This window comes from Motilimonas thetidivivens, from assembly GCF_046452435.1.
GTDB lineage: Bacteria > Pseudomonadota > Gammaproteobacteria > Enterobacterales > CBDFNC01 > Motilimonas.
Window position 1 is genome coordinate 1 of sequence record NZ_JBKFDK010000032.1, and the last position, 42077, is coordinate 42077.

The following is a 42077-nucleotide window of genomic DNA, read 5'->3' on the forward strand; positions in this document are numbered from 1 at the left end:
TTATAATCATGATTTACCTGATTTTCTTTTCAAAAAGCTTGAGAATAATAAATATGGGTATGATTATTTGGTTGATGTTAGTAGTAAATTAATGAGTTTTGTAAAAAGTTAGCAATCACCTCAGCCTGCTGTTTGTGTTGTGTAAAAGCTCGCCCAGTTCAATTAACAGCTAATGCTATGATTCAGTAAGCGAGTGGCTGACGTTAGGAAACCTTCTCTGGTTTGGTTTTAAATCCGATGCGTTTTAGCTGCTTTTCTAGTGCGTTCTGGTTGAAGGGCTTGGCTAAAAAACCTGACACATCGGCGCGAATTGCTTGGGTTAAATGCTCTTTATCGGCCGCACTGGTTATCATTAATACGGGTAAGTCGGTGGTAAAGGGGTTGCTCCGTATCTGTTTGAGCAAGGCTAGGCCATCGAGCTTAGGCATGTTTAAATCTGTGATCACTAAATCAAACGGATGAGCTTTAACCAGTTTTAAAGCGTGCATGCCATCAGCGGCTTCTTCCACTTCCGCAAAACCAAAGTCACGTAACATATGAAGCAGTATGTGCCTTAAACACATAGTGTCGTCTACTACTAATGCTCTCATGTTCACCTCGCAAGCCCATGATGAATGTGGATTATATTTACACTGCGAGCGACACTCATTCCCTGAGCAAGCTCAGGTCCTACAAGTACACCGATCTACAAACTCAACACACAAGGTGCACGTATTCGCGATTTAAAAATCCTACCTAAGCAACCAATATAGGTAGGAGCAGCAGTCATGCTGCGATAAAGACATAACGAAGGATTTTTGCCCATTAAATCGCTATATCCTTTATTGATATTAGTATGATTTATTCGCGTGTATTTAATTTTTTAGGCGCTCATGATCACGGGGTAGTGATGGACCGGGTGATACTCAATCTTGACCTTGTGACCATAGATATTGGCGATGTTTGCTGGGTTGATAACCTTGCTTGGCGCGCCGTCTATCGCGAGTTTGCCTGTTTGCATCAGCAACAAGCGATCGGCGTATTGCGCGGCGAGATTAAGGTCGTGTAACACCATCAGCACGGTCATGCCTTTTTGACACATTTGCCGACATAGCGCTAAAACCTTATGTTGCTGGGCTAAATCCAGCGCAGAGGTTGGCTCATCGAGCAGTAATAAACCATGCTGGTTGGCGCAGCTGAGTTGAGTCAGCACCCGCGCTAAGTGCACTCGCTGTTTTTCTCCGCCCGATAAGCTGGGGTAAGCGCGGTTCGCCAAATGAAAGACGTCGGTGGCCAGCATGTTTTCTTTGGCCAAGTGATTGATTTCGGAATGTTTGAGGGGCAATGATAAGCCACCCAAGGCCACGACTTCTTGCACGCTAAAGGCAAAACTCAACTGGCTTGATTGGGGCAAGATAGCCATGTGTTGCGCGAGCAAGTGGGCTGGCCAAATATCGCGTGGCTGACCAAATAAGCGAATGTTGTGGCCGCCTTGATTAAGCTCGCCACTGATAAGCTTAAGCAGGCTACTTTTGCCCGCGCCATTGGGGCCAAGGATCACACTCATCTCACCGGCCTTAAGGTTAAAGCTGACTTGGTCAACCAAGGTTTGCTGCGACGTGCTAAAGCTAAGCTTATCGACTTGCAACGGCGATGCATAAGCGGTGTGAATATCGGCAAAGTTAAGCGTGGTGTCTGAAGGTTTAGTAAATAGATTAAGCATTACATCTTGCCTCGCTGCTGAAATAACAAGGCGATAAAAAAGGGCGCGCCCGCCAAGGCGGTGATGATGCCGACAGGGAGTTCGGCGGGGCTGACTAAGGTGCGCGATAAAGTATCTGCAATCAGCAATAATAAGCCGCCTAATAAGGCCGACAAGGGAATCAATAAGTTATGGTTTGGCCCGACTAACATTCGGCCTAAATGGGGGATGATCAAGCCAACAAAGCCGATCATGCCACACAAGGACACGCAAATACCGACCCCCGCGGCGCATAATAAAATCAGCCGACGCTTTAGTGCTTCCACCCCGATGCCCATATGGCGCGCTTCGGCTTCACCGAGTAAAAACGCGTTTAGCTTATTGCCATCTTGTTGTAAGCAGTAAAGTAACACCGCTAAAGTGGCCCACGCGAGGGCGATATTTTCCCAAGTGGTGTGCGCCACCGAGCCCATTGACCATAGGGCCAGATCCCTGAGCGCCTGATCGTCGGCATAAAAATTGAGTAATCCTAAGGCGGCTCCGGCTAGTGCACTAATGGCGACACCGGCCAGTAACATGATGGCCACCGAGGTGCCGTATTGACTGGTTCCAAGCTGATACACCAAAAGCGTCACCAGACTGCCGCCAATAAATGCAAAGATGGGTACTGTGCCTAAGGTGAGTAGCAGGGGATAAAATTCTGCCATAGGGGCAAAGACCACTATGGCTAAGGCTGCGCCCAACGCCGCCCCGCCCGAAACCCCAATGATGCCGGGATCGGCCAAGGGGTTGCGAAATAGCCCCTGCATCACAGCGCCGCACATGGCCAAAATAGCCCCCACCGCAAGGCACAATAGCATGCGCGGGATCCGAACTTGCTGGATCACTAAGCTAACATGCGGGGCGACATCTTGACGGATAATGGCTTGCCAAGCTTCTGCTAGCGAGATAGGCATGGGGCCGATAAAAATAGAGGCCACCGCAGTGGCGACTAAACCACAGACCACAGGCACAAAAATATAGCGCGGTTGATAGCGAAGCACCTGCATGGTTAGTTGCCGTAGACAAGATTATGTAAGCGCTGCGCTTCATGCAGGCTGCTAATGCCCAGCTCACCAATTAAACTGGTGCCTTCAATACTAAAAATGCGTTGTTTTTGCCCCGCGGGTGTCGCGGCTAGCATAGGGTGGGCGGTGAGTAAGGCTTCAACACCACCTAGCTGTTGTAAGCTGCGCTGACTGACTAAAATGACATCGGGCGCCATGGTCAACAGGGCTTCACTTGAGGCAGGCTTGTATGATTCTATCTGCGCAGCCGCTGGGTTGGTGGCGCCCATGAGTTGAATGATGGTATCAGCGGGTGTGTTGCGCCCTGCTAGGCTGACTGGACTGCCGTCACGAATTAATAAGAACACCACTTTTTGCTGCTGGCTGGGATCGGGAAGCTGTTGCTGTAATTGGTTGGCGAGGGCATCGACTTTAGCCAGCAAGCTGGTTGCTTGTGCAGTGTGACCGGTACGTTCGGCCACTTGTTCTATCCGCTGTTTCAGGTCAACGATGTGATTCCCCTGATTAAGGATCGCCACGTCGACCCCCGCTTGGCGAAGTAATTGTAGGGTCGTGTCGGGACCGGCTTCGTTACTGGCAATCAGAATAGAAGGATTTAATGCCAGTAAACCTTCGGTGGTTAACTGGCGGTGATAGCCGACATTGGGCAGGGTGCCGTTATGCCATTTGTGGCTGGTGACGTCGGTTGCCACTAATTGCTGTTGGGCGCCTAAAGCGTAAATTATTTCGGTGATGCTGGCGCCCGCACTGATAATTCGATTGTCGCTAGGATCTGTTTGACTCGGCGCATCATGCGCTTGCGCTTTTTGTATTTGGGTGGTGGCCGATATAGTTAAAGCAAATAATAATAGGGTTAATACACGCATCAAAACATCCTCGAGCGAAAATTTCGGCCAATAATAGAGTTAAATGCAATTGATATCAATTATCATTTACGATAAATTGTCGCACATGTTTGCACTGGGTGTTTCAACTAGTGAACAGAATTAGTTTGTAATGAGGTTTTATTGTGTATCCAGTTTATTCTAAGTCATCCATCTCAGCGGCCATGATAGAGCAAGTGGCTAACTTGCTGGCGCAACAGCCGGGCTTGCATCCTGCAGGCATGGCGCAGCAGCTAAGCCTGAGTGAAGGCGAGGTAGTGTTAGCCCTGCCCGATAATATGGTCACCGCCATTGCCGGTGAAGCGGCCGAAGCTATTTTGCAGCAGTTAAGCGAATGGGGCCCAGTGACCACCATAGTGCACAATCAGGGCTCTATTTTTGAAATAAAAGCCAACTTTCCCAAAGGCAAAAATGCCCATGGTTATTACAACCTGATGGGGCGAGAGGGTGAGTTACACGGTCATTTAAACCTGACGGAAGTCGCCTATATCGCCTTGGTCAGCAAGCCATTTAATGGCAAAGACAGTCACTTTATCGGCTTTTTTAGCGCCAGCGGTCAGGGCATCTTTAAAGTCTATCTAGGCCGTGACAATAAGCGCCAATTATTCCCAGATCAAGTTGAAAAATTTCAACACCTTAAGCAGTTACAGGTAGCAGCAGTATGAACCAAACAGTTGAAAAAGAAGTAAAACAACAACGCTTACAAGGGCGCTTAGGCCCTGAAATCGCCGAGTTTCGCCAGCAATGCCAAACCTTACAGTTGGCAACGGTAGATGAGCTTGGCCAGCCCAATGTCAGCTACGCCCCGTTTGTCATGCACGATAAAGCCTATTACATCTTGATCAGTCAAATTGCCCGCCATGCTCGTAATTTATTAGCGCAGCCAAAAGTCTCCTTGATGCTGATTGAAGATGAAGCCGAGGCCAAAAGCATTTTTGCCCGCAAGCGTTTAACCTTTGACGCGAGTGTGCAAGTGGTTGAACGCGACACCGAGCAATGGCAACAAGTGATTGCATTGCTGACCGAGCGTTTTGGTGAGATCGTCACTGGCTTAAGTGGTTTGGAAGATTTTGTGCTGTTCCAACTAACCCCGCAGCAAGGATTATTTGTGAAAGGATTCGGCCAAGCGTTCCAAGTATCTGGCGAGGACTTAGTTGATTTTGTTCATTTAACCGAAGGGCATAAGCCGATTGCGAAAGATTAGCCCTGTGGGAGCAGCAGTCATGCTGCGATGAACATGCAACATACATGCACCTTAGGGGCTAATCGCTGCATGACTGCAGCTCCTACCAGATAGGGGAAGATTCGCTGAGCAAGCTCAGCTCCCACATGACTGCAGCTCCTACCAAGTTACCACGAGCATGGAAGGCATACTTGCCTCCCTAACCGATAGGGAGGCATTTACGGCAGCTAATCAAGCTCGGATTAGTTCAGCTCTTGATAACGCAATACCAGATTGGCACTGGCTTGGGTGCCATCGGTGCCGTAGTCTATCACCACTTGCACCTTAAATAGGCTTTATGTGTTTTTCACGCTTATATCTACTCAACAGTAAGCCCTTAGGTACAGTGCTCTGAAGTTATCCAAGATGCGTGTTGTTTAAGAACCAGTCGCTTGTTGTGCTAATTCCAACTGTAAGCGTAATTGCTCAAGGTCGTTATGTTGTTCAAAAAAGTCAACTAAAGCCTGAACTTGCTGCTGTTTTTCCCCTGTGAAATCAGTATCTAGATAGTTTTTAATCTCAGCAAACTGCCAAGTTAATTCAGTTTCTTTGGGGATGGCCGCTATCGCATTTAATACATCATCAATGCTTTTATCTGCCAGTAAAAAGCGCAGAAATTGCATCACAGCGAAGTGCTGTGGGTCACTAGTATAAGCTTCTGCCTCAGCGACACGTGCAAGCACTTGTTTGGGTGTTTCAACTAACATAGCCAGCTCAGCGCTATTTGCCAGCGCACTACTTACCTGAACCATAATCTCTTCATTCTGGGAGTCTTTGAATTTCGCTATCACTGCAGAAAAGCTGCTGAGGGCGGCTTCTAGGTCGCCTTGTTGCCCATAAGTCCCGCCTTGGTTAACCATAGACATTGCGACTTTTACTTGAACCTCTTCATTCTGGGCGTCTTTGAATTGCGTAATCACTGCTGAATAGCTGTTGAGCTCGGCCTCTGGGTCACCTTGTTGCCCATAAGTCACGCCTTGGTTAAACATCGCTCGTGCGACAAGTACTTGAATCTCTTCATTCTTGGCATCTTTGAATTGCGCAATCATTGCTGAATAGCTGTTGAGCTCGGCCTCTGGGTCACCTTGTTGCCCATAAGTCATGCCTTGGTTGAACATCGCTTGCGCGACAAGTACTTGAATCTCTTCATTCTGGGCGTCTTTGAATTGCGCAATCATTGCTGAATAGCTGTTGAGCTCGGCCTCTGGGTTACCTTGTTGCCCATGAGTCACGCCTTGATTGAACATCGCTTGCGCGACAAGTACTTGAATCTCTTCATTCTGGGCATCTTTGAATTGCGTAATCACTGCTGAATAGCTGTTGAGCTCGGCCTCTGGGTCACCTTGTTGTCCATAAGTCACGCCCTGATTGAGCATGGCTTGTGCGACGGATGTTTGAATATCTTCATTTTGGGCATCTTTGAATTGCGTAATCACTGCTGAATAGTTGTTGATTGCGGCCTCTGGGTTACCTTGTTGCCCATAAGTCACGCCTTGGTTAAGCATGGCTCGTGCGACTAGTTCTTGAATGTCTTCATTTTGTACATTTTCAAAGGTATTTATTAATTCATCATATGCTTTAGATTTAGCATCGATATCTGGCAATCTGGAATATGTAACTGCTTTGTTCCATAGTAATTGAGCATGTAGTCGGGTTAGTTTTTCATTATCGCTCAAAGCGTGAAGAGCTAACTCTAAGTATTTTAGAGCCTCTGCATAGTTCTTTTTCCCGTAACTGACCTGTGCAAAATTTAAGTATTCATTTGCGGTCGCATGATCTTGGCTTATTTTCTTGGTGTTATTCTCTAGGATTTTTAATGACTCGGGATTTGGTTCTTGCATCTCTGTGATTGATTTTTGTACGTCATCTGCCGCTCTTTCAACTTCTTTTCTCTTATCTTCGATTATTTGACGGGCTTCAGTAAGGTACTCTTTTAATTCATTAATCGAAGGGTTGAGCTCGGTAATTTTTTCGTCTAAAGCTGCTTTTGCGCCATCTAAAATTTCAGCTGAATGTTCATTAATATATTTTTTCATTTGTGCGCTTGCCACATCTTCAGCTTCTTTTTTACTCAGCTGGTAAACGATATAACCACCAAAGGCTAGGAGCACTGTCAATGTGAAAAGCCACCAATTAAAGGAGTCTTTCATATCTGCAAGCCTTTCATCAAACCCATTTAGCTGATTAGTTTGCTGTTTCTCTTGCGCTTCGAGTTTGGTGAGTAAATTGGCTAGCTGTATTTTTAAATCTTGTTGTGTGGTTTCGAGTGCTGTTACATCCTTGCCTATGGCTGTTTGTTGTTGCAGCTTTTCGTCTAAGCGGGCGAGTTGGCTTTGCATTGTCAGCAATTGTTGGTAGAGCCAATCGGGATTAGTTGGCGGCGAATTTAACATGGGTGCGGTGGGGGTGATAACTGGTGCAGTTTCAGCCGCTAAATTTGCGCTTGGCAGCGCCCAGAAACATAGCAATAAGAAGACAATACGCATCTAGCATCCCTAAAAATTAAGCCCGCTTGGCTAATGCTGAGTTAGTAACCAAATTAGATGCCAATTAATTTAACTGAGTTTTAAAGTTAAAGCTAATTAAAAACAAATGGTTACTATCTTGCTGTGAGTGTGAACCTCCTACAGCAAGCTTGCTCATTAGGCTGAATGATAATTTTTAAAAACGATAGCTTAATATCGCTTAGCCATGCCGATGCAGTTACCACGAGCATGGAAGGTAAGTATGCCTCCCTAACCGATAGGGAGGCATTTACGGTGGCTAATCAGGCTCGGATTATTTCAGCTCTTGATAACGCAATACCAGATTAGCACTGGCTTGCGCGCCATCTGTGCCGTAGTTACTCACCACTTGCACCTTAAATAGGCGTGGGTTGGTGGCGTCGGCTGTTTCATCTTTTATTAAGTAAGTGGTAAAGGTGGGCCACATTTTGTGTTGGCCTTTCACGCTGTATTCCAGTGGACCGTAGCTACCCGGTTTACTTAGGATGCCCTCGGCGCGATCGCTAAAGTATTTATACACTTGGGCTGTATCGGTTGGGTCGGTAACGGCGCCGATATTGGCAACCCTAACCGCACCGACGCCGGCTTTACCGTTACCAGATGCACCGCCATTCACTTGCAATGGGTAATCACGACCGCTTACCTTAACGCTCAGATCCCAGCCTTGCTCTGGTGTGGTTAGGCTGTTGGTTTCTAAATCCCAGTAAGCCGTGGTGGTTGAAAAATCGAGCTCAGGCGAATCAACGGCTGGGCTAAATTGCTGGGCATTGGCGTCCCAGTTTTCCACACTGAGCACGAGTTTACGGCTGGTGGTGGGGCCAAATGCTACCGCAACTTGTTTGACGCTAACGCGGGCATAATGATCGCCACTGGCGGAGCGAATAATCCAACCGTTGCCTGCTTTAGCCGAATAGACGGGAGCCCCATTGCTGTAATCTGCATCAAGCCAATCGGCGGTTTTAATTTGGGTGATTAAGCTGTCGCTAACAAAATCGCTACAGGCTTCAGCCGTTACCGCAGTAAAGTCGACTTGGGTGCTTGCTTGGGTCAGTTGTTCAAATTCAGCGGCCACGGCATTGCCTGCATCATCAAATAAGTTACTGTATTGATGAGCAATACAGCCAGATACTTTGCCGCTGCCAGACAGGCCGCCGTTGAGCTTAAAGCCCACGTATTTTTGATACCCGATGTGCCAGCTATTGTCGGTCACGGTGGCGCCCGATAATAGATCGAGCTGGGCTGGCTGACTCGCATCGGTGGCGTCTAGCTCAACGTAGCTAAAATCGGTCGTTGGTGTTGGCTCTGTGGTTGGCTCTACCGTGGGCGCTGGAGTGGGGGTGACTGCACCTTGATCGCTGTCTTTTGCGTCGCTACCGCCCGAGCCGCCACAGGCACTGAGTAATACTGAGCTGATAGCAAGGGCTAGTAGTTTCTTCTTATGTTGCATCGTGTGTTTTCCTTTCCTAATAAAATCAGTAGAGCTAGCCTTCAAGGCGCAGTCCTAAGTAGATAAAGCGGCCCACTTCGGGGCGAAAATCCATGCCATTACTGGGCGTGTCACGCACGGTATCCGTGAGATTGTCGACACCTAAAAACAGCTTGGTTTGCGGGGTAACAAAATAGTTAACCTTAAAATCTAGGGTGGCGTAGTCGGGCGATTGGCGCTGGTTGTCGCCATCCAAGTATTCCTTGGTTTGGTAGTTACCGTACAAAGAGAAATCTGTGTTTAGGGCGGCGAGGTGATAGTTCACCTTGGCCTTGATTAAGTGAGCGGGGCGTCTGGGTAAGTTGTTACCTGTGGCCTTGTCTTCACTGTTCAAATAGCTGTAAGAAAGGTTGGTTTGCCAGTCGGTATGCCATTGATAGTTGGCACTTAAATCGACCCCTTGGGTCATGGCCTTGTTAACGTTGTGGTATTTAAAGATACTGAGCGCGGCTTCGTTAGAAGCTTGTTCATCGTAGCTGGTATCAATCAGGTTTTTGATTTCATTATGAAATAGGTTGATGTCTAGGCTAAGCGCTGAACTTGGTTGCAATTGTGCCCCTAGCTGAAAGCTTAGCGAGGTTTCCGGCACTAAATCTGGATTGCCGATGATCATGTAGCCGAGGGCGCTGTGGTCAAACACATAATGGCGCTCTTTTAGGGTGGGGACACGATAGCCCGCGCCAACGCCGGCGCGAATTCTGCCGTTGAGATCGGCTAACGCGGTTGGGCTGTACATCAGGTTAAATTTAGGCGCAGCATGAAAGCCAAAGTCAGAATCGTGTTGCAGCCTGACGCCGGGCAACAGCTCCCATTGTTCATTTAAGAAGTAGTCGTCTTGCAGATACAGCTCGATATTATCGCGCTGCTTGCGCCCACCTAATTCGCTAGAAGTATCGGGTGAGCCATTATTGCTGCGTTTAACTTGCTGCTGACTTAGCTCACTGCGGTATGCCACTAGACCCGCGGTGAGTAAGTGTTGGTCAAAATAGTCGCTGTCAAGTTGTAGCTCTAGTTTGTCGAATTTGCTTAGGCTGCGACGGCTTTGATCCACCACGGGGGTGACCAAGGTATCCTGCGAGGTGTTATCTTCAAATTGCTCATGCATGTACCAAGTTGATAGGTCAAGATGGCTGGCAATTGGCTGACTATAGGCGAGCAAGATGTTTTTGCGGGTGGCTTGCTCGGCTTTGACTTTTTTAAGCTTGCCAATTCCGGGCACAAAGGTGCCGAAGTTTTTGTATATGTCTTCGTGGTACCAGCTGGGTTTAACTTTGATCTGGCCGCCATTGGCCAAGTGATAACCTAGCTCTAACGATACATTGGTTTTATCTCCGGCATCGCCTTCAAAGTCCCAATCACTTAAATCCAAATCACTGCCGCCCTTGTGGCGGACATCGGCCATCAGTTGGCCATACCAAGTGTCAGTGCTGTGGCTAAGTACCACATTGGCGTGTTGATCATTGAGTAAAGCCGAGCTGACATCGTGCTGGTTGCCATAGCTGCCGCCATCTAGGGTGACCTGATAATGGCTGCCGGCTTTAGGCTGGCGAGTAATTATGTTGACCACACCGCCCATGGCTTCGCTGCCATAAAGGGCAGACACCGCGCCTTTAACGATTTCGATATGTGCTACATCGGCGACCGCAATCTGACTTAAATCCACACTTGAACCTGTGGATGCGGTCACGGGTAGGCCATCAATCAAGATTAATATGCGGTCGGCGTTGATACCTTGCAACCAAACTTCTTGCCCGCTTTTGCCATGGATTGGCTTGAGCATTAAGCCGGGGACATGTTTTAGTCCTTCCGCTAGATCACGCGCGTGACTATTGGCTAACTCTTGGGCGGTGACAATTTCGGTGCGTACCGGCACATCTAGCAGGTTTTTTGCGGTTTTGGTGCCCGTGATCACCATGACATCATCTGCGGCCGCCGCGCTACAATAGAGGCACATTAATCCAGTTAGCAGATTGTATTTGATATGTTTCATTATATTTAACTCTTTGCGAAGACTTAGCTGCAAGGAAGTTAAATTGTAATGATAAGGATTATCATTTGCAATAGTTAAAGCATCACCCGCTAATGGTCATAATGTTTGCTTTCTGTTTTTTATCTTGCGCATAATGAATCAAAAGAAGTCGTTAAGGGATAAAAATGGCGGTAAGTAAGGTTGCGTTTTTGGGGGAGTGCATGGTTGAGCTGCAGCGCCAAGGTGATGTTTATCGGCCTAGCTTTGGTGGCGATACCTTAAATACCGCCGTGTATTTTGCCCGCTTAACAGCACATAAAGGGATCACAACAACTTATTTAACCGGTTTAGGCCGAGATGATTTGAGTGAGCAAATGTTAGCCATGTGGCAACAAGAGCAAATCGATACTCGGTACGTCTGGCGCAGTGAAACCAAATTACCTGGCTTATACACCATCACAACCGATGCCCAAGGTGAGCGTAGTTTTCATTATTGGCGCAGTGATGCCGCTGCCCGTTACTGGCTAAATGAGCACACTTGTGCTTCTTTAGTGGCCTTGTTGCAACAATTTGATTGGTTGTACTTAAGTGGGATCAGCATAGCCATTTTACCCGAGGATGCGCGTTCGCTCTTGTTTGCGGCTTTGGCGCAAGTTAAACAGCAAGGGGTAAAAATTGTTTTTGATAATAATTACCGTCCTGCCCTTTGGTCTAACCAAGCGCAAGCACAAGCTTGTTATCGACAAGTGCTTGAGTTAACCGAACTGGCATTTTTAACCTTTGAGGACGAACAGTTACTTTGGGGTGACGCTAACGAGGCGGCGGCCATTAGTCGTACCCAGCAGGCCGGTGTGGCTGAAATCGTGATTAAGCGTGGGTCTCTGCCGTGTTATATCGTGACAAAAGACGAACGCTATGAAGTTGCCGCCCAAGTTGTAGAACAGATTGTCGATACGACTGCGGCAGGGGATTCCTTTAGTGCCGGCTACTTATCTCAGCGTTCACTGGGTGCCAGCCCAGAAGCTGCGGCATATGCTGGGCATAACTTGGCCGCCACCGTTATTCAATTTCCAGGTGCTATCATCATGCGCGAAGCCATGGCGCACTTGAGCTAATACAGAAATTTTAATTATTGAGGTTGAGAAAATGACATCGATTAACCAACGTTTACAACAGATCCAAGTTGTCCCCGTTATCGCCATTAATGATGCCAACAAAGCAGTAAAACTAGCGCAGGTGTTAGTTGAAAACGGTTTACCCTGTGCTGAGGTGACTTTTCGCACGGAAGCGGCCGCCGAGTCGATTCGCTTGATGCGTGAAGCTTATCCCGATTTGCTGATTGGTGCGGGCACGGTATTAACTACGGCGCAAGTGGATCAAGCTATAGCAGCCGGTGTTGATTTTATTGTTAGCCCCGGCTTTAACCCAACCACGGTTAAATATTGTCAGCAGCGTAACATCACCATAGTGCCTGGGGTAAATAACCCGAGTTTAGTCGAGCAAGCATTAGAAATGGGGCTAGATACCTTAAAGTTTTTTCCTGCCGAGCCTTCGGGTGGCCTCCCTATGCTAAAAGCGCTATGTGCTGTCTATCCGGTACAGTTTATGCCAACAGGGGGGATTAGCCCCGCCAATGTGAAAGACTATTTGGCTGTGCCTAAGGTACTGGCTTGTGGTGGTACTTGGATGATTCCAAACGAGTTGATTGATAACGATCGTTGGGATGAGCTGGCCAAACTGATTGCAGAAGTAAGCAGTATTATTAGCTAATTGGTTCTCTTTGTGGGGGCCATTATTGGTGGGAGCCGCAGTAATGCGGCGATAAAGGTAGGGTGTGGTTATTCGCGGCACCACTGCCGTTCCTACAGGGGGGACCTACAGGGCTAGCGCATGAGTGTACAAAATGCAATCAACCAAGCGAACAAAGTGGAATTTTCTTATACGAAACGCCGTGAAATCATCCCTGATGGCTTAACTGCCGCATCCTTGCGGCAGATATTCGTCTAAGAAAACACCACTAAACGCTCAAAAAACATTCATGCGTTTTCCCTGGGGGGATCTAAAGCTGATTAATCAACTCATAATACTCCTGCAGTACCGCTAGCGCTTTGATGGTGGCGAGGATCAGACCCCAAGTAATTAGGCTTGTAATTATGGTAATCAACACCTTATATCGTCGTGCCAAGGTGGGGTGAAACCAAATCATTGGCAAAGCCAAAGGGCCGATGGATAACAGGCAAACGATGATGATGGCTTTTTGAAAATACCACGGCTGCACAGCTTGGCTCGGTGCAGGGGCGGCTTGTGGGGTTAAAAATTCACCACAGTGTTTGCATTTGATTGCAGCATCCAGAATGGGCTCGGCGCAGTATGGGCAATTCTTCATGGCTTAGGTTCTATTTTTGGTTAGGGGTTGGGGACTGACTTTGGTCGACGAAGATTAACTGATCTACCGCGAAGCCAAGTGCTTGAGCTTGTTTTATAAAGTCTTGTTTAACGGCATCACTGACCGTCGGAGTACGAGCTAGTAACCAGAGGTAGTCATGATTATAGCCAGCGACAAAAGCGTATTGGTAATCGGCTTGGTCTAAGCCAAACACCACGTAAGAGCCATAAAAGGGACCAAAAAACGACACCTTAAGATGCCCTTGGTTATCACCATTAACAAAATAAGCCTTACCTTCGGCTAGCTGCCATTCTTGATCGGCTGCGTCATAGCCTTGATTGATGACGCTAATGCCGCCGTCGTCACGCATCGAGTAAGTGGCTGAAACTTGGCTTAGGCCGCGCTCAAAAGAATGGTCTAGTCGTGCTATTTCATACCATTTCCCCAAATAGCGCTCGCTGGCAAAGGGGGTGACTGGTTTGACTCCTTCAGGTAAGCCGGTGCAGGCATTAAGCAGTAAAGCGAAAAGTCCCAATATACTTTTTTGCCACGTCGTCATGATATTTCCTTTATAGAGGCCGCTTGATACAGAGAGTGAGTATCGAACTCAGATTAACACCCATTAAGATGATAACCAACTTGGGCTAAGCACATTTTCGTTGTTTTGAACCAAGTGTTTCCTTTCATAACAGTTAGTTAAATGAGGCTAGGTTCACATGGCGACTAATTTTTGTCTGCTATAAAAGCGTCCCAGCTATACTTATTTTGAAGGTCAAAAAGGGCGCCCAATGAACCAGTTAGACTTACAAAATTTTGAAATAAATCAGCTTCTTGAATCAATTTATTTTCGCTATGGCTATGACTTTAGAAATTACGCTAGGGCTTCCTTGGAGCGAAAAATAATCAAGCGTGTGGCATTGTCAGGGCTTTCAAGTGTGGCTGAGATGAATCAGAAGGTGCTGTACCAACCAGAGTTTTTCAACCTGTTCCTCAAAGATATGTCGGTGACCGTGACAGAAATGTTTCGCGACCCCTTTGTTTTTAAAAAAATTCGTCAGCAAGTTTGTTCACATCTTAAAACCTATTCGAGGATCAATATTTGGCATGCAGGCTGTGCCACAGGGGAAGAGGCTTATTCGATTGCGGTGCTATTGGCAGAGGAGGGGTTGCTCAAGCGCAGTCGAATTTATGCCACCGACTACAACAATCATTCCCTCGATATCGCGAAAAAGGGCATTTACGCCGCCGACAAGATGGCGGCGTATCAGCAAAATTACCTTGAAGCGGGCGGCCAAACTAGTCTAAGCGACTACTATCAGACCCATCACCAAACCGTTTCCTTTCATGCATCGCTGCAGGATCACATCACCTTTGCCAACCATAACCTCATGAAAGACCAAGTTTTTGCTCAAATGCATATGATCTTATGCCGTAATGTTTTGATTTACTTTAATGCCACACTACAAGAGCGAGTGATTGGCTTATTTAAAGACAGCTTAGTGCATCGGGGGTTTTTGGTGTTAGGCGAAAAAGAGAGCTTAGAATTTAATCCGCAGGGTAAGGCGTTTGAAGAGTTTGGCAAAAATGAACGCATTTATAGAAAAAAAAGTGACCTATAAAGCCTTAGTGATTGGCGTTTCTGCTGGTGGCCTAAAAGCCATGTGTAGCATTCTTCCGCTGTTGCCTGCTGATTTTCCTGTCAGCGTGATTATTGTGCAGCACCGCAAACACATGGCTGGGGATTACTTAGTGGAGTATTTAGCCGAACGTTGCCAATTGGCAGTGCGTCTTGCGTTGCCCGGTCAACCTATCGCACCGAGTGTCATTTATATTGCACCTTCGGGTTATCATTTACTGGTAGAGCGCAATGCCACTTTTAGCCTCAGTATTGATGCGCGGGTTAACTATTCAATTCCTGCCATTGATGTGCTGTTTGAATCGGCGGCGATTTGTTATCAACAGCAGCTAATCGGCCTGATTCTAACTGGAGCAAATCACGACGGTAGTCTAGGTTTAAAGACAATCCAACAATACCAAGGTTTAACCTTAGTGCAGTCTCCCGAGTCAGCAGAATATCCAGAAATGCCAGCAGCGGCGATAGCGACGGCGAAGGTGGATCATATTTTACCGCTGCCAGAAATTGCCCGCTTTTTAATCCAGTTGTTAATGGAGGGTGATGATGGATAACCAGCCTTGCAAGATTTTAATCGTCGATGATGAGCCCAATAATCACCGTGTCTATGAACGGATTTTAGAGTCCCTCAATATTGAATTTGTTAATGCACTATCGGGACAGCAGGCATTGGCCATCGCTCACCGACATCAATTTTTTTTGATTTTGATGGATGTGCAAATGCCGGAGATGGATGGTTTTGAAACCGCGTCCTTGTTACTTAACCATCCTAAAACATCGCATATCCCCATTATTTTTATCACCGCCTTTGCCCGAGATGAAAGTTTCGAGTTTAAAGGCTATGCCAGCGGTGCAGTGGATTACCTAGTCAAACCCATCAACGATGCCATTCTAAAAAGCAAAGTCAGTGTGTTTTTGGAATTGTTCTTAGATAGGGAGAGGATCGAGACCGCATTTGAAGTACAGAAGCAGGCCGAGAATGAACTTCGTCAGCATAAAGCGATGCTTGAAAACATGGTGAAGGAAAGAACCAAAGATTTGCAGAATTCTTTGTCCGAGCTGGTGAGTGCACAAGAGCAGTTAGTCGAAACAGAAAAAATGGCATCCCTAGGGCGGTTGGTTGCAGGGGTCGCACATGAACTTAATACCCCCATTGGTATTTGTATCACAGCGGCATCACACCTAGAAGGTACGCTTAAAGAAGTACAAGATGATGTTGAAGAGGGGCGTATAGGCAAAACCAAGCTAAGTCATTTTTTAGAATCGACTCACCAATTATCTTCAATATTGCAGGCGAATCTAGACCGCGCAGCGGTACTGATTGGTAACTTTAAGCTCGTTGCGGTTGATATTAGTAGTGAGCAAAACAGAGTTTTTAGTGTCGTTGAATATTTGAAAAGTACGATTTCGAGCCTGCATCCGGCGGTGAAAAATACCAAAACTGAGATAGTGGTTAGCGGCGATCCCGCCATTAAAATTGATACTTGCCCCGGCAACCTTTCCCAGATTGTAACCAACTTAATCATGAATTCTCTGCTGCATGGGTTTACCGACGATATGCAAGGGGTCATCCAGATTGACGTAGAGAAGGGCGATGAACATCTGATTATTCGCTTTTCTGACAATGGCGTAGGTATAGATAAAAAGTCGCTCAAAGTGATATTTGAGCCTTTCTATACCACTAAACGTGGCTCTGGTGGCAGTGGCTTAGGGTTAAGTATTGTCTATAACTTAGTCAATAAAAACCTCTCGGGAAGTATCCATTGTGAAAGCGAAGTAGGCGTTGGCACGAGTTTTATTATTTCACTACCACTCACCCTAATCGTTGATTAATTTTTTGGTGAAATCAGCATGATTTTGAGGCCCAGCATATGAATCTAACCATAGGTAAAAAAATAGCCAGTGCATTTGGCTCAATATTGGTCATGGTCATTGTCATGGGGGCGGTCATCTATCACCTCAACACAAATATCTATAACGACTCTCGCTATATTCAGCAAGACGATGTGCCTGGCGCCATATTGTACTTACAGCTGTTGGATGAAATGGGGGATATGGATCGCAGTGTGGCTGAATATATGAATGGTGAGGAGCGACGTCGAGAAAATTTTAAACTTAGTTTTCAGGGGTTTAATCGGTTTTTTTCTGAGTTAAAGCCACTCGAGATAGACACCGAAGAAAATAGAAAAAAAATGCAGACAATTGAGCGACTGATTAACCAGTATGTGCAAGAGGTTAACCAGCAAGTGTTTGAAAAATATCAACCTGAGAATGAAAAGTGGGCGATCAATGCGGTTGAAGAGTTACAGCGTAAGCAAGGCTTACAATTAGAGCAGTTGTTGGATTCTCTTAAAGAGCAAGAAATAGCGGAAGCAATGCAGAGTACCAGCATTGAGCAAACCGTGCAGGATGATTTACCGGGCGTGAGGTATTACCTTGAACTAATTGATGAAGCCGGGGATATGCTTGCTTCCTTACATGATTATGTGGCGGGCGAGGCTGATCAGGAAGCCGCCTTTTGGTCAAATGCGCAAGATTTTACCAAGTACTTTAATTTGCTGGAGCCGCTAGAACAAAGGCCTGCCGAGATAAGAGAACTGGTCACCATCAATCGTTATTATAATGAGATTGTGAATACCGCAGAAACAGTATTCGCCCAATATAGGCCCGAAAACAAAAAAAGTGCTCTTGCTATATTGGACGAGCTTGAAGCGACCATTCTCACTGAGTTAGAAGCCTTGTTGGATCGCTCTGCTTTAGAGGAGCAAGCTGATGCAGACCGTGCTTTAGCGGATCTTGCTAACACCCTGTCTACGGTTAACTTCACCATCATCTCTTTAACCATCGCCGTGTTAATTTTTGGTGTTGTCATTAGTTTTTGGATCACTAGCAGCATTTTGCGTTCGGTAGGGGGTGAGCCTCGCGTCATTGAAAGTTTAGCTAATCAAGTCGCAGCCGGTAACGTCGACATGGTGCTAGAGGATGACGATAAGGCCACATACGGTATTTATGCGGCGCTGAGAAAAATGATCAAGGCGCTCAAGGTAAAAATTAATGCCACCGAAAAAATAGCCGAAGGTGATTTAAACACCGAAATAGTTCTCGCATCGGACAATGATAAGCTGGGCGAGGCGCTCAACAAGATGCAGCTTAATTTTAAAGACATGGTGGAAAAAGCCAATGCCTTTGCCATGGGGGATTATGCCAGTCAAATTAGTCCGCGCTCTAAGCAAGACGAGCTGGGCATCGCTTTATCCCATATGATGCAGCAAGTGACTGATCGTAATGAACAAGTGGAAGCGCAAAATTGGTTAAAAAGCCAAGTTGTAAAAATGAGTGAGATATCTCAAGGTGCGAGCGATGTTGTAGAGATGGCGAAAGCCGTGATTGTTGAATTAGCGACTATTTTGCAAGCGGGTCACGGAGTGTTTTATCTGCGAGATGAAGACGCTCAAGATAAAAACGAGTATCGGCTTTTAGCCAGCTATGCCTATGTAGAGCGCAAGAATGTGGCTAACCGATATGCATTAGGGGAAGGCATTGTTGGCCAATGTGCCCTCGAAAAAAACAGCATTATGTTGACCAATGTGCCCGATGATTACATTAAGGTTTGCTCTGGTTTAGGTCAGGACAAGCCAAACACCATTATTGCGTTACCTGTGGTGTTTGAAAATAAGTGTCTTGCTGTGATTGAGCTCGCTGGCTTTAGTCGGTTTACCCCTATCCAGCTTGAGTTTTTGCATCAAACCATGATCAATTTAGGGGTGACCATCAACAGCTTAATTGGTCGCAAACGCATCGTTGAACTATTGCAGCAATCACAAAGCCAGACCGAAGAGCTACAGAGTCAAACCGAAGAGCTGCAAAGCCAATCAGAAGAGCTTAGAGCGACCAATGAAGAGCTGGAACAAAAAGCGGAATTACTCAATCGACAATCCAACGAGCTAAAAGGGGCCAATGAGGATTTAGAGCAAAAAACCCAAGCCTTGGAGCTAAAGCAGCGTGATATTGAAATAAAGAATCAGCAAATTGAAGAAAAAGCGAAGGAGCTAGCAACGGCCAGTAAATATAAATCGGAATTTTTGGCCAATATGTCTCATGAATTAAGAACTCCCCTCAATAGTTTGTTGTTGTTAGCCAAAGGGTTAGCCAAAAACAAACAAGGTAATTTAACCCAAGTTCAGGTCGAAGATGCGAAAGTGATTTTTGATGGCGGCAACAGCTTATTAACGCTGATTAATGACATTATGGATTTGTCCAAAGTGGAAGCGGGTAAGTTGACCATTCACAGTGAAGAAATCATGTTGTCGCACCTCACCAGTAATTTAGAAAAAATGTTTAAGCCGGTCGCGCAAGAGAGAAACTTGGCGTTTGTTATCGACATTGAACCAGACTTACCTGCTAGATTTTGCAGCGATAGCCTCAGGGTTGAGCAAATTTTGCGTAATCTATTGTCAAATGCAATGAAGTTTACCCCTCACGGGGAGGTGAGACTTTCGATCCACCGTGCGGATGAAAATACGCGCTTTTTGCACAGTGATATGAGTCTAGAAAGTTGTATCGCATTTTCAGTGATAGATACTGGGATCGGCATCCCTGCTGCCAAGCAAAATGCTATTTTTGAAGCGTTCCAACAAGAAGATGGCACCACAAGTCGTAAATACGGCGGCACTGGGCTTGGGCTGACCATAGCGCGTGAATTGAGCCGCTTGCTGGGTGGCGAAATACATCTTAAAAGCGAACAAGGCAACGGCAGTACCTTTACCTTGTATCTACCTGCATTGGCCAAGGCGCAAGAAGAGCAAACCTTATCGCCAGAGGCTACCACGCCTGATAAACCTAGCGCAGATTCCCTTTGGTTTAGCGACGATCGCCATATCATCACTGCTGACGATAACAGCTTGCTCATTGTTGAAAATGATAACGCGCTAATCAAGACCATTCAAACTATTGCACACCAGAATCAGTTTAAGTGCATCATTACGCACCATGCCCTCAGTGTGATCCAGCTTGCCATTGAGTACCAACCCGCGGGCATTATTCTCGATGCTGACGTAGATGAGCTTAACGCGCGGCAGGTGATTAGCCAGCTGAAAACAAACTCGCAATCGCGTCATATCCCAGTGCAAGTTATCGCAAGCTTAGATAAGGACAAATTATCCTTGCTTGGCATAGGTGCCATTGGCTTTTGTAATAAGCCGATCACCGAGCCTCAATTAGTTGAAATACTTGGCCAAATGGCCAGAATGAGCGGCTCTAGTAAGAGGAATGTCTTGCTTATTGAAGATGATAAAAGCAACCAAAAAGCCACCGCTCAATTACTGGAAAGTGACAGTGTGAAAATTGATATGGTGAGTACGGGCGGTGATGGTCTGCAACGCATGCAACAAAACCAATATGATGCGGTGATCTTAGATCTTGGCCTGCCGGATATGTCCGGCTTTGAGCTATTGCAGCAATTGGGTGAAAGCGACATCAAGCGTATTCCTCCTATCATTATCTATACAGGAAGAGAGATAAGTGAAGCAGAGCAAAAACAACTGGATCAGTACTCATCTTCCATTGTGCTAAAAGGCGCAGACTCGGCTGAGCGGTTAGAAGATGATCTTAAGTTATTCTTGCACCAAGCTGATGCCCAGCAGGAAAGCGAGGTGAGTTTGCTGCACAATGAGGCCGAACTACTTGAAGGGCGTAAGGTGCTACTGGTTGATGACGATATGCGCAATAGCTACGCCTTATCGAAAATGTTGATTGAGATCGGTGTGAATGTAGAGCTTGCCGAAAACGGTCAAGAAGCTGTCCACATGTTAGAGAAAACGCCCGATTTTGAACTGATTTTAATGGACACCATGATGCCGGTGATGGATGGTAACAAAGCCACCGCTTTGATCCGCCAGATGGAGCAATACAAAAAAGTGCCCATTATTGCATTAACGGCGAAAACGATGCCGGAAGACAAGGAAAAATCCCTTGCATCTGGGGCATCGGAGTACTTAACCAAACCGGTGGATTTCGATAATTTGGTGTCAATTATGCGGATCTGGTTGTATGACAAGGTTCATGGCGGTAGCCACTAATTCTAGCCAAGTTGGCGCACCCTGGTAGGTGCGCGTGGTATTAGATAAGGTGATGATAAACCATAAAAAAGCCAAGCCCTAACGCGATAGTTAATAACAAGTTTCGCGTTACAAGGGCGATCACAAAAGCCACCACCCCTGCCACTAAATAACTGTTTTGCCAACTGAGATCGACATTGCCTTGGGGCAGCACGAGACTCGGCACTATGATCGCCGTTAAAACCGTTGGTGGCACATAGGCGAGGGCTTGTTGTAAGGGTTTGGGCAGTTGCATCTTGCCGGCCACAGCGAACATGATAAAGCGGATCGCAAAGGTTACCGCAAACATGCCAAAGATAAGAATAAGCTCTTGATTTGAAGTCATGATTTTGCCTCAGCTGGGTGAGTTGGGAAGACTCGCGAGATCCAGTAACCGACACCAATACCCGCTAGCGCAGCTATAATTAAGCCCATTTTATTGGGCAAGTGAGCACATGCTAGGGACATACCCGCAGCCACTACCACGGCGCTGATCATGGCGCGACTGTTTAAGTAAGGCACAACCATGCCAATAAAGGTCACCGACATGGCAAAATCTAAACCCCATTGTTCCACGTTGGGAATTGCCTTGCCTAAGATCAAGCCGATAATGGTACAAAGCACCCAATTGCCGTACATGGCGGTCATCGAGCCTAAATAAAACCAATGTGCTTTTTTGATGTCTGGCTGCTGATAGCGGCGGCTAACGGCGGCAAAGGTTTCGTCTGTTAAGCCAAAGGCCATCAAGGCGCGCATGGCTAAAGGTAAATGTTTGACTTGTTCGACCAAGGCGGTGGCATAAAGAATATGGCGCAGATTAACCACTAAGGTAGTGACAATAATTACGCTGGGGCTGGCTCCGGCCGCTAGCAGACCTAAAGCGATAAATTGTGCCGAGCCAGCGAACACGATAATCGACATGGCGAGGGTAGCGGCGATGGAAAGGCCACTGCTCGGCGCTAAGGTGCCAAATAAGATACCAAAGGGAATAGCCCCTAAAATCAGCGGTAAGGTAGCGATAGCGCCGGCATTAAATTCTTTACCGGGGGCTTTGCCGGAGTGTGAGTGTGAAATAGACATTTCCGTCATGCGATACCTTTTATGCTAAGTGTCATATAGCGATCCGCTCTTGGGTAAATAGATTGTCCATCTGGATGAGGTTGGCATTGAAATCCGAGATGTTCATATAAGGTCATGGCCTTGGTTAAACCGCTATTGGTTTCTAAATAGAGCGCCGTTTTATTCAGTTGTTTCGCTTTGTTAATGGCTTTGAGCATTAACTGGCGACCGATACCGCGGCCTTGGAACTCGGACTCGACGGCCATTTTTGATATTTCCATTTGCTGGCCCGCGTCTCTCAAGGCTAAGGTGCCCACGACTTGGGTGCCGATCCGAGCAAAGAAGATATAGCCCCCTGTTGCTAAGTAGTATTGCTCTGGGCTAAATAGGGCTTGCTGGTCGGTCTCTGTCAGCTCACCATTGAAATAGCGCTCAATCCAAGCCAAATTCAAGCGAGTAAAGTCGGCCTTGTATTGGCTTTGCCAGTTTTCTAATTCCAGTTGCTCGGGCAATTGTTGCAGATCCTCTAGCACGCGCTCGGTTAGGCTGAGTTGCTGCAAACATAGTTCAAATTCTTCGATGGCGGCCAATAGCGGGTGTTGCTGCTGTTGCTGAATTAGCTCTAAATGCCATTGAATTTGCTGCCAAATCGGCTCTGCCTGTTGGCTAATCACCATGGATTTTTCAGTGAAAGCCAGCACCGACACGCGTTGATCATCTGGGCTGGGTTGTTTAACCAGCAAATCGGCTTGGATCATTTTTTTGGTCATCTTGCTAATGGCAGGATGGCTGACTCCCAGCCTAGTCGCTGCTTGGGTCACACTGACCGGTCCCTCTTTGGCAATAAGCATAAATAACGGAAAGAAACTAGGATGCAGGGCGATGCCTTGCTGCTGATAAATATCTTCAACTTGCTGCATCAATACATCGGATAAGCGCTTAGTTCTGCTGCCAAGGGATAAACTGCCAAGGGTTTTTAAGTAGTCCATTATTTATGTTTGTATTTACGTAACTGGTTACGTAAATATTATTGGCTTATGTTGATTAAGTCAACGCTTCTGAATTTGTGAGAAAAAATCTCGATATTTGAGTGGTTTAATCCATTTTCTCACGGCCATCTTGGATTTCCCGACTAAACTAATAAGAAGATCAACAGATAACTTTATTAACGGCTTTGGAGTTTGTTTACCGTTGCAAGGAGGCGCCAATGTCAAATTCATCCAACCAGTTACCTGCATTACTTTGTGTTGATGAGACAGGTGAGGCGTCTGTTGAAGACAATAATAAGCCAACCATTTTATGTCTAGGTGAGCCAGAGCAAATCTATTCGGCGCGGTTTCGAGTTCAGGTGGTGGTGAACATGACCGCGTTTTTTGATGCGTTGGCCGAGCCAACTTTAGTGGCTATCTTGTTGTGTCAGCACGGCGCTGATGAAGCGTTACCTGTGATCCGCCAGCATCCCAACTCGGCGCTCAAGTTGGTTTTTTCTAATTTGCCATGTCGTTTTCCCTTGGATGGCAACTTGCCCGATGAAGCCGCCTTGATATCCGCCTTAGATAAGTGGCAGCAGGCTTATCAAAGCTATCCCGAACTGGAGCGAATGCAAAATCCGCAAGATCACTTGTTGGCCTATTTAGCCCTGCGGGGCGAGCAGTTACTGCTACCCGAGCGCGATCTGAGCTCGGCATTTAGTTACCGTTATCCGTTGATTGAGTTGTTTGATTTAGGCGACAGTTTGTTCTTTTTACGCCAAGCCATGCGTGATGAGTTATTGGCTCCTGTTAGCTTGTTAGACCGCGTGCGTCAGTGCACTCACTGCGGTCATAATAAATTGAATTATATTGATCTTTGTCCGCAATGTAGCAGCCTTGACATTAAACAGCAGTCTGCCATTCACTGTTTTACCTGTGGCCATGTGGGCGAGCAGCAAACCTTTATGGACGGTGGACGCTTGGTTTGCCCTAATTGCTTAACGGCATTGCGCCACATAGGTACGGATTATGACAGGCCGTTAGAAAATATGGAGTGTAACGATTGTGGGGCTTTTTTTATCGAAGCTAAGGTGGTTGCTCGTTGCTTACATTGTGATCATGAAAACGACCCCAGCGACTTAAACATAGCGCAAATCCAATCATTTAAAATTACCGATAAAACCAAGTTCAGACTAAGAGTCGCTTTAGATCAGCGTTTTAGCTTAGATTTGGGTGAGCAAGTATCTCGCGATTACTTACACTGGCTGGTGGATTGGCAGCTGGGCTTAAGTCGTCGTCATCAAATTCAGTTTGCCTTGCTGTGTTTAAGCTTTAACCGAGTTGAGCAAGCGGTGGAGCAACTCGGTGCGGCGCAAGTTTACCGAGTGATTGCCCAATTAGGTACGCAAATTAAAGACAGTTTGCGGGTGACGGATGTGATTTGTCAGTATCAGGATCATAGCTACATTTTACTGCTACCCAATTTACCCTATGAGCATTTGGCAGTAGTGCAACACAAGATGCAGCAATTATCGTCCTTGGTGCAAGGCACCGATGCCTTGGCCATGGCGGTGGCTTTATTTCATGCGCCAACCGAGCTTGCAGAAGGCGATAATGCCGAGTTTTTGCTAACGCGCTTGTTGTCTGAGGTGGCTAGCCATGTTTGACGGCCTTAGTGCCCTTTGGGGCTTTTTAAGTCAAATTTGGCTTAGTGCCTTTATCGATGGCCAGCGCACTGCTTTCTTGTTGCCGGCCTTTATTTTTCTTGAGCTGTCTCTCTTGCTGGTGGTGGTGTTTGGCGTGTTGCATTGGTATCGCCACCGCCACGCTTTTTTGCGGATGCCGAGCACTTATGCGCCGCGGGTCTCGATCATCATTACTTGTTATGGTGAAGGGCGCGATATCGAAAAAACCGTGTTGAGTTTTGCCGAACAAATCTATGCTGGCCATATCGAAATCATTGCCGTTATTGATGGCGCGAAACAGAATTTACATACCTATCAAGCAGCGATGAGCTGCCGCCGTTGGTTTGTACAAACCAATCGCAACCAAGTTATTCGTTACCCCAATCGTAGCTACCGCGTGTTACCTAAGTGGCAACGTGGCGGGCGAGTCTCTACCTTAAATGCGGGGCTGCATGTGAGTCGTGGTGAGATCATCATCAATGCCGATGGTGACACCTCATTTGATAATCAAACCGTGGCTTTGATGGTGAAACATTTTCAAGACCCCAATGTGCCCGCGGTAGCAGGGGCATTAAAGGTGCGTAATCAAGGTGATAGCTGGGTCACTCGGCTGCAAACCTTAGAGTATATGATGTCGATTCAGTGTGCTAAAACCGGCTTGGCGCGCTGGAACATGGTGAATAATATTTCGGGGGCGTTTGGTGCCTTTCGGCGTGATTTTTTACGCAAAATTGGCGGTTGGAATACCCATACTGCCGAAGATCTTGATTTAACCATGCGGATCAAAGCCTATTTTGGTCGCCACCCTAATTTATACATTCCCTTTGAGCCTCATGCGATTGGCTTTACCGATGTGCCCAATACGTTTAAATCGTTTCGCCAACAACGCTTACGTTGGGACGGAGACTTGTTGTTTTTGTATTTGCGCAAGCACAAGCAGAGCTTTCGTTTACGCCTGCTGGGGTTAAAGAACTTCATTTTTACGGTGATTTACGGGGTGTTGCAGGAAATCATTCTGCCGTTTTTGATCTTTCTGTTCACCATCTGGCTGTTTGTGATTTACCCCGCAGGCTATGTCTGGGGGGTATTACTGTTTGTTTATTTACTCTATTTAGGCCAAGCCATTTTGTTGCTTAGCTTGTATTACTTTTTGATTTCGGAGCGTCGCGAGCAAGAATTGTGGATTTTTCTCTGGTCGCCGGTTTATCCCTTATTTGCCTTCTTTCGCAAAATGTGGGCCATGGTGGCCGCCATGTATGAGTTGGTTGGCCGCGGCCATGAAGAGACGACGATGGCGCCCTGGTGGGTGATTAAAAGAGGAAATAAGTTTTGAGTAATAAAAAAGTGCAGTGCCAGCCAAGTATGGCGCTGTCTGAGTTGGGGCTGCTTAAGCAGACGGTTTTCGTTTAGTCATTGATCAACAAAGGGGGCAGGATGGACATTAAGTTTTCGGTACCAAAGCAACGTCAGCCTGATGTCGATAATGGCGTCAAGGTTATCTATGCCTCGGATAAGCGTAAGGTGTTTAAGTTGCGCTGGTATGCCATATTACTGGTGGTCATCAGTCCTGTGGTATTTATGTTGTACCAACTGGCTAACGACACCATTATCGTCAAGGCTAAGGGGCTGTTAAATACCGATGCGGCCATTTTATATACCAGTGATAGAGCCAAGATTGAGCAAATTTTAGTACAACCGGGACAGCAAGTGGTGGCGGGTCAAGCCTTGATGCAACTATCCAGCGAAAGTCTCACGGGTCAACAAGCCTTATTGGCCACCGAGTTAGCAAGTTTGCATAATCGCCAACAAAACCGGAATTCGGTCTTGTTAAGAAGTTTAGAAAAAGCGCTAGCGGCGGCGCAGGAAGGGTTGGCCGATCAACGCGCCACCTTAGCTAAATACAATGCATTGCGCCGTGAAGGCGTACTGAGCGAAGCGGAAATGGCGGAGATCCGCAATCAATATACCCAAGCGAAGATCTTAGTCCACGACCGTCAATATGCCCTTGATAATGCCAAGCGCGAGTTTTACAACGAATCGATTACGGGCCCTGTTGCCAGCTTGATGCGCGATCTCAGTCAGCAAAGTAACTTGCTGCAACTGCAGCAAAATGCTTTAAATTTGGTGGCCTCAAGATCGGGGACCGTGCACCATGTGTTTGTTAAGGAAGGAGATATTGTTACCAACACAACTCCCTTAGTATTGTTAAGCCAAATCGAAAACCAACAAGTTATCAGTTATTTACCGCCAAAGTTTTTGGACTATTCCCATATCGGCCAGCACGTGACTATTATCTTGCCTAACGGTCAGACGGTAGCGGGTCAGGTTAGTGCGCCGACCGTGATGGCGGCGATGATCCCGGATAGCTTGAGCACGGCGTTTCAGCGTGATAATGCCGCCCTTGAAGTGACCATTAAACCCGAGCGGTTAATTGATGCGCAAATCGAAAACCTACCCGTGACGGTGCGCTTTCACTTCCAAGGGGCTGAGCAAGGAGAATGGCTAGAACGAGTTAACAACTGGTGGCAGCGCTGGTTGAACTTGTTGTGGAGCTAATCGTCTTTTGGATAAGCGATATCGTATGAGTCATTATTCATAAGATATTCATTGGCTAGCTCCATTAACCAGAATTGAGGTTAATTAAGATCTTCCACCAAGCTTTGTTCGTAATAATGCTACACAGGTCAAGTGTTAGCCTTGTTAAGTAAGAACATCGGCAAAATGAGTGGAGAGAAGATCGAATGAAACGTCGAACAATCGCAATCATAACTGCGTTTTGGCTTGGACTAATGGCCGCCAGTCCTCTTAGCGCCTCTCCTATACAGGGGTTAAAAGCGGTGGGCAGTGGGTCGATGGATTGGTTGTTTTTTACCTTATACGACGCAACGTTATACAGTCCCTCTGGGCGTTATCAGGCGCAGCAGTATCCTCTAGCGCTGCAAATCGAATACCGTAAAAACATTGCCAGTGAAGATTTGGTCATCGCGACTAAAGAGCAATGGCAGCATCTTGGTCTAAATAACCCACAACAATCTTCGTGGCTAGCGCAATTGGCTAAGCTTTGGCCTGATGTCAAAGAGGGCGATGTGCTTACCTTTGTCGCGGACTCATCCAGTGAGGGGCGGTTTTACTTTAATCAGCGCTTGCTTGGTCAGGTTGAGGGCGGTGATTTTGCCACGTCATTTATCGCCATTTGGCTATCAGAGCAAACCAGTCGCCCCAGTTTGCGCAAACAATTAATAGGAGCACGATAAATGCGTATTTTAGCCTTACTTATGGCGAGCTTGATGCTATTTGCTTGTAGCAGCCAGCAATTAAGTGATTACGACAACAAGCAGCCGTCACTCGACCTTAGGCAATTTTTTAGCGGTGAGTTAGAGGCATCCGGAATCGTGATTGATCGCTCTGGCGTGGTTACTCGCACCTTTACTGTTGAGCTACTGGGTAGCTGGCAAGGCAATCAAGGCGTGCTAGAAGAATGGTTTGTATTTGATGATGGCGAAAAAACAACTCGAACTTGGCGCATTACCGATCTTGGCAATGGCCAATACACGGGGACCGCTGGGGACATTATCGGCACCGCGCAAGGGCGCAGTAACGGCAATGCTTTGCATTGGGTATATGATCTGGTGTTAACCGTGGATGGCACCGAATACCAAGTGGAATTTGATGACTGGATGTATCAGGTGTCTGATCGAGAAATTATTAATCGCAGCAAGATAGTAAAATGGGGCTTTGAGGTGGGTGAAGTGATTTTGTCTATTCGCAAGCTAGACGCCAAGCCTAGCTTGCAAGCTAATGATTAGCGCAGTGAAAGTAGTAGCGCTTCTAAATGTTCGGCGGTGGTCACGCCAAGGTCGGTTAGATAGCCACCGTCATCGCGGGTAATTAAGCCTTTATCAAATAGACGCTTGGCGGCAGCAGCAAGTTCGGGAGCGCAATCACTGTGGATCTTAATGCCCTGTTCGTGATTGTCGGTATTAAAACAAGAGAGGATCTTTAAGTCGTTTACTAATTCAACTGAGATAATGTCAGCACCTTTCATATATATTCCTCAATAAGCTAAAGGGTTGTATACCCAAACCAACTCAAGGTGCTTGCTCAGCGAGAGGTTGCTTGGGTATAGCCACAGTAAACAGTTTAGCCGCATAAAACGCTGTGCTATGTCAAAAATTACCAATAAGCTGTAACTATTCACAATTATTCGTAACGCTATTTGCTTCTATTGATAGGCTTATATACGTTAATAGCCATAGCGAGTTTAAACAGGGGTAAGAAAATGCAGGATTTGACGCCAGAGCAAAAAACGCAGGTTTTAATCGACCATTTTGGCTTATCTACCTCAGCTAAGGATGTGGGGTTTATCTTACCTGATGGTCGCATGCTCAACCTGCAGCGTTGGTATCCCGATCGCCGTCGCAATCACGTTGATGCGGTGTCTGTTTTGTATGGCCCACCTGAATCGGGCAAACAGTGGAATGAAGTTGATTTGATCAAGCTGATGGCCGAATTACGCTTATTGCGCTTTTGCTTACGTGGTGAAATTCATGCCGCTAGCCCGCCAACGCGCAATCAAATTCGTAAATTGTATTCCTTGGTGGCATATCGCTCTAATGTATTTGAAGTGCTTATCTCTAATGCGCAAGGGGCAACCATGGCGCGCTCTGAACTTGTCTCGCCAACAATGGAGAAAATCCTCAAGGTGTTCCAAATCTATTCCGACAATGCGGTGCATTTAAGTGAGGATGAGTTTGGCATTGAAGATCGCACCAACCATTACAGTTTTGTGTTTCGGCCCAATCAGCAAACGGTCGGACGTTACCTGAAAAACTCTGGTGTGGTAGAAATGAACCCTTTATTTGATCAGGCTAAGCCGCTGTTTATGAAGTTATTGGAAGACTATAAGTAACAGGCTCGATTATTGCGGCTCAGTGTACGAGCCTGCGTGCTCGATATCGACGATGCCGGAGCGGTTTAAGGTGATTTTGTAGCGCTCAAATTGTGCTTGTTTGCTGTCTTGATCAATGGCGACGACAATATTGATTTGGTAGCGCCGCTCAATCGAGGTCTTTTGGATCTTATCGTTATTTTGTTCATATAACTTGCCTTGGCCGCGCTCTAAATAGCGGGCAAAGGGGCGCAAGCTGAAGATCAGGTTTTCTTCTAAGGTTTCGTAACCGGGCTGGAACTCGGCATTGGCCACTTTAGTTTCTAGGCGGTAGTGCAACAACACCGCACTTTGCTGGTTTTGGGTGTGACGACGGGCCAGTAATTCTTTGGCTGCTTGGGGCAACTTGGCCGAGCGAATATAGTCGAGCCAAACCCGCTGTTTAGCCATGTCTGTTTGACTGACCGAATCCTTTAAGGTGCGCAGCCATTTCGGTTTACCTCGGCGGATCCAACGCCAGAGAATATTACGAAAGTCTTCTTTAAATACTTCACGCACGCCATATATCACAGATAGGGTTAATATCATCGCCGAGGTGAGCCCACTTAAGGCCCCTTGGGTTTTGATGATCAAGGTAAGCACCACTATCATCACCAAGGAGGTGGCGACGCCGGTCACCACTTTTTTGGTGATATTACCCAGCGCTGTAGTGTGTTCACGAAACACCACGCCGTGTTCAATCAAGCGGCGCAACAGTCGCATTTTATTGGAAATACGATTGGGGTCGTTGAGCGTGGCGCTGGAGTTGTAGTTGAGATCCAAGCGATATTGGTTTTCTTGCTGACAAATTTCTAATAAATCAGTGCGCTGCTGGCTGTAGTCTGATTGACGTGGTTTTTTTGCCAACATCGCCAATAAGGATTGTTCTGTGTACCAAGAGAGATAGTTATCCACATTTTCAAAGATGGAATTAAATTTAACGTCATTGGGGGCGTTGCGGCGTAGCTTCTTCAGTATGGTCACGCTGTTGGCCGCCAGCACTAAGGCTGCGTCGTAAAAAGCGTGAGTATATTCGCTATCTTCTAATACCAAGGCTTCGGCAATATCTGTGTCTAAGGCCACTATGTATTGGTAAGCAAATAGATTTAAGTTGGTGCGGTACTCTTCCGGTGAACGCTTCATACGGCTGGCAAAACGGGTATGCAACAAGGGTAAATGCAAGCCTTGGGTAAAATAAGCCCGTTGGCCGGTAATGCCAGAGTTAAAGTAATCGGTTTCGCTGAGGGTGTTACGGTTGATCCCCATTTCCTTCGGCAGGGAAAAGTAGAGATCGAGCCGACGCAGTTCACCCTTAGCTAACTGATGGGTGAGCTTGATGGACAATTTTTCGTGTATTTTAAAGCTAAGTGGCTGCAATCAGTGCTTCCTCCCAAATTAGTTCAATTATATACCCAAGTTACTTCAAGATGCTTGTTCAGCGAGAATTTGTAGGCTGTTAGGCGCGACGCTGATTTGAGACATAGTCATTCTACGTTGAAAATCAGCAACAAAGCATAACAGCCTACAAAACTCGCCCTTTGGGAGCCGCTCATTCTGTTCATTTTGTCGTTAAAAAGCCTCGAAAGGGAATGCCATTCCTTCGTCTTTTTGCCTCAAACTGAACAGAATGAGCGGCTCTGAATCCTGCATCTTGAAGTGTCTTGGGTATAAACAATGGGATAGTAAATAGCTTCGGCAATTATTGTGAGAAACACATGTTCTGGAAAACAAAAAAGCCCCAGACTTGGGGCTTTGGCAAATGTGTCATTCGATAGGTCGGCTTATTGCTCGATACCTACGATTAACCAAGGTGCGTTGGCTTGCGCTAGGTTGCGCTCTAAATGCCATACTTCTTTAATGTCTTCTTCAACACCTTCTACCGTGTCACGGTAACGGCCACTGAACTTAACGCTCACTTCGGCTAGGCTCGCATTGTGAGTTGCACGTACCAGCTCGGCATCAAGGAACATCACTTCGGTATGCTGCGCCCCTTCAAGTTCACGACGTTGCTGACTTAGCTCGTTGTATAGCTCAATCGACACGTATTCTTGGATCTTGCTTAGGTCGTTGTCATTCCAAGCTTGTTGCAGGGTTTTGTAGTGACCGCGAGAGCCTTCTAAAAACGCTGGTAAATCAAAGCCCGGTGGCAAATCAAATGGGACATCACTTGCCGCTTGAGCAAAGCCGCTATTGCCGCTAGTAGCAAAACCACCTTGGTCCGCTTGCTGGCGGAACTGGTCTTGGCTGGTTGGGCCAGAGGCGTAAGCGGGGCGCTGCTGGGCGCCGGCTTTTGATGCCATGACCGCGCGGAAAATCTTAAACAGTACAAAGGCAACCAATGCAATGATCAAGATATCCATGATTTGAATATTCTCAAAGCCACCGCCCATAAATAGCGCCGCTAATAGACCACCCGCTAATAGACCGCCAAGCATGCCGCCCATTAGGCCTTTTTTACCTGGGTTAGCAGCCGGAGTGGCAGCCGGTGTAGATGGGTTTGCAGGCTGTGCTGGTGCCGTTTTGTGGCTTTTACCGATAGATTTACTGCCGCCGAATTTTTTGGCTTCAACGTCTGGGCTAGTGCCTAGACCGACCGCAAAAATCAGCGCGAACATGATAAAAAACTTTTTCATTTGTAGGGTTTTCTCAATTTTTATAGAGGTAAAATCATCATAGCGTTAAGACATTATATGTCAATGAGCAAATGCGCGGCTGACCTCGGTTTAGCTTACCTATGGCCTTAGAAAAAACGAGTCGTTTTCATAAACTTATGGTTCAATTTTTGCATTGATTGAAAGCGTTGCAATCAAGTGAACCAGTTGGGTTAGTAAGGAGAATGATGTGAAGGTTTCAGGCTACAACTCGATGAGCCAAATGGAGCAGGCTAAGTTGGCACAAAAAGCTAAGGAAGCAGTCAAAGAGCAAGCCAACACGGATGACCTTAACAAACCCGCTGGCGAGACGACAACGCCAGAGGCGGATAAGGAGGAGCCTACGCAGGAAACCATTTTAGAGGGTATTCAGCGTGTTAAGGAAGAAATGAACAGCGTGCGCTACAATCGTGAGCTAACAGATGAGGTTAAAACACAACAGCTCAGGCCACTACAGCAAGAGCTAGACGAATTGGTTAATAGCATGCAATTAGCCATTAAAAGCTTTGCTAATCAGAAAACCAATGAATTATTCGGTTTTAATGCCAACCAAAGTAACAAGGTCGGCACCTTGTTCGATTTTCTTGCTTAAGGCTACCCTAGCGAATCAGGCGCTTGGCTTCCTTAATTAGGCAATCTCGGAGCGGATCATCGTTCATCTCTTTATGCCAAATAAACGAAAAATGACGCTTCAGGCTTAATCCCTTGATATTTAATGGCTTTAGAAGGCCGTGTTGAATATCGTGGGCGCAGCTGCGCAGTGGCAAACAACTGAGATATTCACCCGCTGCAATAAGCGCTATCAGGGTTGGGATATGATCGTATTCTTTAATAACATCTAAATGCTCAAGCTTGCCAAAAATGGCGGCATCAAATACGTCACGGGTACCGGAGCCGGATTCGCGTAATACCCATTTACTGGCTTCCAGTTGACTGTAGCTGACTTCATCTTGGCGCGCATAAGGGTGAGTGGCCGCCGCCACTATAATCAGCTCATCGTCACACCAGAGTGATTGGTGAATGCGGCTGTCATCACAGCGACCTTCAATAACGCCAAGGTCGATATTAAAGCTGCGCACATCTTGAATGATTTGCTGGCTATTTTTTACTTCAAGTTTCACTTGGATTTGCGGAAAGTTGCTATCGAGGTTGCTGATTAAGCTAGGTATCAAGCTTTCGGCAACCGTTTGACTGGCGCTCAGCTTTAATTGGCCGCTAAGCGAATGCTTGGCATTGAGCCCCATTTCAATTTGATGGACATCTTGTAGCAACGCCTTGGCACGAGGTCTTAGCCATAAGCCCCATGAATTTAAAACCAAGCGTTTGCCTTGGCGATCAAACAGCAAGGTGCCTACCTGCTGTTCAAGTTGCTGCAACGCCATGCTGGCGGCAGATTGGCTGATTGCTATGCGGGTTGCCGCTGCGCTGACACTGCCTGTATCGGCGATGGCATCGAAAATAGCTATTTGTTTTAGAGAAAATTTCATATCAAAAAGAATTATATACCTAATCAGTAAAACTTGTTTAACTAATTTACCTGCGCTCCAGTAGTCTCTACAGTCACAGAATATCGGTATGGCAAAGGACTTTGCAACGGGTTTAGCAACATACTGCAATTCGTTACCGATAGTACAGTTTTTATCTTGAAATAGTCGAGGACGTTATGACTGACACAGCAAAACCAGATGCTGACGCAGGCAAATCATATCAGGAGCTACACAAGCCAGCTTCTGAATTTGCTTCACGCTCAGATTACTTAGATCATGAATTACAAATCATGAAACCACGCCGCTGGGGCTTAAACCTGCCGGGTCGTGATTTCCGATTTGAGTGGGAAGACTTAGTGCCAGCGATCGCGGGTACTATCGGTATTACCGTGATGTACTCGGCGGTAATGCAAGCGTGGGCTGCGGGCCTAACGGAAAAATGGGATCACGTTAACCTAGGCGCTGAGTTTGCTATCGCAGTCGTGCGCGTGGAAATGCTTATCCCTGCTTTACTATTCTGTATTATCAGTTCTGGCTTTATTAACCCGAAAGCGAACCTTGCCGGTAACCACGGCCCGATGATTCCGCTTATCGGTGCTATCGCGTTAGCGGGTGCTCACCCACTGGCCTTGGCAATTTTACTCGGGGTGTTCGGCTTGTTGCTCGCCTACTTTAAAGGGGGGTCAAAACTGGTTAACCTCACCAGTGATGGGGTTGCCGGTGGTTTGCTGGTGTTCCTCGGTTTTATGGGAGCAAAGAGCCAAATCATGTCGCTGTTTGACTGGTCGGCTGGCTTACAAAGTGCCCATGCCCTTGACTACAGTTTGAGCCACATCGCCTTTATTATCTTGGCGTTGAACGTGGTGTTGTATGCATACCTTGCCCGCATTGGTAAGCGCTGGTTAGCTATCCCATTGTGTTCGATTGCGGCTATCGTGATTGCCTTTGGCTTAGGTGCTGGTTTAGACCTTAAGTTTGTTACCGAGCCTGGCCTACCTAACCTAAACCCAGTTTACTGGTGGGGTTCTACCGAGACAGGTTGGCAGTTAGGTTTACCAAACCTAGAGCACTTTATTGCATCATTACCGTTCGCTATTCTAGCGGTAGCCATGTGGTCACCTGACTTCTTAGGTCACCGTATTTTCCAAGAGCTTAACTACCCGAAAAAGACCGAAGAAGTACTAATGGATGTTGATGACACCATGACGACCTGTTCGATTCGTCAAATGGTGGGTACAGCATTAGGTGGTGGTAACATTACATCAAGTTGGGGTACTTACATGATCCCAGCAGCGATTGCTAAGCGTCCTATTCCAGCGGGTGCTATCTTACTTGGTGCGCTATGTATTATCGTGGCGATTCTAGGTTACCCAATGGATGTAACTGTATGGCGTCCAGTAATGTCTATCGCATTGTTAGTAGGCGTGTTCTTACCGCTACTTGAAGCAGGTATGCAAATGGTTAAAGATACTAAGAGCAGCCAATCTGCGGGTATCTGTATCTTTGCAGCGTTTGTTGCTAACCCAGTGTTTGCATGGGCACTGACCATGCTATTGGACAACAACGGTCTAATTGGTGACAAAGAGCGTGCAACTAAACTGTCTTTCGCAGACCGTGTTGTGGTTCCTGGTTTAGCCTTCGTTATCTGTACCGTGGCTATGCTTGCAGTAGGTATGCTTCCCGGTATTCCTAAGCTAATCTAAGGATTTAGCTATGATCAAAAACCTTGGCCAAGTGCCAAGGTTTTTTTTTGCCTGTTATTCAATTACAGATGTTGTCTGACAGGGGATCAAAATACCTATCTAGGTCAATAAAGTAGTAATTTTATTACCTTGCTCGGCTTATTAGGCTTATCAGTATTGTTGATATAGGGTTTATTTATTCTTAACTAGTGCTCTGGCTAGCCGCAGGATCTATCACTGGTAAGACCCAATAAGTGGAGCGTATTACTGCGCGCCGCCGCTAAAATACTGGCCGTTTGAGTTTCGCTCTGCATTGTTCGAGCTAAGGCGACAGCACCTATCATGGTGATGGCAGCTTGCGTTGCTTTAACTTGGTCGACAGCCGAAGCCTCACTTAAGCGTTTTACTAAAGCATCAAAAACAAGGCCATAGCTATCTTTTGCCAGTTGATCCTCTAGCCCTATGTCAGAGATTAAGAATGCCAGCGGGCAAGGGCTTAGCTTGCCAGTGACATGATCCATCGAAAGATACAAGTAAATCACTTCCTGCAATGAATCGGCTTGTTGTTGCCGAGCCTGTGAAGAGTGTTGGGCAAAGAATACGATAGCCTCACAATAAAGGGCTTGCTTGGACGCAAAGTGATGATAAAACGCCCCCCGAGTGAGCTTGGCGTGCTGCATCACATCATCAATCGACACTTGCTTAAATCCCAGTGTGGTAAAAAGCTGTCCCGCGCTCTGCAAGATCCGCTGTCGGGTTTGCTGTTTATGCTCTATCTTCCACGCCATTTCGACTCCTTGCTAATACCAACTATCCTGATGGGTAACATACTAAATCAACATCAAAATATGTTCTTGAACATATTGTCATGGATTTTACTCTGGTAACCGCAAGCTAGGAGCTAGCTAAAAAACTTAAGCTTGGGTTAAAGGTATTTCAAATCGATATTGTATGGATAAGTAGCAAAACTTCGTTTTCAGGGATGAAAACGCAGAGCGTATAGGGACATATTCACCGCGTTTTTGCGGATTATTCATACAATATGGTTTGTCCAAAGCTTTGGTTAATTAATTTATGAGTCAATCCAATAAGAGGGTAAGGAATGAAAAAGGTAACTATTTACGGTGATCAGCGTAGTAACTTTGTGCGCAGCGTTGAACTCGTGTGTTTGCAAAAACAGGTGGACTATCAAATTGGTTGGCAGTTTCAAGATCAGTTAATCAAATGGAAAAGCCCAGCGCATTTTCAATTACACCCCTTTGGCCGCATGCCTATTTTGTTTGATGGTGATTTTGTGTTGGCTGAAAGCTTAGCCATCTGTCGTTATTTGGCGCAGCAACCTCAAGGGGCCCATCTGCTAGATGTTGATCCCAAACGACAAGCCTTGCAAGACATGTGGGCAACCTTAGCCGCAGGGGACATAGATAGAATGCTGATAAGACGTTATTTACTTGAGTTTGTCAGGATGGAAGGGTTAGTTGAAAAGCCAAATTTGGAACGCATGGCAAGGCATAAACCCGATGCCGAACACGCGATTGCGGTGGTAGAGCGACAATTACAGCAGCAAACCTACATTGCTGGCGACGCCTTTAGTATTGCGGACGCTTTATTGGTGCCGACCTTGCAGTATGTTACTCGATTGCCTAGTGAGCTAGCTGTTGTTTCTGCAACAAGTATTATCCATCAATATATCGAGCGAGTGCGGGCTATCGCTGGGTTTGAGCAGATTCTAAAGTGAAGTGAGACATGGCTCGCAATCTGGCGGCTTTCATTCTTGTTGGTTAATTTCTCTATATTAGTCTTATTGAGTGGGGGGGTATTTTCTGTTTTTGCTCTTCTTTCTGGTTTTTATTGTTTCATTGCTTGGGTTGTGCGGTTTTATTTACTGTGCCTAAGTATGGGTTATGGATACCGTTCGTCGCATTGAGCGGTTTTCTTGTTCCAATTGATTAAAATACACCCATATAAATACTCTAATCAATAATGGGCAAGGAAATGGCTAACAGGCTGTTAACTCAAGGACAGAAGCGTAAGCGCATTATTCAAATGTGCTGCACTTTAATTGCGGTGGTCGCCATCTTGATGGGCGTTTCGGTGCATGATAGCCAATTTAAACAAGCACAATCGCTATTGCTCTATCATCAGACGGCTCAAGGAACCATTACCGATCTTTATCAAGATGTTGAGCATTACCGAGGGCGAAACGGCAAAACCAAAACGCGAGATGTTTATTTTTTACGTTATGACTTTACGGTGGCAGAGCAGCTTTATTTTGGTGAAATAGCACTGACGCCTGAGCAATACACTGAAATTGCAGGTCAGCAACATATTGAAATTTGGTACCAAGCCGCTCAGCCCAGTGTCAACATGGCACCATTTAAACTCAATGAGCAACTGACTTCACAATCGACGGTGCGCCGGGCATTAAGGCTGGCCATGTTTATTATCCCTGCCTCCGTGCTCCTTTATTACTTGTTAGCATTTCTTTTTGCCCGTGAGCCTAAAGGATATTTGCCAGAAGGCTTCTATAGTGACAACAGCTGGTTAGATGTGGAAGATGGCTTTTTAGTGGTATTGAACGAGCAATGTTTATCAGCCTTATCCATCCATAAAAAACATCTGGATGAGGTGCAGCATTTATATCAAAACCAAGGCTCGTGGGAACAAATCTTAGCCACGGCTCATGGTAAGTTAAAAGAAATCCCTTACGCAGACATTACCTGCATCAGAAGCGACCATTCTAGTGATGTGATCACCGTTGAATACGGTGTAGAGCAAGTGGCAAAAATTGAATTTCTTAACCCGACAGTCAAAGCCCATGCGCTGGTGCGCTTACAGCGCTACTTACCGCAACGACTTATCTTGAACACGCATCATTTCAGTCGGTTTCGCTCGGTTCGAAATAGTCTAATCGTGATTGCGGTGTTGAGCTTATTACTGGCTTGGGTGAGCGAGCTTTGGCTGAGTGTAGTGATAGCGACCATTCTGTTGATAATGATTAAACACACCATAAGCCGCTGGCTTGATCCCACAGTGAGAAGCTTGTGGATCGATTTAAAATCGAATCGGCAAGTAGCTAATTAACTGGGGCTTTGGATTAGCAATATCGTATTAATCATCTGCAAAAACGCGGTGAATAATCCCTATACGCGCTACGTTTTCATCGCTGGAAACGAAGTTTTGCTGCTCATTAATATAATATCCAATTGGGCGCCTGCGGAAGCAGAGCTAAGGTTAAGTAAGCCCCCCTTTACGCCATAGCAAGTCTGTTATGGCGCTCCTGCTTTATGCTAAGCTCAAGCTCTCAATTTTTTATCTATAGCGACAGGGAAGTATGTCATGGCAAAACACATCAGCTTTGGTGATCCGGTTAACGATGCCGAGCGCTGGGCATTTAAGTTACTTAGCGACGAATTACCGTCTGAATATGTGTTATTAACCAATATTGAAATCCCAACGCCTTCTGGCCAAGCCCTTGAAGTGGATGCTTTAGTGGTGGGTGAATGGGGTGTGTATGTGGTTGATGTAAAGGGCTATATAGGTTGCCTTGAAGCTGGCCAACATGCTTGGTCCTTAGATGGACGCGATGTAGATAACAGCTTAGCCAAGGCCAACTATGTGGCTCGTGTTTTATCTGGCAAGCTTAAACATAAAATTCCGGTGGGAGTTTACGCTCCTTGGTGCCAAGGCATGGTGTTTGTGACGGGTCGCAAGGGCAGTGAAATTGCACTGGAAAAAAGCGATGGCTCCCTTTCTATTTATACCCCACAGCAAATTATCGCGGCCTTAACCAAGGAATGGGGGTTAACCGCACCGCGCAAATATCCGGTCACCCAAAAGCAGCGCGATTTAGTATTAGATACCTTGGGCCAAGTGGCGATAGTTGAGCAGCGCAACAACAAGATCCAAGATTTTGAGAAAACCAAATGCCTTTTTATTCAACACGGTTTAGAAGTATGGCAAGCGCAATATAGCCCGGGTGATTGGAGTGCGCCTTGGTTACTTAAAATTATCGTGCCGTCGGCATTTGATGATAAAGCCATGCAAGTTACTCACGAGAACTTATTGCGTAAGGAGTTTTATCGACTGCAAACCTTAGCGGGGTGTTCGGGTGTGCCTTATTGTGCGCCGTTGATCCAAGATGGCGAGCAACTCGTGTTGCCGGTGCGCATGCCTAAAGGCGAGCCCGTGCATGAGCTGGATCTGAGTCAGTTGAATATCAATCAAATTTTGGAAATCTTGCGCTGTGGGGTGTCGTCATTACAGCAAATTCATCGTCGAGGTATGACCGTGGGGGGTTGGGATCAACACTGCGTGTTTGTCGCTGATGACGGTGCGGTCGAGTTTATCGACATTAAAGATAACGTCGGCTTTAATGATGATATCAAGGCCTTCGCGGGGATCTTCCAGCAAGCCGCGATGGCGACACTGGAGCCACGCATTAGCCAGTGGTTTAAGCAGGCTGCCTTAGGCCGGATCAGTGATCTTGATACCATACGCTCTGATATTGCCGCCGTGATAGCGTATCGCCGGCTCTATCCCGATCCGGATATGGTGGATGTGAAAGCCGAACAGGGCGCAGTTATCGATCATCATTATCAGCTTGAACGCTTGCTTAATTTCACCCATGACACCGAACTGTGGAAAGCGCGCCATATTCAAGGTCAATACGATTGTGCCTTGTCGTTATACCGCAATGTCGACGCGCAATGGTTTCAATTGAGCAACCTGTTTCGCAGTTTATCCACGCTATATCACCCGCACATTGAGCGAGTGATTACCTTTGGTCAATTAGGTACCAGCCAAGACTTATATATCACCCGCGCTTGGATCCCCGGCCATACCTTAGATGAATTACCCGAGATAATACCGGGTCAGCCGATTCGTTGGTTTGTTCAATTGTTAACGGGCTTACAATACCTGCACAGTTTGGACATATATCATGGTGCTATTTGTCCTAAGAATATTGTCTGTAACTCGGTGCGCGCCGTGTTAGTGAACTTTGGCATAGGTTGGGATGTGGCGACCAGTCAATATGCACAGCAATACGCCGATCCAACCTTATGGCGACTTGAAGGCAGTGCGGAGAAAGACTTATATGGTCTCGTGGCTAGCTTTATCGATGTGTTATCCGACGATGGCTTGGCGGGTAAACACAGTACCGAGCAGTTGCTCGCCGTGGTGGATGGTTTTGACAGCGCCAAAATGGATGACAAATTAAAGCAGCTATGTCGCCAAGTGCTGAATTTTGAAATCAGCCTAACACCAGGGCAAAACTATATCGAACTGTTTGATATGCAAGATGTGCTTGAGTAGGAGCGGCAGTGATGCCGCAAAAAACGATATGCGACAAGGCCTAAACACGCTGTTTAAGCCAATGATTCGCGATTTAAAAATCGCTTTTACTCAAGCGCGTAGGAGCGGCTTTTAAGCCGCGAATAAGATATGCGACAAGGCCATAAATACGCTGTTTAAGCCAATGATTCGCGATTTAAAAACCGCTCCTACCGGGGTTGTTACTGCGATAAGTGCGGTTTCTGTGCCTATGCATATCAACGATTACAAAATCGAATTACTGCGGAATAAGGTACGTTTACAGCTAAAACAAAAATGCTTGTATCGGGGATCTGAATGGCAGCTAAGTGGCTGAAAAATAACCTTATCTGATTGGCAGTGATAGCAGCGGGCATTTTCATCATCCGTGGTTCGACATTCTGGGTGTGCAGCTAAATACTCAGCCAAGGTAGGTAACTTGCGCCAATAATCGTCATTTGGCTTGTTATAAAATGCAAAATAATAAATTGTCACTGCTATAACGGGGGCTAATATTGCTATCCATTCCATATTCATAAGTACTTTCCTTAACGATGAGTTTCACTATAAACTAAAGATCAGGACATAATATGTCAATTATTTCTGACATATTATGTCCTTGTTGTTGAAAATGAGCTTTCTTAGCCAAGCCCAACTTGGCTGAAATGGTCGACAATAAAATCGATAAATACTCGCACCTTGGCGGGTTGGTTGGCGCGAGAGGCATAATAGATTTGCGCGGGGGGTAACTTCACTTCGCATTCTGGCAATAAGGCGACCAAGCGGCCTTGATCAAGATAAGACTGAGCTTGCCAGCGCGCGACTAAGGTTACGCCAACCCCATAACTGGCGAGTTCACACAAGGCTTCAACATTGTCAACTATCACCGCGGTTTTACTGGGTTCAAAAAACTCAGTATCGCCTTGTAGATTGATATAGCGCCATGGAAATAGCTTTTGGCTGGTGGCCGAACGGTAACGAATACAAGGCAGCTGCTCGAGATCGGCAACACCTTGCGGCTGGCCATGCTGGGCTAAAAATGCGGGTGAGGCGACACAAATAATCTGCATATCGACTAGCTTACGCGCCATTATATTTACATCGTTTGCCATGAACGAGCGTTATGGCGCGCAAGCCGTGGCGCAAGGCGCGCTGCAATATGACGCTGATTTACGTCAGTGGTGGGACGCGAACGGCCTGACAGAGATGCCAAGTTATGCCGCCAGCACGGGACAGTATTACAGCCACATTTATTTTCCAACCGTAGCGCAAACCCTAGAGCAGCAAGGCTTTAAGTTTCAAGATGCCCTCGCGTAGGAGGTTTTTATATCGCGAATAATTAGCGACTTACGCGCTATTTCGCGGAATAAATTCC

Annotated in this window: 39 protein-coding genes; 20 read left to right on the plus strand and 19 right to left on the minus strand. The window is 46.4% G+C overall.

The annotated features are described in order from the left end of the window. Positions 1 to 203 precede the first annotated feature (203 nt). The 4 genes from ACK8OT_RS17920 to ACK8OT_RS17935 all read right to left on the minus strand — a co-directional run bounded on the left by ACK8OT_RS17920 (position 204) and on the right by ACK8OT_RS17935 (position 3614). Entirely contained in the window at positions 204 to 590 is a 387-nt protein-coding gene (locus ACK8OT_RS17920) for a response regulator (protein WP_410197872.1), read from the minus strand. Between the two features lie 272 nt (positions 591 to 862). After that, positions 863 to 1702 (minus strand): heme ABC transporter ATP-binding protein, encoded by an 840-nt coding sequence (locus tag ACK8OT_RS17925; protein WP_410197873.1) that lies wholly within the window; start codon positions 1700 to 1702, stop codon positions 863 to 865. Further along, complete coding sequence (locus ACK8OT_RS17930) at positions 1702 to 2730, minus strand: FecCD family ABC transporter permease (RefSeq protein WP_410197874.1); 1029 nt, start codon at positions 2728 to 2730, stop codon at positions 1702 to 1704. The genes ACK8OT_RS17925 and ACK8OT_RS17930 overlap by 1 nt, the downstream gene beginning before the upstream one ends. A 2-nt stretch (positions 2731 to 2732) precedes the next feature. Then, positions 2733 to 3614 (minus strand): heme/hemin ABC transporter substrate-binding protein, encoded by an 882-nt coding sequence (locus tag ACK8OT_RS17935; protein WP_410197875.1) that lies wholly within the window; start codon positions 3612 to 3614, stop codon positions 2733 to 2735. Between the two features lie 143 nt (positions 3615 to 3757). Here ACK8OT_RS17935 and hutX point away from each other — a divergent pair, with 143 nt between their 5' ends. Together hutX and hutZ are read left to right on the plus strand one after the other, a co-directional pair. Next, positions 3758 to 4297 carry a heme utilization cystosolic carrier protein HutX gene (gene hutX, locus ACK8OT_RS17940; protein ID WP_410197876.1) on the plus strand — a complete coding sequence of 180 codons (540 nt, stop codon included), beginning with the start codon at positions 3758 to 3760 and terminating at the stop codon, positions 4295 to 4297. After that, a complete protein-coding gene (hutZ, locus tag ACK8OT_RS17945; protein WP_410197877.1) occupies positions 4294 to 4836 on the plus strand; it encodes a heme utilization protein HutZ in 543 nt (180 codons plus the stop codon). The genes hutX and hutZ overlap by 4 nt, the downstream gene beginning before the upstream one ends. Positions 4837 to 5231: 395 nt before the next feature. On the opposite strand, the gene ACK8OT_RS17950 is transcribed toward hutZ, so the two are convergent. The 3 genes from ACK8OT_RS17950 to ACK8OT_RS17960 form a co-directional block, all read right to left on the minus strand. Next, complete coding sequence (locus tag ACK8OT_RS17950; protein WP_410197878.1) at positions 5232 to 7340, minus strand: tetratricopeptide repeat protein; 2109 nt, start codon at positions 7338 to 7340, stop codon at positions 5232 to 5234. Between the two features lie 292 nt (positions 7341 to 7632). Further along, on the minus strand, positions 7633 to 8805 hold the full coding sequence (locus ACK8OT_RS17955; protein WP_410197879.1) for a hypothetical protein: 1173 nt from the start codon (positions 8803 to 8805) through the stop codon (positions 7633 to 7635). Between the two features lie 34 nt (positions 8806 to 8839). Further along, the gene (locus tag ACK8OT_RS17960; protein ID WP_410197880.1) at positions 8840 to 10834 is read right to left on the minus strand and encodes a TonB-dependent receptor plug domain-containing protein; all 1995 of its coding nucleotides are present in this window, start codon (positions 10832 to 10834) and stop codon (positions 8840 to 8842) included. Positions 10835 to 10998: 164 nt separating this feature from the next. Here ACK8OT_RS17960 and kdgK point away from each other — a divergent pair, with 164 nt between their 5' ends. Both kdgK and ACK8OT_RS17970 read left to right on the plus strand, forming a co-directional pair. Further along, complete coding sequence (gene kdgK / locus ACK8OT_RS17965; protein WP_410197881.1) at positions 10999 to 11928, plus strand: 2-dehydro-3-deoxygluconokinase; 930 nt, start codon at positions 10999 to 11001, stop codon at positions 11926 to 11928. A 31-nt stretch (positions 11929 to 11959) separates the two neighbouring features. Further along, positions 11960 to 12583, plus strand: a complete 624-nt coding sequence (locus ACK8OT_RS17970; protein WP_410197882.1) for a bifunctional 4-hydroxy-2-oxoglutarate aldolase/2-dehydro-3-deoxy-phosphogluconate aldolase — start codon at positions 11960 to 11962, stop codon at positions 12581 to 12583. 289 nt (positions 12584 to 12872) lie between these two features. On the opposite strand, the gene ACK8OT_RS17975 is transcribed toward ACK8OT_RS17970, so the two are convergent. Next, positions 12873 to 13199, minus strand: coding sequence for a zinc ribbon domain-containing protein (locus tag ACK8OT_RS17975; RefSeq protein ID WP_410197883.1), 327 nt, complete (start codon positions 13197 to 13199; stop codon positions 12873 to 12875). A gap of 10 nt (positions 13200 to 13209) precedes the next feature. Next, positions 13210 to 13758, minus strand: a complete 549-nt coding sequence (locus tag ACK8OT_RS17980) for a lipocalin family protein (RefSeq protein WP_410197884.1) — start codon at positions 13756 to 13758, stop codon at positions 13210 to 13212. Between the two features lie 229 nt (positions 13759 to 13987). Here ACK8OT_RS17980 and ACK8OT_RS17985 point away from each other — a divergent pair, with 229 nt between their 5' ends. Genes ACK8OT_RS17985 through ACK8OT_RS18000 form a run of 4 tightly spaced genes read left to right on the plus strand, consistent with a single transcriptional unit; the run spans position 13988 to position 20909 of the window. Next, positions 13988 to 14818, plus strand: coding sequence for a CheR family methyltransferase (locus ACK8OT_RS17985; RefSeq protein ID WP_410197885.1), 831 nt, complete (start codon positions 13988 to 13990; stop codon positions 14816 to 14818). Then, positions 14784 to 15386, plus strand: coding sequence for a chemotaxis protein CheB (locus ACK8OT_RS17990; RefSeq protein ID WP_410197886.1), 603 nt, complete (start codon positions 14784 to 14786; stop codon positions 15384 to 15386). The genes ACK8OT_RS17985 and ACK8OT_RS17990 overlap by 35 nt, the downstream gene beginning before the upstream one ends. Next, on the plus strand, positions 15376 to 16665 hold the full coding sequence (locus ACK8OT_RS17995; protein ID WP_410197887.1) for an ATP-binding protein: 1290 nt from the start codon (positions 15376 to 15378) through the stop codon (positions 16663 to 16665). The genes ACK8OT_RS17990 and ACK8OT_RS17995 overlap by 11 nt, the downstream gene beginning before the upstream one ends. Positions 16666 to 16703: 38 nt before the next feature. Further along, entirely contained in the window at positions 16704 to 20909 is a 4206-nt protein-coding gene (locus ACK8OT_RS18000; RefSeq protein ID WP_410197888.1) for a response regulator, read from the plus strand. Positions 20910 to 20949: 40 nt separating this feature from the next. Here ACK8OT_RS18000 and ACK8OT_RS18005 read toward each other — a convergent pair whose 3' ends face one another. From ACK8OT_RS18005 to ACK8OT_RS18015, 3 genes are read right to left on the minus strand one after another with little or no spacing between them, the layout of a single operon-like run. Further along, entirely contained in the window at positions 20950 to 21273 is a 324-nt protein-coding gene (locus tag ACK8OT_RS18005) for an AzlD domain-containing protein (protein WP_410197889.1), read from the minus strand. Further along, positions 21270 to 22016, minus strand: coding sequence for an AzlC family ABC transporter permease (locus ACK8OT_RS18010; protein WP_410197890.1), 747 nt, complete (start codon positions 22014 to 22016; stop codon positions 21270 to 21272). The genes ACK8OT_RS18005 and ACK8OT_RS18010 overlap by 4 nt, the downstream gene beginning before the upstream one ends. Further along, the gene (locus ACK8OT_RS18015) at positions 22013 to 22975 is read right to left on the minus strand and encodes a bifunctional helix-turn-helix transcriptional regulator/GNAT family N-acetyltransferase (RefSeq protein ID WP_410197891.1); all 963 of its coding nucleotides are present in this window, start codon (positions 22973 to 22975) and stop codon (positions 22013 to 22015) included. Before ACK8OT_RS18015 ends, ACK8OT_RS18010 begins: the two co-directional genes overlap by 4 nt. A gap of 218 nt (positions 22976 to 23193) precedes the next feature. Here ACK8OT_RS18015 and ACK8OT_RS18020 point away from each other — a divergent pair, with 218 nt between their 5' ends. From ACK8OT_RS18020 to ACK8OT_RS18040, 5 genes are all read left to right on the plus strand, one after another. Next, positions 23194 to 24624, plus strand: coding sequence for a TackOD1 domain-containing metal-binding protein (locus tag ACK8OT_RS18020; protein WP_410197892.1), 1431 nt, complete (start codon positions 23194 to 23196; stop codon positions 24622 to 24624). Continuing rightward, positions 24617 to 25975, plus strand: coding sequence for a glycosyltransferase family 2 protein (locus ACK8OT_RS18025; RefSeq protein WP_410197893.1), 1359 nt, complete (start codon positions 24617 to 24619; stop codon positions 25973 to 25975). The genes ACK8OT_RS18020 and ACK8OT_RS18025 overlap by 8 nt, the downstream gene beginning before the upstream one ends. Positions 25976 to 26076: 101 nt before the next feature. Further along, positions 26077 to 27198, plus strand: a complete 1122-nt coding sequence (locus ACK8OT_RS18030; RefSeq protein ID WP_410197894.1) for an HlyD family secretion protein — start codon at positions 26077 to 26079, stop codon at positions 27196 to 27198. Positions 27199 to 27383: 185 nt separating this feature from the next. Next, positions 27384 to 27896: a chalcone isomerase family protein gene (locus tag ACK8OT_RS18035; RefSeq protein WP_410197895.1), complete on the plus strand. Its 513-nt coding sequence runs from the start codon at positions 27384 to 27386 to the stop codon at positions 27894 to 27896. Next, positions 27897 to 28448 carry a DUF3833 domain-containing protein gene (locus ACK8OT_RS18040; RefSeq protein ID WP_410197896.1) on the plus strand — a complete coding sequence of 184 codons (552 nt, stop codon included), beginning with the start codon at positions 27897 to 27899 and terminating at the stop codon, positions 28446 to 28448. Here ACK8OT_RS18040 and ACK8OT_RS18045 read toward each other — a convergent pair. After that, positions 28445 to 28687: a TIGR02647 family protein gene (locus tag ACK8OT_RS18045; protein ID WP_410197897.1), complete on the minus strand. Its 243-nt coding sequence runs from the start codon at positions 28685 to 28687 to the stop codon at positions 28445 to 28447. The two genes, ACK8OT_RS18040 and ACK8OT_RS18045, sit on opposite strands and share 4 nt — an antisense overlap. 234 nt (positions 28688 to 28921) lie before the next feature. Here ACK8OT_RS18045 and ACK8OT_RS18050 point away from each other — a divergent pair, with 234 nt between their 5' ends. Then, positions 28922 to 29551: a hypothetical protein gene (locus tag ACK8OT_RS18050; RefSeq protein WP_410197898.1), complete on the plus strand. Its 630-nt coding sequence runs from the start codon at positions 28922 to 28924 to the stop codon at positions 29549 to 29551. A 9-nt stretch (positions 29552 to 29560) separates the two neighbouring features. Here the strand turns inward: ACK8OT_RS18050 and ACK8OT_RS18055 are convergent, their stop codons facing one another. Together ACK8OT_RS18055 and ACK8OT_RS18060 are read right to left on the minus strand one after the other, a co-directional pair. Continuing rightward, on the minus strand, positions 29561 to 30946 hold the full coding sequence (locus ACK8OT_RS18055) for a hypothetical protein (RefSeq protein WP_410197899.1): 1386 nt from the start codon (positions 30944 to 30946) through the stop codon (positions 29561 to 29563). A gap of 404 nt (positions 30947 to 31350) precedes the next feature. Then, positions 31351 to 32202, minus strand: a complete 852-nt coding sequence (locus ACK8OT_RS18060) for a Tim44 domain-containing protein (protein ID WP_410197900.1) — start codon at positions 32200 to 32202, stop codon at positions 31351 to 31353. Positions 32203 to 32410: 208 nt separating this feature from the next. Here ACK8OT_RS18060 and ACK8OT_RS18065 point away from each other — a divergent pair, with 208 nt between their 5' ends. After that, positions 32411 to 32812 carry a hypothetical protein gene (locus ACK8OT_RS18065; protein ID WP_410197901.1) on the plus strand — a complete coding sequence of 134 codons (402 nt, stop codon included), beginning with the start codon at positions 32411 to 32413 and terminating at the stop codon, positions 32810 to 32812. Between the two features lie 7 nt (positions 32813 to 32819). On the opposite strand, the gene ACK8OT_RS18070 is transcribed toward ACK8OT_RS18065, so the two are convergent. Further along, positions 32820 to 33707, minus strand: coding sequence for a LysR substrate-binding domain-containing protein (locus ACK8OT_RS18070; protein ID WP_410197902.1), 888 nt, complete (start codon positions 33705 to 33707; stop codon positions 32820 to 32822). Between the two features lie 176 nt (positions 33708 to 33883). Here ACK8OT_RS18070 and ACK8OT_RS18075 point away from each other — a divergent pair, with 176 nt between their 5' ends. Continuing rightward, positions 33884 to 35410 carry a DUF3360 family protein gene (locus ACK8OT_RS18075; protein WP_410197903.1) on the plus strand — a complete coding sequence of 509 codons (1527 nt, stop codon included), beginning with the start codon at positions 33884 to 33886 and terminating at the stop codon, positions 35408 to 35410. Between the two features lie 197 nt (positions 35411 to 35607). Here ACK8OT_RS18075 and ACK8OT_RS18080 read toward each other — a convergent pair whose 3' ends face one another. After that, positions 35608 to 36177: a TetR/AcrR family transcriptional regulator gene (locus tag ACK8OT_RS18080; RefSeq protein ID WP_410197904.1), complete on the minus strand. Its 570-nt coding sequence runs from the start codon at positions 36175 to 36177 to the stop codon at positions 35608 to 35610. 314 nt (positions 36178 to 36491) lie between these two features. Between ACK8OT_RS18080 and ACK8OT_RS18085 the strand changes: the two genes are divergently transcribed. From ACK8OT_RS18085 to ACK8OT_RS18095, 3 genes are all read left to right on the plus strand, one after another. Next, positions 36492 to 37127 (plus strand): glutathione S-transferase family protein, encoded by a 636-nt coding sequence (locus ACK8OT_RS18085; RefSeq protein ID WP_410197905.1) that lies wholly within the window; start codon positions 36492 to 36494, stop codon positions 37125 to 37127. 257 nt (positions 37128 to 37384) lie between these two features. Continuing rightward, a complete protein-coding gene (locus ACK8OT_RS18090) occupies positions 37385 to 38473 on the plus strand; it encodes a hypothetical protein (RefSeq protein ID WP_410197906.1) in 1089 nt (362 codons plus the stop codon). A 255-nt stretch (positions 38474 to 38728) separates the two neighbouring features. After that, complete coding sequence (locus ACK8OT_RS18095) at positions 38729 to 40705, plus strand: NERD domain-containing protein (RefSeq protein ID WP_410197907.1); 1977 nt, start codon at positions 38729 to 38731, stop codon at positions 40703 to 40705. Positions 40706 to 40948: 243 nt separating this feature from the next. Here ACK8OT_RS18095 and ACK8OT_RS18100 read toward each other — a convergent pair whose 3' ends face one another. Beyond that, the gene (locus ACK8OT_RS18100; RefSeq protein ID WP_410197908.1) at positions 40949 to 41239 is read right to left on the minus strand and encodes a hypothetical protein; all 291 of its coding nucleotides are present in this window, start codon (positions 41237 to 41239) and stop codon (positions 40949 to 40951) included. Between the two features lie 104 nt (positions 41240 to 41343). After that, positions 41344 to 41793 carry a substrate binding domain-containing protein gene (locus ACK8OT_RS18105; protein WP_410197909.1) on the minus strand — a complete coding sequence of 150 codons (450 nt, stop codon included), beginning with the start codon at positions 41791 to 41793 and terminating at the stop codon, positions 41344 to 41346. A 19-nt stretch (positions 41794 to 41812) separates the two neighbouring features. Here ACK8OT_RS18105 and ACK8OT_RS18110 point away from each other — a divergent pair, with 19 nt between their 5' ends. Beyond that, a complete protein-coding gene (locus tag ACK8OT_RS18110) occupies positions 41813 to 42019 on the plus strand; it encodes a hypothetical protein (RefSeq protein WP_410197910.1) in 207 nt (68 codons plus the stop codon). The last annotated feature ends 58 nt before the right edge of the window (positions 42020 to 42077 follow it).

What these genes read in the sequence shown, in the direction of transcription:
- ACK8OT_RS18100 (WP_410197908.1), bottom strand. Translation starts at nt 41,239, where the DNA reads ATGAATATGGAATGGATAGCAATATTAGCCCCCGTTATAGCAGTGACA.
- ACK8OT_RS17930 (WP_410197874.1), bottom strand. Translation starts at nt 2,730, where the DNA reads ATGCAGGTGCTTCGCTATCAACCGCGCTATATTTTTGTGCCTGTGGTC.
- ACK8OT_RS17960 (WP_410197880.1), bottom strand. Translation starts at nt 10,834, where the DNA reads ATGAAACATATCAAATACAATCTGCTAACTGGATTAATGTGCCTCTAT.
- ACK8OT_RS17975 (WP_410197883.1), bottom strand. Translation starts at nt 13,199, where the DNA reads ATGAAGAATTGCCCATACTGCGCCGAGCCCATTCTGGATGCTGCAATC.
- kdgK (WP_410197881.1), top strand. Translation starts at nt 10,999, where the DNA reads ATGGCGGTAAGTAAGGTTGCGTTTTTGGGGGAGTGCATGGTTGAGCTG.
- ACK8OT_RS17935 (WP_410197875.1), bottom strand. Translation starts at nt 3,614, where the DNA reads ATGCGTGTATTAACCCTATTATTATTTGCTTTAACTATATCGGCCACC.
- ACK8OT_RS17985 (WP_410197885.1), top strand. Translation starts at nt 13,988, where the DNA reads ATGAACCAGTTAGACTTACAAAATTTTGAAATAAATCAGCTTCTTGAA.
- ACK8OT_RS17950 (WP_410197878.1), bottom strand. Translation starts at nt 7,340, where the DNA reads ATGCGTATTGTCTTCTTATTGCTATGTTTCTGGGCGCTGCCAAGCGCA.
- ACK8OT_RS18075 (WP_410197903.1), top strand. Translation starts at nt 33,884, where the DNA reads ATGACTGACACAGCAAAACCAGATGCTGACGCAGGCAAATCATATCAG.
- ACK8OT_RS18095 (WP_410197907.1), top strand. Translation starts at nt 38,729, where the DNA reads ATGGCAAAACACATCAGCTTTGGTGATCCGGTTAACGATGCCGAGCGC.
- ACK8OT_RS17995 (WP_410197887.1), top strand. Translation starts at nt 15,376, where the DNA reads ATGATGGATAACCAGCCTTGCAAGATTTTAATCGTCGATGATGAGCCC.
- ACK8OT_RS18050 (WP_410197898.1), top strand. Translation starts at nt 28,922, where the DNA reads ATGCAGGATTTGACGCCAGAGCAAAAAACGCAGGTTTTAATCGACCAT.
- ACK8OT_RS18010 (WP_410197890.1), bottom strand. Translation starts at nt 22,016, where the DNA reads ATGACGGAAATGTCTATTTCACACTCACACTCCGGCAAAGCCCCCGGT.
- ACK8OT_RS18060 (WP_410197900.1), bottom strand. Translation starts at nt 32,202, where the DNA reads ATGAAAAAGTTTTTTATCATGTTCGCGCTGATTTTTGCGGTCGGTCTA.
- ACK8OT_RS17970 (WP_410197882.1), top strand. Translation starts at nt 11,960, where the DNA reads ATGACATCGATTAACCAACGTTTACAACAGATCCAAGTTGTCCCCGTT.
- ACK8OT_RS18030 (WP_410197894.1), top strand. Translation starts at nt 26,077, where the DNA reads ATGGACATTAAGTTTTCGGTACCAAAGCAACGTCAGCCTGATGTCGAT.
- ACK8OT_RS17990 (WP_410197886.1), top strand. Translation starts at nt 14,784, where the DNA reads ATGAACGCATTTATAGAAAAAAAAGTGACCTATAAAGCCTTAGTGATT.
- ACK8OT_RS18015 (WP_410197891.1), bottom strand. Translation starts at nt 22,975, where the DNA reads ATGGACTACTTAAAAACCCTTGGCAGTTTATCCCTTGGCAGCAGAACT.
- ACK8OT_RS18080 (WP_410197904.1), bottom strand. Translation starts at nt 36,177, where the DNA reads ATGGCGTGGAAGATAGAGCATAAACAGCAAACCCGACAGCGGATCTTG.
- ACK8OT_RS18085 (WP_410197905.1), top strand. Translation starts at nt 36,492, where the DNA reads ATGAAAAAGGTAACTATTTACGGTGATCAGCGTAGTAACTTTGTGCGC.
- ACK8OT_RS17920 (WP_410197872.1), bottom strand. Translation starts at nt 590, where the DNA reads ATGAGAGCATTAGTAGTAGACGACACTATGTGTTTAAGGCACATACTG.
- hutZ (WP_410197877.1), top strand. Translation starts at nt 4,294, where the DNA reads ATGAACCAAACAGTTGAAAAAGAAGTAAAACAACAACGCTTACAAGGG.
- ACK8OT_RS18020 (WP_410197892.1), top strand. Translation starts at nt 23,194, where the DNA reads ATGTCAAATTCATCCAACCAGTTACCTGCATTACTTTGTGTTGATGAG.
- ACK8OT_RS17955 (WP_410197879.1), bottom strand. Translation starts at nt 8,805, where the DNA reads ATGCAACATAAGAAGAAACTACTAGCCCTTGCTATCAGCTCAGTATTA.
- ACK8OT_RS18105 (WP_410197909.1), bottom strand. Translation starts at nt 41,793, where the DNA reads ATGGCGCGTAAGCTAGTCGATATGCAGATTATTTGTGTCGCCTCACCC.
- ACK8OT_RS18035 (WP_410197895.1), top strand. Translation starts at nt 27,384, where the DNA reads ATGAAACGTCGAACAATCGCAATCATAACTGCGTTTTGGCTTGGACTA.
- ACK8OT_RS18040 (WP_410197896.1), top strand. Translation starts at nt 27,897, where the DNA reads ATGCGTATTTTAGCCTTACTTATGGCGAGCTTGATGCTATTTGCTTGT.
- ACK8OT_RS18110 (WP_410197910.1), top strand. Translation starts at nt 41,813, where the DNA reads ATGAACGAGCGTTATGGCGCGCAAGCCGTGGCGCAAGGCGCGCTGCAA.
- ACK8OT_RS18025 (WP_410197893.1), top strand. Translation starts at nt 24,617, where the DNA reads ATGTTTGACGGCCTTAGTGCCCTTTGGGGCTTTTTAAGTCAAATTTGG.
- ACK8OT_RS18090 (WP_410197906.1), top strand. Translation starts at nt 37,385, where the DNA reads ATGGCTAACAGGCTGTTAACTCAAGGACAGAAGCGTAAGCGCATTATT.
- ACK8OT_RS18070 (WP_410197902.1), bottom strand. Translation starts at nt 33,707, where the DNA reads ATGAAATTTTCTCTAAAACAAATAGCTATTTTCGATGCCATCGCCGAT.
- ACK8OT_RS18005 (WP_410197889.1), bottom strand. Translation starts at nt 21,273, where the DNA reads ATGACTTCAAATCAAGAGCTTATTCTTATCTTTGGCATGTTTGCGGTA.
- ACK8OT_RS17980 (WP_410197884.1), bottom strand. Translation starts at nt 13,758, where the DNA reads ATGACGACGTGGCAAAAAAGTATATTGGGACTTTTCGCTTTACTGCTT.
- ACK8OT_RS18045 (WP_410197897.1), bottom strand. Translation starts at nt 28,687, where the DNA reads ATGAAAGGTGCTGACATTATCTCAGTTGAATTAGTAAACGACTTAAAG.
- ACK8OT_RS18000 (WP_410197888.1), top strand. Translation starts at nt 16,704, where the DNA reads ATGAATCTAACCATAGGTAAAAAAATAGCCAGTGCATTTGGCTCAATA.
- ACK8OT_RS17925 (WP_410197873.1), bottom strand. Translation starts at nt 1,702, where the DNA reads ATGCTTAATCTATTTACTAAACCTTCAGACACCACGCTTAACTTTGCC.